Consider the following 54441-nt stretch of genomic DNA (forward strand, 5'->3'; position numbering starts at 1 on the left):
TGGGCACGCGGTTGTACTCGATGTAGCGCCCCTGCTCGAAGCGGCCGATGCGGTACGGCCCCGAGCCCACGGGCACCTCCAGCGAGGACTGGCCGAACGGGTGCTTGGCGAGGAACGCCTTGGAGAAGATGGGCAGGCCTGCGACGGTGAGCGGCACATCCCGCGCGCGGCCCGGCTTGAAGCGGAACACCACCTCGTTCGGCCCGTCCGCCTCGATGGCGGTGACGTCGCGCAGGGCCATGCGGATGGTCTCGTAGCCCTCCGCCTTGAAGGCCTCGAAGGTGGCCACCACGTCCGCGGAGGTCAGCGGCGTGCCGTCGTGGAAGCGCGCCTCGCGCCTGAGCTTGAAGCGGTAGGTGAGCCCCTCGTCCGAAATCACCACGGACGAGGCCAGTCGCCCGTACATGGCGCTCTTCTCGTCGCCGGCGGCGGCCATGAGGGTATCGTAGATCAGCTCGATGCCCTGCGCGCCGTTGCCCCGCTGGTTGTAGGGGTTCAGCGTGTCGAAGGTGGTGAGCGACTGGTTGTAATAGGTGGTGCGGCCGAGCTGGGAGAAGGGCCCGCCCTTGGGCGCATCCGGGTTCACATAGTCGAAGTGGGTGAAGTTCGCCGGATACCTCAGGTCGCCGAAGAAGGAGAGGCCGTGCCGCTCCACCGCGGCGGCGGACGTGCCGCCCTCCCCTGCCGCGGACTCCGCCGCCGAGGGAGCGGGCGAAGCGCCTTGCGCCCGCGCCAGAGCGGGCACGAGGAGCGCGCAGGACGACGCCAGCAGCGCGCGGCGCGTGAGGCTCATTTGCCCGCTCCCGCGCCGGTCTTCGACGCCTTGGCCGGGTCGAACCACCAGATGTCCGGGAAGGCGAAGGAATAGGTGGGCAGTTGCGCCGGATGGGCGAAGCGGTCCCAGCGCGCGGTGCGGGTATAGTTCAGCCCCCAGGCGGGGATGACATATTCGTTCCACAGCAGCACGCGGTCCAGCGCATGGGTGGCGGCGACGAGGTCGGCGCGGTCGGTGGCGTAGATGACCTTCTCGATCAGCGCATCCACTGCCGGGTCCTTGATGCCGGCGAGGTTGCGCGAGCCCTCCCGGTCGGCGGCCTCCGAGCCCCAGAACTCGCGCTGCTCGTTGCCCGGCGACAGCGACTGGCCCCAGCCGGAGACGATGATGTCGTAATCGCGCGAGCGCACGCGATTGATGTATTGCGAGGTGTCCACCATGCGGATCGACACCTCGATGCCGAGGCGTTCCAGCGCCGGGCGGTAGAACACCGCCACCCGCTCCATGGCGGGGCTGGAAAGCAGGAACTCGATGGTGAAGGGCTCGCCCTTGGCGTTCACCAGCTTGCGGTTCTTCACCTCGTAGCCGGCCTCCTTGAACAGCCGCGCCGCCTCGCGCAGGTTCGCCCGCCGCGCCTCCTCCGATCCGCTTTCGGGATTGGTGTAGGCGGTGGTGAACACCTGCGGCGGCACCTTGTCCTTCAACGAGTTGAGGATCTCCAGCTCGCGGCCCTGCGGCAGGCCGGAGGAGGCAAGCTCGGTGCCGGAGAAGAAGGAACTGGTGCGCTTGTACTGGCCGAAGAACAGGGTGTGGTTCATGCCCTCGAAATCCAGCGCGTAATTCAGCGCGCGACGCACCCGCGGGTCCTTGAACTTGTCGCGGCGCAGGTTGGGAATGAAGGCCTGCATGACGCCGGACGAGCGGTTCTCGAACATCTCCAGCACCACGCGGCCATCGGCGCGGGCGGGAAAGTCATAGGCGGTCGCCCAGTTCTTGGCCGAAGATTCCACGCGGAAATCATACTGGTCGGCCTTGAAGGCTTCGAGCATCACCGTGTCGTCGCGGAAATACTCGTAGCGCATCTCGTCGAAATTATCCTTTCCGACGTTCACATTGAGGTCCTTCGCCCAATAGTCCTTCACCCGCTCGTAGGTGATGGATCGGCCGGCGATGAAGCTCTTAATGCGATAGGCGCCCGAGCCCAGCGGCACCTCCAGCGTGCCCTGCGCGATATCGCGCGGCTTGCCGTTCGCGTCCGTTCCGGTCCACCAGTGCTTGGGCAGGATGGTGAGCTGGCCGACGATCTGCGGCAGCTCGCGGTTGCCGGCCTGATCGAAGGTGAAGGTCACGTCCCGGTCGCCGGTCTTCTCGGCCTTGGTGACGTGGCTGTAATAGAAGCGCTGGTTGGGGTTGTTCTTCGTCAGCGCCTCGAAGGAGAACACCACGTCCTCGGGGGTGATGGGCTTGCCGTCATGCCAGCGCGCGTCGGCGCGGATGCGATAGGTGACGGAGGAGAAATCCGCCGGGTAGCTCACCCCTTCCGCGATCAGCCCGTACTCGCTCGCCACCTCGTCGGATGCGGCGACCATGAGCGTGTCGTAGATCAGATTGATGCCCGCCGCGGGAGTACCGCGCGGCACCACGAAATTGAAAGTGTCGAACGTGCCGTCCTCGGCGAGGCGCAGCAGGCCGCCCTTGGGTGCGGCAGGATTCACATACTTGAAATGGGGAAAGCCGGCGGGATAGGCGGGCTCGCCCATCAGCGACAGGCCGTGCCTGAACACGGGTGCTGCGGGCGTGGCCGCCGGCGCGGCGGTGGTGGAGGAAGAGGCTGCGGCCGGGTCCGGCGCCGGTTTCGCGTCCTCCGCGCTGCGGCCGGGCGCCGCGAAGGCAAGGCTCAGCGCGGCGGCGAGGGCAAGGCGGCGGGCGAGGGACGCAAGCATCGGCAACTCCGGTTGGATCGCGCTTCGATCCGGGAATAGCCGATTATGGCACCCGCCGCGACGGCAGAAACATGGCGGCGACGGGCGGGGCATGGCGCTGCCCGGGCGGGGTGGCGCGGGCCGCGACGCTGCGGAAGCCTTGAGGCGACAGGATCAGCGGGCTGGGTGAGCGCGGCGGCGCGCAAGGCTGCCGGCGCGAGCGGGATGACAATGGCGTGAAACGGCACGGGGGCGGCGCAGGCTGGTGGCTTCCCCATTCACCACCGTCATCGCCCGGCTCGTCCGGGCGATCCACGGTAGGGCCGGGTCGCGCCCTCGATCATCGCGCAAGTGGAACAGTGGATCGCCCGGACGAGCCGGGCGATGACAAAGGGACAATCCGGAGCGGACAACCTGCGGTGAGACGAGCGCATCGCCTTCTCCTGACCGTCAGAACGCCCTCTTCCGCAGAGGGAGAGGGGAGGTCGGACGATGACGACAGGAGGCAACAGCGCCGAGCCGCCGAACGCGGCGCGTCTTTCGGCGGCTTGCCGCCCCAAAAGAAAAAGCCCTCCCCCGCGGGCGGGAGAGGACTTCATTCGTCAGAGCAGGATCAGGCCGGAGCGGACGCCCCGAGCCCAGCCATCAGATCACTTGTGCCCGGCGGGCGCCGCAGCGGGGGCGGCGGCAGGAGCCGCTGCCGGGGCCGCAGCCGCTGCGGTGGGCAGGGGCTTGGGATCGTGGGACAGCGAGTTCAGATAGGCGATCAGGTCCGCGCGCTCGGCTTCCTTGCCGATGCCGGCGAAGGCCATGGCGGTGCCGGGCACGGCGGCCTTGGGATTGGTGAGGAAGGTGTTGAGCGCCAGAGGCGTCCAGTCGCCGCCTTTGGCCTTCATGGCCGCGGAATAGGCAAAGCCCGAGGTGGAGGCCACCGCGCGGCCGACCACGCCGTAGAGGTCCGGGCCGACCTTGGGGCCGGCACCTTCCTGGAAATTATGGCAGGCGGCGCACTTCTTGGCCGCGGCCGCACCCTTCTCGATGGAAGCGGTGGCGAAGAGCTGCTCGATCGGAACCTCGGCCGCCGCCTTGGGCGCACCGGCGGCAGCTGCGCCTTCCTGCACCGCGATCTCGAAGCCGGGCTTGGCCGGCGCCTCGGGGGTGAACAGGATTTCGGACACGATCCCGAGGCCGAGGGTCAGCGTGAGCGTGCCCAGAACTGCACCCGCGATCTTGTTCAATTCAAAACTGTCCATCGGCGCTACGCCCCTCGGAGGTCCTGTGTCCCACCGGGCGCTGCACCGAAACGGCGCGCTGCCCGGCCCCAAGCATGTCGATGAATGGCGCGCGGGGGAGCCCCACGAACCGTCGGCGACACTAAGCACTTTGAACCGGTCGAAGCAACCCGTATAAGGCGCGCCCCAATGCCACTCCCCGCGTCTGTCCCGGAGCGGCCTTCCGGACCCCGCCGAGGACCCCCGCCCATGCCGGCCGACACCCCTTCCCCCGCCCCAGCCCCCACCGGGCATCCGGCCGGGCGCGTGCTCGTGCTCATCCCCGCCCGCATGGCCGCGACGCGCCTGCCCGGCAAGCCGCTCGCCGACGTGGGCGGCCGCCCCATGATCGTCGAGGTGGCGCGGCGCGCGGTCGCAGCCGGCATCGGCCGGGTGGCGGTCGCCACCGACGCCCCCGAGATCGCCGCCGCCGTGACTGCCGCCGGCCTCGAGGCGGTGATGACGCGGGCCGACCACCCCTCCGGCTCGGATCGCATTTTCGAGGCGCTCACCGCCCTCGATCCGGCGGGCGAGGTGGAGATCGTGGTCAATGTGCAGGGCGACCTGCCGACGATTCTACCGAACACCATCCGAACGGCACTGATTCCCCTACTGGCAACCTCGGCTGACATCGCGACATTGGCCGCCGAAATCACCCTGGCCGAAGAGCGCACCGACCCCAACGTGGTCAAGGTGGTGGGCTCGCCGCTGGCGCCGGGACTGCTGCGCGCGCTCTATTTCACCCGCGCCACCGCCCCCTTCGGGGAGGGGCCATTATACCACCACATCGGTCTCTACGCCTATCGCCGGGCGGCCCTGGAACGCTTCGTCTCCCTGCCGCCCTCCCCCCTGGAGAGACGAGAAAAACTCGAACAATTGCGGGCACTTGAAGCCGGCATGCGGATCGACGTGGCGGTGGTTGACGCGGTGCCGCTGGGGGTCGATACCCCGTCCCATCTGGAAAGGGCACGGGCCCTTCTCGCGCAGGAAAAATGAGCATGCCCATGAGCCGACGTATCACGTTCCAGGGCGAGCCCGGCGCCAACTCCCACATCGCCTGCCGCGAGGTCTTCCCCGACTTCGAAGCCGTCCCCTGCCCCACCTTCGAGGACGCGTTCGCCGCCGTGGAGAACGGAGCGGCGGCTTACGCTATGATTCCAATAGAGAATTCGGTGGCGGGCCGGGTCGCGGACATCCATCATCTGATGCCGCAGTCGAGCCTTTCCATCGTCGGCGAGTACTTCTTGCCCCTCTCCCACCAGCTCATGGCGGTGAAGGGCGCGACCCTCTCCACGCTGAAGACCGTGCAGAGCCACGTGATGGCGCTCGGCCAGTGCCGCAAGGCCATCCGCACCCTTTCCCTCACGCCGATTATCGGTGCAGATACAGCGGGTTCCGCCCGGGAGATCGCCGAGGCGGGCGACGTGACCCGCGCCGCCATAGCCTCCCGCCTGGCGGCGGACATCTACGGCCTCGAAATCCTCGCCGAGAACATCGAGGACGAGGCCCACAACACCACCCGCTTCATCATCCTCACCCGTGGCGCCGACTGGGCTCCGGCGGGGCGCGGGCCGGTCATCACCACCTTCGTCTTCCGGGTGCGGAACGTGCCGGCGGCGCTCTACAAGGCCATGGGGGGCTTTGCCACCAACGGGGTGAACATGACCAAGCTGGAGTCCTACCAGCTTGATGGCCAGTTCACCGCCACCCAGTTCTATGCCGACGTGGAAGGCCATCCGGACGACCGGTCCGTGAAGCTGGCGCTGGAAGAATTGGCCTTCTTTTCCAGAGAGATGCGCATCCTGGGCGTCTATCCCGCGCATCCCTACCGGGCGCGATTCGGGGACTCAGATCCGGCGATCTGAGCCTCGCCCGGAAGCCCGCGCGGCGCCTGAGCGAAGGCAAAACCCCAGCCCGAGCGGCGCCTGAGCGAAGGCAACGCCTAATGATCGAACCGCACCATGATGCGGGCGCGACCGCCGGTGCGGCCGAAGCTCACGTGGTCGGACAGATGGGTGAGCATATAGGCCGCGAAGGAAGCCTGCTCCTGGGCGTCGCCCAGAAGCGCCTCCGGTGAGGGCCGCTCCTTCGGGGCCTCCATGACGATACCGTCATAGACGACCGAGACATCAAGGTGGCTTTCGTCGAACCGCGCGCGCAGCTCGATGGGACCTTCGGCGATGCCGCTGTCGGCCACCAGCTCCAGCGCCTGGGCCACCGTGGGGATGGCGGCGGCGATCACATCGCGCCGGGCACCCCAGTTATCGCCCTGATTTTCAAGGAAATCCCGCACGAAGGGGAAGGCGTGCGCGCCCTCCGGCACTTCCTCCACCGCCTCCTGCGCGATGCCGATGCGGAACAGCAGGTTGAGCAGAATGGCGCTCAGCGCCCCGACCGTCAGCGGCGTCGAGAACAAGGGTTGCAGCATCAGCGGAAGCTGGCGGGTGATGGGCAAAAGCGCCACCGAAAGCCCGGCCAGCACCGAGAGCCCGACCACGAACACCCGCCGCTCGCTAAGGCGGCGGGAGGTCACGAGGTCCATGCCCGCCACCACCAGATAGGCCGAGGTGTAGAGCAGGATGCCGCCGATCACCGGCGAGGGAATGAGGGTGAGCGCCACGATCGCCTTGGGCACGAAGGCGATGGCGAAGATCATGATGCCGGCGGTGAAGCCGATGACGCGCGCCGTGGACTGGGTGGCGAAGGCGAGGCCGACTGAGGAAGACGAGAGCCCCGACTGGAAGCCCGAGGTGAGCCCGTTCAGGATGTTGCCGATGCCGCAGGCCGTCACCGCCCGTTGCGCCGCCGGCATGTGGGCGCGGCGCCAGTCGGCATCGTTCATCTTTTCCAGCGACACGGTGACGGAGAGCACGTCCACGAGGTTCATCACTACGAGCAACGCCATCAGCGGAAACAGCGCCGGGGCGAACTGGAAGGACGGCAGCGTCAGCGTCGGCAGGGCGAGGAGCGGCGCCGCGGCAATGGCTTCAGGCGCTTCGGGGCGCCCGGCCCCAAGCGAGAGGGCGACGATCCAGCCGATACTCGCCCCCGCGAACACCGCGAACAGCTTCAGCCGGCGCGGCGCGAACACGGTGATGGCGACGATGATGCCCACCGTCGCGAGGCTGGAGAGAACGGCATTCTCCTCCACCATGGGGCCATGGTCGAGCCCGAGCGCCCGCCTGAGCGCCGGGCTCGCGAGCGACACGCCGAGCATGCTCACCGCGACGCCGCAGACTTCCGGCGGCAGCAGCACGCGCAGCGGCCGCACCAGCCGGGCGATGAACAATTGCGCGATGCCGACGAGGAGCGTCGTCGTCGCCATCAGCCCCAGCCCGCCCAGCGCCAGCGCCTGCACCGCCAGCGGGATCGCTCCGGGCGCAGGGATGTGCACGGCGAGATAGCCCGAGCCGAAGCGGGTGCGCATGCACTGGATGATGGTGGCCACCCCGATGCTCATGGCGCAGGCCGAGACCATCGCCGAGATCTGGTCGGCGGGCAGCTTGGCCTCGGTGGCGGCGAGCACCGGGTAGATCAGGAAGGTCACGGCCAGCATGGCGTGCTGGGCGGCGAGCGGGATCAGCGCAGCGGGCGGCACATGGTCATCAAGCCCGTAGACAAGGGAGGGCGGCCGGCGCCCGGTCCGCGTGCCGCGGCGGGAATCAGGAAAGAAACGGTCGAGCAGATGCGTCAGACGGGCAAGGCGCGCCGGGCGTGGAGCACCATCGGGCGCCGCCGGTTCAAGCATGCCCGCCCTCGATGAAACTGCGGATCAGATGGTGCGCGATGGCGATGGGCGGCGGCACGAACAGCCCGTCGGGATGCGTGCGGGTGAGCATCAGCGTCACCTCATCCCGGCCGAACCAGCGGGCATCCTCCAGTTCGTTGCGGTCGATGACGAGGTCCTCGCTCGTCGCCTGCGCGATACATCCGATCATCAGCGACATGGGAAAGGGCCACGGCTGGGTCGCGAAGTAGCGAACCTCCCCCGTCCGGACGCCCGCCTCCTCCAAAGTCTCGCGGCGCACGGCGTCCTCGATGGTCTCGCCGGGTTCCACGAAGCCGGCGAGGGTCGACCACATGCCGGGGGCGAAATGGGGCTGCCGGCCGAGCAGGCAGCGGTCGCCGCGGGCAGTGAGCATGATGACGACAGGATCGGTGCGCGGGAAATGCTGGGCGCCGCAGGAGGGGCAATCCCGCCGCCAGCCGGCATCCACGATGCGCGAGGCGGCGCCGCAATTGGCGCAGAAGCCGTGCCGCGTATGCCAGGCGCGCAACGCCTTGCCGCAGGCGACGGGCCCGAGGTGATGCGGTGCGATCAGGCCGCTGACGGCGATGGTGCGCAGGTCGGGGACCGTGAGCCCCTCGCCCTCCAGCGCCTCCCTCAGGGCAGGATCGAACCCCTTGGCGAAGCGCGGCGCGCCGTCGCTCTCGATGCCCAGAAACAGGGGCTCGCCGCGCCCGCGCGCCTCGGCTTCCGCCCGGTCGAAAAGGGGATCGAAGACCGGCCCCGCGCCTTTCAGCGCGACCAGTTCCCCGCCGAGAAGGTAGAAGCGGGCGGCCGGATGATCGAGGAGATCGGCGGCGCCGGCACGCAGGTGGCAGGCGCGGTCAAGCGGGCTGTCCACATAACCAAGGGTAGGCCAGACGCCGAGATCGGGGCGGGAAATAAAGGACATGGACCAGACGACCCCGGCAGGCGGCAGGCTGCGAATTGATGGCGACCGTCGCACGCAGCCGGAGCCGAGGCAAGGCTATCCCACCGGCAAGGCTGGGCTGTGCACATTGAGCCGCCCGCGCAGGGCATCGAGGCGGGATCGGCGCTCCGGATCGCCCATCGGCTCGCGGGTGCCGGCACCGAATACCACGCCCGGCCAGGCCGCGTCGCCGGGATTGCGGGCGATGATATGCACGTGGAGTTGAGGTACCATGTTGCCCAGCGCCGCGATGTTCAGCTTGGCGCAGCCCGTAATGTCCTTCAGCGCCCGCGAGACGAGGGCGGCCTCCTCCATGAGCGTCAGGCGGTCGTCGGCGTCGAGGTCGAAAACCTCGGACATGGCCGCCCGGCGTGGCGTGAGGGAAACCCAGAAGAAGCGCCGGTCCTCCACCAGCCGCACATGACACAACGGCAGGTCCCCCACGGCCGGTCCGTCCGCGGCGAGGCGGGGGTCGAGCGCGAAGGCATCTTCGGTCATGGGCGGGGCTCCGGTGGGACAGACGGTTGATGCCTGTGCCCTCCCCGCGCCGCAAGCAGGTTTTCCGGCTTTGCGCAGAGCGGTTGCCCCGGCCCGCCGTAGCCGCTATGGAGGCGCCCCAACAGCTGCGCGACCTCGAAAACCCCGCGCGCAAGGACTTAAGGGATGTTCCGCTCGGCCACCTCCGCACCCCAGGCATCGCGTGCCCGGCTCAGCCGGCGAAAATGATGCGGAGCTGAAGCCGGCCGCCGTGATCGGCGCCGCACGCGTGCAACCCCAAGGATATCTGGCGAAGAAAGGCACGAGCGATGGCTCGGCTTGTCATGAAGTTCGGCGGCACATCGGTCGCCAATATCGAGCGCATCCGCAACGTGGCGCGCCACGTCAAGCGCGAGGTGGAGGCCGGCTACAAGGTGGCCGTCGTGGTCTCCGCCATGTCCGGCAAGACCAACGAACTGGTCGCTTGGTGCAAGGATGCCTCCTCGCTCTACGACGCGCGCGAATATGACGCGGTGGTGGCCTCCGGCGAGCAGGTGACCAGCGGCCTGCTGGCCATCGCGCTGCAGGAAATGGGCGTTTCCGCCCGGTCCTGGCAGGGGTGGCAGATCCCGATCTCCACCGACGATGCGCACGGCTCCGCCCGCATCATGGACATCGACGCCGACCGTCTGGCCACCTCCATCGAGGGCGACGAGGTGGCGGTGATCGCCGGCTTCCAGGGCATCCACCTGCCCACGGGGCGGATCACGACGCTCGGCCGCGGCGGCTCGGACACCTCGGCGGTGGCGGTGGCCGCGGCATTGAAGGCCGAGCGGTGCGACATCTATACCGACGTGGACGGCGTCTACACGACCGACCCGCGCGTGGTGCCCAAGGCCCGCCGCCTCGACCGCATTGCCTTCGAGGAAATGCTGGAAATGGCCTCGCTCGGCGCGAAGGTGCTGCAGGTGCGCTCGGTGGAGCTCGCCATGGTGCATAATGTGCGCACCTTTGTGCGCTCGAGCCTTGTGGACCCCGACGCGCCGGAGATGCGCGAGGTCGAGAAGGCCGGAACGCTCATCTGCGACGAGGAGGAAATCGTGGCAAGCCAGATGGAATCGCAGGTGGTCACGGGCATCGCCTTCTCCAAGGACGAGGCCCAGGTCTCCATCCGTCGCGTCGCCGACAAGCCCGGCATCGCCGCCGCCGTGTTCGGTCCGCTGGCGGACGCGCACATCAATGTGGACATGATCGTCCAGAACGTGTCCGCGGACGGCTATACCGACATCACCTTCACCGTCCCCACGGCCGATTTCGAGCGCGCCAAGGCGGTGATCGAGCGGGCCCGCGATTCCATCGCCTTCCAGGCGATCGAAGGCGCCGGGGACGTGACGAAGGTGTCGGTCATCGGCATCGGCATGCGCTCCCACGCCGGCGTCGCCGCCAAGGCGTTCGAGGCGCTGGCGGGCCGTGGTATCAACATCCGCGCCATCACCACGTCGGAGATCAAGATCTCCTTCCTGATAGATGCGGCCTATACCGAACTTGCGGTCCGGACTCTCCATTCGCTATACGGGCTGGACAGCTGAGGGCGGAACCGTTGACGGTAGCCCTGCGGGGGCGCGCCATCCGTTGGATAGCCTCGCGGGGTTACTGAACCCGCTCATTTTTAAGGATGCGGCCGATGCGTGGCGCGCTCGGCGGTCCGCGCGTGCTGCTCCGGCGTCTCCGTGAGGTGATGGCGGAGCCGGTCAGCGCGCAGGACCGCCTCGACAAGATCGTTGTGCTGATCGCCGCCAACATGGTGGCGGAAGTCTGCTCGGTCTACGTGCTGCGCGTCGATCAGACCCTTGAGCTGTACGCTACGGAAGGCCTGAACCGGGATGCGGTTCATCTGACCGTCATGAGCGTGGATGAGGGCCTCGTCGGCCATGTGGCGCGCGAGGCCGAATCGCTCGCCTTGCTGGACGCCCAGTCCCACCCCGAATTCTCCTACCGTCCGGAGACGGGCGAAGAGATCTACAACTCCTTCCTCGGCGTGCCGATCCTGCGCGGCGGCAACACGCTGGGCGTTCTGGTGGTGCAGAACCGCGCCCGGCGCACCTATACGGAAGAGGAGATCGAGGCCCTTCAGACCACCGCCATGGTGCTGGCGGAGATGATCGCCTCGGGCGAACTGACGGCGCTGGCCAAGCCGGGCGCCGAACCCGCCGTGCGCCGGCCGCTGCATCTCAAGGGCGTCGCCCTCGCCGACGGGCTTGGCCTTGGCCATGTGGTGCTGCACGAGCCGCGCATCCGGGTGACCAACGTCATCGCCGACGACGTGGTGAAGGAAACCGCCCGCCTCGACGCCGCCATCGGCAAGCTGCGCCACTCCATCGACCTGATGCTGGAGGACGACGGCCTCTCCAAGGCCGGCGAACATCGCGACATCCTCGAAGCCTACCGCATGTTCGCCCACGACCGGGGCTGGATGCACAAGATGCGCGAGGCCGTCCTCTCCGGCCTCACCGCCGAGGGCGCAGTGGAGCGGGTGCAGTCGGATACCCGCGCCCGCATGATGCGCGCCTCCGACCCCTATCTGCGCGAGCGCCTGCACGACCTCGACGACCTCGCCAACCGGCTCCTGCGCGAGCTGACCGGACGGTCCCGCGGCATGGAGCGGGAAGCGCTGCCCGAAAACGCCATCCTCGTCGCCCGCAACATGAGCCCGGCGGCGCTGCTGGATTACGATCGCACCAGCATTCGCGGCCTCGTGCTGGAGGAAGGCGGAACCACCAGCCACGTCACCATCGTCGCCCGCGCCCTCGGCATCGCCGCCGTGGGTCAGGTGGAGAATGCCGCCGGCCTCGCCGACCAGGGCGATCCGGTCATCGTCGACGGCCAGAACGGCGAGGTCCATCTACGCCCGCCCGGCGACGTCGAGGAGGCCTATGCCGAGAAGGTGCGCTTCCGCGCCCGCCGGCAGGCCCAGTATGCCGCGCTCCGCACCCGCCCCTCCGTGACGAAGGACGGCGTGCATGTGGACCTGAACCTCAATGCCGGCCTGCTGGTGGACCTTCCCCACATCGCCGAGACCGGCGCGGCGGGCATCGGCCTGTTCCGCACCGAGCTTCAGTTCATGATCGCGTCGGCCTTCCCGCGCATCTCCGAACAGCTGAAGCTCTACCGCGCCGTGCTGGACGCCGCAGGCGACCGCCCGGTCACCTTCCGCACCCTCGATATCGGCGGCGACAAGGTGCTGCCCTACATGCGGACTGTGGAGGAGGAGAATCCGGCCCTCGGCTGGCGTGCCATCCGCCTCGGGCTGGACCGGCCGGGCCTGCTGCGCAGCCAGATGCGTGCCCTGCTGCGCGCCGGCGCGGGGCGGGAGCTGCGCGTGATGTTCCCCATGGTCGCCGCCGTGGATGAATTCGACCGGGCCCGGGCCATGGTGGAGCGGGAGCTGACTCACCTGCGCCGTCACGGCCACGCCCTGCCGGATCGGGTCCAGGTGGGCGCCATGGTGGAAGTGCCGTCCCTGCTCTTCCAGCTGGACGAGATCCTGTCGCGCGCCGATTTCCTCTCGGTGGGCTCCAACGACCTCGTGCAGTTCCTCTATGCGGCCGACCGCGCCAACGTGCGGGTCGCCGACCGCTTCGATCCGCTCTCCCCCCCGGCCCTGCGGGCCTTCCGGCTGGTGGCGGAGGCGGGCCTCCGCCATGGCAAGCCCGTGACGTTGTGCGGCGAGCTGGCCTCCCGGCCGCTGGAGGCGGTGGCCCTCGCCGCCCTGGGCTACCGTTCCCTGTCGGTCTCCCCGGCGGCCATGGGGCCGGTCAAGGCGATGCTCCTTGAGACCGACGTCTCCGCCGCCCGCAAGGTGCTGCTGCCCTTGCTTGAGGACCGTACCGGCACTGCCGATCCACGGGCCGCGCTGACCAAGTTCGCGCGGGACTGCGGCCTGCCGCTCTAGCGGGCGCGCTGCCGCGCCTCTGCTCCTGCCCTTTTCTCTTGCCCCTTTTCCCCAAACCGTCCGGATCCGTCAGCCCCTTATGAGCACCCTGCCCCTCGCCAAACTCGACCAGCTGGTCGCCCGGCATGCCGAGATCGAGGCCGCCCTGTCGCATGGGGCGGAGGGGGAGGAGTTCGTCCGCCTCGGCCGTGAGTTCTCGGATCTCTCCCCCGTGGTGGAGCAGGTGCTGGCCCTGCGTGGCGCGGAACGCGACCTGGAGGGCGCCCGGGAGCTGCTCGCCGATTCGGCCGGCGACCCGGAGATGCGCACCTTGGCCGAGGCCGAGGTGGAGCGGCTGGATACGCGGATCGCCGAGCTGACCACCGCCGTGCGCCTCGCACTCCTGCCCAAGGACGCCATGGACGAGCGCGGCATCATTCTGGAGGTGCGCGCCGGCACGGGTGGCGACGAGGCGGCGCTGTTCGCGGGCGACCTCTACCGCATGTATACGCGCTACGCCGCTGACAAGGGCTGGAGCGTGGAGGTGCTGTCCGAGAGCGAGGGCACCATGGGCGGCTACAAGGAAATCGTCGCCGCCGTCCACGGCAAGGGCGCCTATGCCCGGCTGAAGTTCGAGAGCGGCGTCCACCGGGTCCAAAGGGTGCCGGCCACCGAGGCGGGCGGGCGCATCCATACCTCCGCCGCCACCGTCGCCGTCCTGCCGGAGGCGGAGGATGTGGACGTGGACATCAACGAATCCGACCTCCGGATCGACGTGTTCCGGGCCCAGGGCGCCGGCGGCCAGCATGTGAACAAGACCGAATCGGCGGTGCGCATCACCCACATCCCCACCAACACGGTGGTGGCGGTGCAGGACGAGCGCTCCCAGCATCGCAACAAGGCCCGCGCCATGGCGCTGCTGCGCTCCCGCCTGCTGGACGAGGAGCGCCAGCGCAAGGAGGCCGGCCGCGCCGCTGACCGCAAGGGACAGGTCGGCTCCGGCGACCGTTCCGAGCGCATCCGCACCTACAATTTCCCGCAGGGGCGCGTGACCGACCATCGCATCAACCTCACCCTCTACAAGCTAGAGGAGGTGATCGCCGGCACCGCGCTCGACGACATCATCGAACCGCTGCTGACCGAGCACCAGGCCGCCCTGCTCGCAGCCGCCGAGGAGGCCTGAGCCGTGCCCGGCCCCGGCGACACGCCCGCGGCCGACCTGACCATCGCCCAGTTGCGCCGGCTGATGACCGCGCGCCTCGCCGCCGGCGGCGTGGAGACGCCGGAGCTGGATGCACGGCTGCTGCTGGCCCATGCCCTCGGATGCCCGCCGGGCGAGCTTCTCAGCCACGGCGCCGCCCCCGCCGCGCCCGACATCCTCGCCGCCGCCGAAGCCGTCCTCGCCCGGCGGCTAGCCGGGGAGCCTGTGGCCCGCATCTTCGGCCACAAGGAGTTCTGGAGCCTCACTTTCCGCCTTTCACCGGACACGCTGGTGCCGCGACCGGACACGGAAACTTTGGTGGAGGCCGCACTGTCCCTTTTTCCCGATCGTGCCGCGCCGCTGCGCATCCTCGACCTCGGCGCGGGCACGGGCGCCATCCTCGCGGCCCTGCTTTCGGAGCGGCCGGCCGCAACGGGCATCGCCGTGGACCGCTCGGAAAACGCGGCCCGGACGGCCCGGGACAACCTCGAAGCGAACGACCTCGCCGACCGCGCGTCTGTTCTTGTCGCCGACTGGGGCACCGCACTTGCCGGCGGCTTCGACCTCGTCGTCTCCAACCCGCCCTACATCACCGAGGATGAGATGGCGGGACTTGCCGTCGACGTACGCCTCCACGATCCCCGGCTGGCGCTGGTTGCGGGGGCCGACGGGCTGACTGCCTATCGCATCATCGCCGCCGATCTGCCGCGCCTGCTGAAGCCCGGCGGTGCGGCTGTTCTCGAACTCGGCGCGGGGCAGGAACTCGCCGTCGCCGACCTCGTTCAAGCGGCAGGGCTGGGGCTTCTCGGCCCGGCGCGCGCCGACCTCGGAGGCATCCCGCGCGCCCTTTGCGCCCGGTGGCCCGGCGCCGCACACCCACCGGCCGATGAAAAAAGGCTTGGAACCTTTGAGGGAAATGGCTAGTGTCAGTCGCAGGAATCGAACCGGAGCATTGGTCCAGAGGGCTGATGCGGGCTTCCGAAATCTCAAACGGATGTTTCGGTCGCTGGGGATGCGAGAGCGTGGAGCGCGCGATGGCGCTGCTCATGCGAGCGTCCTGCGGTTGGATCGTTTCACGGTGCTGAATACGCGCGGCCCACGGAATGTCGGTGACATCTTAGGCGGTGGCATCTTGGGTGATGTCGTCTTCGGCGATGTCGTCTTGGGGTTGCGGCATCTCGTGTATTGGCGCCCGTGCTGGGGGGCACGGAACGGGGCTCGATGATCGGACTGATCCTGACTTCTTGACGACTTTCGCTTTGGTCCAGCGCGGACGCCGGCGCAGGCGGCTTCCGCGGATCTGACGGTCTTGTCCTGCGGACGGAGCAGCGTTCCACGGCACCCATTCCAATGGGGTGGAGTTCCGAAGGTTCGTTTCATGAGACGCGCGCCGCCGGTGCGGGAAGCCCGGCGGGATATGCGGATTGTACCGGCGCGATGCGGCCGGGCGCAGACGGCGGCGTGAACGCCGGGCGAGTAGAGATCGATCCATATGAGAAATGGTCAGCAGAAGCGCATGCGCGGCCGCAACAACAACCGGCGCAGCTCAAACCCTTTGACGCGGGTGTATGAGTCGAACGGCCCGGATGTGAAGGTGCGCGGGACAGCCCACCACATTGCGGAAAAGTATCAGCAGCTCGCCCGCGACGCCCAGTCCTCCGGCGACCACGTGGCGGCTGAGAACTATTTCCAGCATGCGGAACACTATCTTCGCCTCATCGCCTCGCTGCAGGGCCAGTTTGCCCCGGTGAACGGCTTCGGCCGCGACGAGGAAGGCGACGACGAGGACATGGACGACATGTCCTCCCTCGACGCGCCCCAGCCTTACGGCCGCAACGAGCAGCCCTATGGCCGCGGCGAGCAACCCTACCAGTCGCGCGAAAATCGGGATGATCGGGGTCCGCGCGAAGATCGCGGCCAACGCGAAGATCGGGGCTACCGGGATGACCGGGGTCAGCGGGATGATCGTGGTCAGCGGGATGACCGTGGCCAGCGCGACAATCGGCAGGGCAATTTCCGTCGCAATCGGGATGACGACGAGAGCTACCAGCCGCGCGAGGCCCGCGACAACCGCGAGAATCGGGACCCCCGCGAACAGCGCGAGCCCCGGGAGCAGCGCGAGCCCCGCGACCAGCGGGAACAACGGGACCCGCGGGAACAGCGCGAGCCGAGAGAACAGCGCGAGCCGCGCGAGTTCCGCCGCCGCAACCGCGACGACAATGGCGAAGGCTTCGTGCCCCGCGCGGCCCGCGCGCCCCGCAGCGACGATGGCGATCAGCCGCGTCCGCATCGCGCGCCGCGCAATGAGGAGGTCGAGCAGCCCCGTCCGCCCCGCGCCCCCCGCGTCGAGGAGCAGGATCTCGGCCTGCCGTCCTTCATCACCGGCGCACCGGCCGTTCCCAAGGAGCGCCCCGAGCCCAAGGCCGAGGTGAAGAGCGAGCCGAAGGCGGAGCCCCGCGAACCCAAGGCGGAGCCGAAGGCCGAACCGAAGGTCGTGGCCAAGGCGGAGAAGGCTGAGCCCAAGGCGGCTGCGGAAACGCCCCGCGAGGAGGGTGCAGAGGTCGCCGAGGGCGCAGACGCCCCGCGTCCGCGTCGCCGCCGCTTCCGCACCCGGGCCGGCGAGGGAGCCGAGGCTGCCGCAGAGGCCCCTGCGCCCGAGCAGCCGGCACTGTTCAACGAATAGGCCTGCATTCCTCGACCGAAACAAAAACCCCGCCGGTCACCCGGCGGGGTTTTTGTTTGGCCGCGCGGCGGAAGGCCGGCTCAGCTTTCCTTGAAACCGTAGTCGGGGATGCCCTGCTCGTTGCCGTAATATTTGTAGGGCAGGAATTTGCCGGACATGGTGATCTGCACCCGGTCGCCCTTGGGGTTCGGCTCGCGCACCATCTCCATGTTGAAGTCGATGGCGGACATGATGCCGTCGCCGAACTCCTCCTCGATCAGCGCCTTCCAGGCCGGGCCGTTGACCATCACCAGCTCGTAGAAGCGGTAGATCAGCGGATCGGTGGGCGGCATGGGCGTGCCAGCGCCGCGCATGGGCACCTCGTTCAGCATCCGCTCTTCCACCTCGGAAAGACCGAACAGCTCGGCGGCCTTCTTCGCCAGCGGCTTCACCAGCTTCATCTGGCCCAGCAGCGCGCCGACGACGAGCACCGGCGACATGCCGCCGATCTCGTCGCAGATGTATTTCCAGGTCCACCCCTTCTCGCGCTTGATGTCGAGAAGCTTCTCGGTCAGTTGCTCGCGCTTCATCTTCTTATGGTCTCCGCTTGAGTTCGGTCGAAGGTCCGTCAGTCCCGCGCATGGGCGACGGCGGGGAAGGGAATGGTATTGGCCGGCGCCGGCTCGGGCTTCGGCTGGCGGCCGAGACGCACCACGGGCGGGTGGCGGCGGTCGTAGCCAGCCGGCATCTCCGTCTTGAAGGTCCGGCTGCGGGAGACGAGGAAGTCCACCAGATGGTTGCGCACCGCGTAGTAATCCTCTTCGCGATGGATGCTGTCGCGGGCGCGCTCCATGGGCAGCGGGTTCTCGACCACCTCGGCGATCATCGCCTCCGGACCATTGGTCATCAGCACGATCTTGTCGGCGAGGTAGATGGCCTCGTCCACGTCGTGGGTAATCATGACGACGGTCTGGCCGGTGGACTTGCAGATGCGCCGCACCTCGTCCTGCAACGTGCCGCGGGTGAGCGCGTCGAGCGCGGAGAAGGGCTCGTCCATGAGCAGGATCTTCGGCTCGATGGAGAGCGCGCGGGCGATGCCCACGCGCTGGCGCATGCCGCCGGAGAGTTCGGCCGGTCGCTTCAGCTCGTTGCCCTTGAGGCCGACGAGATCGATGAAGCGGCGCGCCCGCGCCTCCACCTCCGCCCGACCCGCCTTGCGCCAGCGGGAAGAGACGGCATAGCCCACATTGCCGATGACGCTCTTCCAGGGGAGCAGCGCATGGCCCTGGAAGATCACCGCGCGGTCGAGGCTCGGGCCGGAAATGGCCTGCCCGTCCACCACCACCACGCCGTCCGAAGGCTCCTCAAGCCCGGCGAGGATATTGAGCACGCTCGTCTTGCCGCAGCCGGAATGGCCGATGATGCAGACGAACTCGCCCTGCGCCACGGGAAGCCAGAGATCCTCGAAGATGGTGGTGGAGCCGCCACCCGCCGCCGGATAGCGCCGGGCGATGCCCTCGATGGAGATGAATTTGGGATCGCTCTCGGTCCTGGGGTTCGCCATGGCCCTCACTCCGGAAACGTCACGCGCTTCTGCAGGCGCGCGAGAATGAGGTCGAGCGCCATGCCGACGACGCCGATGAGCAGGATCCCCACGATCACATTGGCGATGGAGAGGTTGTTCCACTCGTTCCAGACGAAGTAGCCGATGCCGGTTCCGCCCACGAGCATCTCCGCCGCCACGATAACCAGCCAGGCGATGCCGATGGAGATGCGCATGCCGGTGAGAATGGTGGGCGCTGCCGCCGGCAGGATCACGGTGAAGGCGCGCCGCCACGGCCCCACCTCCAGCGTGCGCGCCACGTTCAGCCACTCCTTGCGCACCGCCCCGACACCGAAGGCGGTGTTGATGAGCATGGGCCAGACCGAGCAGATGAAGATGACGAAGATGGCCGAGAGGGAGGAATCCTTGATGGTGTAGAGGGCGAGCGGCATCCAGGCCAAAGGCGAGATGGGCTTGAGCACCTGGATGAAGGGATCGAGCGCCCGGTAGGCCAGCGGCGACATGCCGATGAGGAAGCCGATGGGCACCGCCACCAGCACCGCCAGCCCGTAGCCGATGAACACGCGGCCGATGGAATAGAGGAGTTGGAGGCCGAGGCCCTTATCGTTGGGGCCGTTGTCGTAGAACGGCCGTTTCAGGTTGTCCCAGAGCTTGCCCGCCACATCGAGCGGCCCCGGCATGGCGGACTTGGCGCCCTCCGTGGCGATGCCCATCAGCTTGGCATATTCGGGATCGAGCGCCGGCCCAGAGCTCGCGCTCGGGGTGACGGCGATCTGCCATAGCGCGCAGAAGGCGACGAACATCAGCACCGAGAGGAGGCCGGCGCGCACGCCGAGGCTCTTCATCCCCTCAGCTCCGCTTGATGGCGAAGGAATTGACGTATTCGGCGGGCTTTGCCGGATCGAACACCTTCCCCATCACCGAGAACGACTTCATCGTGGTGGCGGGCGGGGTGAGGCCCATCTCCTTCATCACCTTCGCGGCGTCGGTGGCGAGGAAGACCTCGTTGGCGACCTTGGTGTAGTCCACGTCACCCTTCACCTGCCCCCAGCGCTTCATCTGGGTCAGCATCCACACCGCGAAGGAATCCCACGGGAAGGGATCGAAATCGACGCGCTTGGGGTCGTCCTTGATGTTGCCGAGCCCGTCGGCGTACTTGCCCACCAGCACCTGCTCCAGCACGATCGGCGGCGCGTTGAGATAGGCGGCCGGCGCGATGGCCTCGGCGATGGCCTTCCGGTTCTCGGCCTTGGAGGCATAGCCGGTGGCATCCACGATGGCCCGCAGCAGTGCCGCGTAAGTATTCGGCATGGTGGAGATGAATTCCTTGCTGGCCGCGAAGGAACAGCAGGGGTGCCCGTCCCACATGGTCTTGGACAAGGAGTGGATGAAGCCGACGCCGTCGAACACCGCGCGCTGGGCCACGTTGTCCGGGGCGAGGAAGCCGTCGATGTTCTCTGCCCTGAGGTTCGCCACCATCTCCGGCGGCGGCACCACGCGCAGCTGAACGTCGGTATCCGGATCGATGCCGTTCTCGGCCAGCAGGTAGCGCAGCAGATAGTTGTGCATGGAGAAGTCGTAGGGAATGGCGAGCTTCATCCCCTTCCACGACTTCACATCCATCTTGTCCTTGTGCTTGATGCCCAGCGTGAAGGACTGGCCGTTGATGTTTTCGATGGCCGCCGCGACGAACGGGATCGGGTTCGAGCCCAGCCCCTGCGAGATGGCGAGCGGCATGGGCGCCAGCATGTGGGCGGCGTCGTATTCCTTGTTGATGGTCTTGTCGCGCACCACCGCCCAGCCGGCCGTCTTCACCACCTCAACGTTGAGGCCGTGCTTCGTGTAGAACCCCATGGGATGGGCCATGATGATGGGCGTGGCGCAGGTGATGGGGATGAAGCCCACCTTGAGGTCCGTCTTCTCCGGCTTGCCGGTCTGGGCGAAGGCTTCGGTGGCGACATCCAGCGGGAAGAAGGTGGCGAGGGCCGCCGCCGCGGTGGAGGTGCCGACGGCCTTGAGGAAGGCGCGGCGCTTCAGGTCGTTGGGGAACAGCGCCCGCATGAGGCCGGAGGCGACCACCTCCTTGTAGCGCGCCTCATCGGAGAGCGTCGCCGCCCGCTCCGCCGCCGCATGTTCCTCCGCGCTCGCGTGCCGCCCGCACAGGCAGCGGCGCAGCGTGGACTTCAGCGAGAACGGGTTGGAAAACATCGACATCAGGGCTCTCCGTGAGGGCTTGCGATGGACCGGACAAACGTGACGCTGGGATAGGGCAATGCCCGTGCCACGCTCACCCGGGAACGGGGATGGGCGGCGGGGTGGCGAGAGCCTTGCGCGCCAGCATGTGGCTTTTCGGATCGTTGACGGAGGCGACCGCGACGAGGCGATCCCCCGCGAAGTACCTGACGCAGAAGCGTCCGGCGGCGACGTCGCCCTCGCATTCGGTGCGGTCGTGCCCGTCGAGAAGGCCGACGATCTGCAGCTTCACATCATACTGATCGGACCAGAACCAGGGGACCGGATCGTATGCAACCGCCCCGCCGCTGATTGCTTTTGCGGCAGCCTTGGCCTGATCGATCGCATTCTGCACGGATTCGAGGCGAACCCGCCGGCCGTAGAGCTTGCTCGGGAAATTGGCCACATCTCCGGCAGCGTAGATGTCGGGCACGCTGGTGCGGGTCGCCTCGTCCACCCGGATGCCGTTCTCCATGACGAGGCCGGCATCGGCGGCGATTTCGCCATTGGGCACCGCGCCCACGGCGGAGAGCACGAGATCGGCCGGGAGCACCCGTCCGTCGGCGAGTTCCACGCCCGTCACGCCATCCGTGCCTAGAATGCGGGCGACGCCGGTGCCGGTGAGGATGGTGACGCCGTGCCCCTCGTGCAGGTCGCGGGCGAAGTCCGAAATGGTGGTGCAGGCGACGCGGGCGAGGAGCCGGGGAGCGCCTTCCACCACGGTGACGTCGAGCCCGAGCGTCTTGGCCTTGGCGGCCGTCTCCAGCCCGATATAGCCGCCCCCGATGATGACCAGCCGCGCGCCCGCAAGCGCAGCGGCGCGGAAGTTCTTCACATCGTCGATGCTGCGGATGGAAAACACGCCCGGCAGTTCCGCCCCCGGCACGGGCAGGGTGCGGGCGCGGGTGCCGGTGGCAATCAGCAGCGCGCCGTAGGTGAGGCGGGCGCCATCGGAAAGCTCCACCTCCTTGCCCACGGGAAAGATGCGGGCGACGCGGGTGGAGAGGCGCATCTCGGCGCCGGCGTCGGCATAAAAGGCGGGCGCCTTCAGCTCCAGCCGGTCCTCGGTCATCTCGCCGCCGAGATAGGCCTTGGAGAGCGGCGGGCGCTGGTAGGGCAGATATGGCTCGTCGCCGATGACGATGATGGGCTTGCCATAGCCCTCCGCCTTGAGGGAGGTGACGGCCTGTGCCGCCGCCTGCCCGGCCCCGATGATGACGAGCGGCGCGCTCACGACAGATGCTCCTGGGCCACCGGCTCCTGCGCCACACCCAGCGCGGCGGCGACGAACAGCAGCCGGTCCTGGCCGAAATACATCTCGCCGTTCACGAAATAGGTGGGAGAACCGAACACGCCGGCCTCGATGGCCGCGGCAGTGTTGCGCGCGATCTTGTCGGCCGCCTCCACGCTGTCGGAGAGGGTGGCGAGCTTCTCGCCATCCAGCCCCACCTCATTGGCGAGGCGGACGAGACTGTCCCGCTCGGAAATCTGGATGTCCCGCGCCCACACGGCGGAAAGGCAGGCGCCGATGAGGTCGGCGGGGTCGATGCCCTCGATCTGCGCCGCCGCGATGAGACGACAGGCGGGAAGCGTATCCGTGGGCCAGAATTTCGGCTCGGTATTGATGGAGATGCCGCGCACCTTAGCCCAACGCACGATGTCCTCTTTGCGATAGGCGTTGCGCTGGGGCGACTGCTTCGCCGGGGCGGTGGACCCGCCCTCGGCGAAGACCTTCAGGATGTCGACGGGACGCCACAGAATGTCGGCGCCCGCCGCACGCGCGATCTCGCGCAGGCGGCCGTGCCCCAGATAGGCATAGCCGGACTGGGGACTGAAATAGCAGATGATCTCGGGCACGGCGGGGCTCCTTTGGCTCGGTCAGCCGAGGGCCGCAGCCGGGTGCCCCTCCTCGATGGGCAGGGACGGATCGCGCGACCACTCGTTCCAGGAGCCAAAATACATCTTCACGTCCTTCACCCCCGCCTCTTTCAGCGCGAGGAAGGTGTTGGAGGCCCGCGCCCCTTTGAAGCAGTAGAGATAGACGGGGGTTTCGGGCGAAATGCCCACGGTGGCGCACTCGGCGAGGATCTCGGCGGAGGACTTGAAGCGCGGCCCTTCGGCGGTCGGCTTCATCATGCGGTACCACTCGATCCATTTGGCGCCGGGGATGCGGCCCTTGCGGGGGCAGAAGTCCTTGCCATAGGGCGAGGAGCTTTCGCCGATCCACTCGTCCACGTCGCGCACGTCGAGCTTGGCGACCGCCGGGTCCTCCACCGCCTTCAGCATGGCGGCAGCATCGATGATGAGTTCGCCAGCCGCCGGGTCCACCGGGAAAGTGGTGGCCTTGGGCTCGGGCACGTCGGTGGAGACAGGAAGGCCCGCGGCCGTCCAGGCGGCAAACCCGCCATGCAGCACCTTCACCTTGGGATAGCCGAGGAAGGTGAGCAGGAAATAGCCGCGGCAGGACTGGCCGAAGCCGGAATTCATCGACTGCTCGTAGATCACCGCCGTCTCGGTGCCGGACAGGCCGGCCTTGCCGAAGGCGTCGGCGAATTTTTCCGTCAGCTCGGCATAGCCCTCGGGGGTCGAGGTGGCGAGGAAGGTGAAGATCTCGTGCAGGTTCACCGCGCCGGGAATGTGGCCGGCGGCGTAGCTCGCGGGGTCACGGGTGTCGATGACGACGGTGGGTTCAGACAGGATGAGGGTCGAAAGATCGGACGGCGAAATCAGGATTGCGCTCATGGTGATCCCCTCTTGCGGGTCGGGAGGACACTCTTTCGGAAGGCACCGGGGGCTTTTGCCCCTCATGTTTTGAAACGGGCGGCCGGCATCAGGCCGGCATCTGGTCCAGCATCAGCTTCAGCTGCTTGGTGGCGGGCGTGACGATGGCGACGAAATAGGCCTCGCGCAGACGCCGCTGGCAGCGGGAGGCGCGAACATAGCCGCGGGCGCCGCAATGGAGCATGGCGTTGTGGGCGGCTTCGACGCTCTTCTCGCCGGCGAGCAGGCGGGCAGAGACGACGCGGCGCCAGTAGTCCGGGCTCTCGTCGAACGGCGTTTCGGCGAGGGCGTTCACCTCCGCTTCCATGGCCGCCAGCGTCTCGCAGAGCTGGTCGGGCTGGACGTCGAGATAGCGGTTCACGTGACCGAGAGGCTCCTCCACCTCGCGCATCATGGCGATGCAGTCGCGGATGAGGCCGAAGGCCATGCCGGCCTGGAGCAGGATGAAGCCGGCCCGCATCTTCTTCACGAACGACATGGCGTCGTGGGCCAGCACCATCTCGTCGGGAATGAACAGGTCGCGCACCTGCACGGCGTAGGTGCCGGTGCCGTCCATGCCGAGGAACGGCTCGCAGGGCTTTAGCGTCACGGCCGGCTCGGCGCAGTCGATGATCGCCATGACAGGCGCGGCGCCGTCCACGGCGAAGATGCAGCCGAAGAAATGGTCGGGGCCGAGGTTGGATACCCAGGGCAGGATGCCCTTCACCTTGTAGCCGCCCTCCACCCGCGTGCCCTTCAACTTCAGCGCCTCGATGCCGAAGAAGGACTTCATGGGGTTGGACAAAGCGGTCCCGCCGAGCACATGTCCGGTGGCGACGGCGGCGAGATATTTGGCGCGGGGCGCCTCGTTCTCGGAATTGATGAGGTACCAGACCAGCGTGTTCTGGCACCAGGCCATGAAGCCCGTGGCGGCGCAGACCTCGGACATGCGCGACATGCCCTCGATGGCATTGCCCAGCCGGTGGCCCTGCGACAGATGCAGGCGGAAGGCTCCGGCGTCGGCGAAGCGATGCAGGAGCATTGCGGGATAGGTGCCCTCGTCGATGGCCCGCGCCCAGGCGGAAAGGTCGGTCCGCGCGATCTTGCCGATCTCGTCGAGGGCGATGCCGGCATCGAGATCGACCGCAGCAGGGTCATGCGGCGACAAGGCAGTGACGGCGACGTGCGACACAGGCAGCGACATGGCGATCCTCAACGGGAAGAGGGCGGGAGCCTGCCCGGCCGTTGCCGGGCAGGGATGCGGCCGAAGGCGGCCGGCTGGTCGGCGCCGGTCAGCCCAGCGCCACCTCCAGGTTCACCGGACGCACGAAGGTGTTGGCCACGGGCGACCACTTGGTGACGTGGGAGATGAGCGCCTCCACCTCCTCCTTCGGCACGCCGTCGCATTCCATGTCGACCTTCACGCGCACGTCGGTGAAGCCGACCGGCTTCTCGCTGACGTCGCCCGTACCCCACACGGCGGTGATGTTGAGGTCGCCTTCCAGCTGGAGCTCCAGCTTGCGGACGGTCCAGCCGCGATGCACCGCATTGGCGTGGAGGCCGACGGCGAGGCAGGAGCCGAGCGCGGCCAGCGACGCTTCGGAGGGGTTCGGCGCGGTGTCGTCGCCGAGCAGGCCCGGGGGCTCGTCGACGATGTAGGGCTCGAGATTGCGGATGTAGTTCGCGTGACGGAAGCGGCCTTCGGCGACGGTCTTGCACTTCAGGGTTTTGATGACCTTGGGGTCCGCCTTGCCGGCCGCGATCAGCTTGGCGAGGCCTTCCTTGTCGATGGGCGCAAGGCAGCCCGTGGTCGCTTCTGGCGCGAGGCAGCCGGTCAGTGCGGTCTGGGGCGCAGTCATCAGGATCTCCTTGGGTCGTGTAGACAGACCGGTCTGTCTTATGCACGCGCCATGCCAGATCCGCCAAAGGCAGCGACGGACTGGAGGAGACCTGCGTTTCCTTATGAGAAATAAGGAACTGTGGGAAAAGTGGACGCGGCTTGTCCGGCACGGTTCGTGCCTGTAGAAAACAGACAGGTCTGTCTGAGTGCACGCGAAAGCAGCACATTGGTGAGAAGCGATGCAGCAAACGAAGGCAAGCCGCCCCAAGGCCAATCCCCACGCCGCCCCGGACGCGGGCGAGGCGGAGCCGAAGGCCCGCGAGCGCATCCTTCAGGCCGCGACGCGCCTGTTCTGCCAGCACGGCATCAATGCGGTGGGCGTGGACGCCGTGGTTGCCGAGGCGGCAACGGCCAAGGCGACCCTCTACAAGTCGTTCGGCTCCAAGGAGCGGCTGGTGGAGGCGGTGCTGGAGCGCGAGGGCGCGGCATGGCGCGACTGGTTTCTCGGCGAACTGCTGAAAGGCGAGGCAACCGCACAGGTGCGCCTGCGCCGCATCTTCCCCGTGCTGCGCGAATGGTTCGGCGACGCCCGCTTCTTCGGCTGCCCCTTCATCAATGCGGTGGCCGAGCACGACAAGGCGGACGACCGCATGCGCCAGATCGCCCTCGCCCACAAGAAGGTGGTGCTGGAAACCATCACCCGCCTCGCCGCCGAGGCCGGAGCGCGCGATCCCAACGGGGCGGCCCACCAGTTGGGTGTCCTGATCGACGGCGCCATCGTCGCCGCCATGATCACCAAGGACGCCAACGTCGCCCTGCTGGCGGGTCAAACCGCCGATCTGCTGCTGTCCGGCATGGCGGCCGAAGCGGCCTGACGGACGCCCCTCCGCCTTCCCGCTCACGCTCCATGCGTCCAGAGCGGGAGACGGCTCGCTCCCCCTGCGAAATGCGCAGTCTCCCGCGCTTGACGCTCCGCCCCGCGGCGTCCGAAAACGCGGTAACAGCATCGGGAGGAAAAGATGCAGATCCGCGCCGCCGTCCTGCGCACGTCTCCGGTCAACAAGCCCTATGCGGACACGCGCCCGCTCTCCATTGAAACGGTTCAGCTCGCGCCGCCCCAGGCCGGCGAGGTGCTCATCAAGGTGGCGGCGGCGGGGCTGTGCCATTCCGATCTGTCCGTCATCAACGGCGACCGGCCGCGTCAGCTTCCCATGGTGCTCGGCCACGAGGCGGCGGGCGTGGTGGTGGAGACCGGTCCGGGCGTGGACGATCTCAGCGCCGGCGACCATGTGGTGATGAGCTTCGTGCCCACCTGCGGCACCTGCCCGTCCTGCATGGAAGGCCGCGCCCAATTGTGCGGGCCGGGCCAGGCCTCCAACGGCGCCGGAACCCTGCTCGGCGGCGGGCGGCGGCTGAAGTGCGATGACGGCACCGATATCTACCACCTGTGCGGGATCGCCGGTTACGGCGAGTATGCGGTGGTCTCGCGCCGCTCCATCATCAAGATCGACAAGGAGATGTCGCTCATCGACGCCGCCCTGTTCGGCTGCGCGGTGATGACCGGCGTCGGCACGGTGGTGAACACCGCCGGCGTGCGGCCGGGCCAGAGTGTCGCCGTGGTCGGCCTCGGCGGCGTCGGCCTCTCCGCGCTGATGGGCGCAGTGGCGGCGGGTGCCGACCAGATCGTCGCTCTGGACTTGTCTCCCCAGAAGCTCGACCTCGCCCGCCAGATCGGCGCGACCGACACCTTCCTCGCCAGCGATCCGGACATCGTGGAGGCGGTGAAGGAGGCCACCCGCGGCGGCGTGGACCATGCCATCGAGATGGCCGGCTCCGCCCCCGCCTTTGAGCTGGCCTACAAGATCACCCGCCGGGGCGGCACCACCACCACGGGCGGCCTCGCCAATCCCAACGCCCGCATCTCCCTGCCGCCGGTGCATCTCGTCGCCGAGGAGCGCACCATCAAGGGCAGCTACATGGGCAGCTGCGTGCCGCCGCGCGACATCCCGCGCTTCATGGCGCTCTACAAGCGCGGCAAGCTGCCGGTGAACCGCCTGCTCTCCTCCACCGGGCCGCTCGACACCATCAACGAGAATTTCGACCGCCTCGACCGTGGCGAAGTGGTGCGGCACGTCATCGTCTACTGAGGCCGGAAAGGACGCGCGCCGGGGCCGCGGCGGCGCGGCCCCTTCCCTTCCCCGGTGGATCGCCTAATCTGCCGCGGGTTCCCGAGGAGAAGTCATGCGCGTCGCCATCCGTCTCGCCGCCGTCGCCGCGCTGGCCATCGCCGTTTCCGGCTGCGACAAGTGCGGCAACTGGTTCGGCCAGGGTACGCCGGTGGGCAAGCCCGGCGCCTGCCAGTCCGCGACGCCGCGCTGATACCCCCTTTTACCGCGCCGCTTCCTTGCATCGGCGGGGCTCCGCCGCTATAAGCGCGCCTTCGCTTTCGGCATGCGCCCCCCTGGAGGCGTGCCGCAGGGCGAAATCGCGCGTCCATACGGATGCGGCGATGGAAACTCAAAATCAGGACAAGTGCCATGACTGCCATCAAGGAACTGAAGGCTGTGGCGCGCCCGCGGGCCGGCAAGGGGGCCGCCCGTGCCGAGCGCCGCGCCGGGCGTGTGCCCGCCGTGATCTACGGCGAGAAGCAGGACCCCATCACGATCTCGCTCGACTTCATCGAGATCAACAAGATCATCTATGCCGGCCACTTCCTCACCACCCTGTTCGAGGTGGACGTGGACGGCACCAAGCACCGCGTCATCCCGCGTGACTACCAGCTGGACGTGGTGAAGGACTTCCCCGTTCACGTGGACTTCCTGCGCGTCTCCAAGGGCGCGACCGTGACGGTGGAAGTGCCTGTGCACTTCGTGAAGCAGGAGGCTTCCCCGGCGCTCAAGTCCGGCGGCACCCTGAACGTGGTCGCCCACACCGTCGAGCTGGAATGCCCGGCCGAATCCATCCCGGAAGCCATCGAGGTCGACCTCACCGGCGCCGCCTATGGTGACGCGTTCCACCTGTCCTCCCAGAAGCTCCCCGCGGGCGTGACCTGGGTCGGCCAGGGCGACGACACCCTCGCCACCATCGTCGCCCCCGTGGGTGGCGAAGAGGAGCCGGCGGCGGAAGAGCCCAAGGCCTGAGCTGATCGCTGACCAGTACCGGGCGCCGCGCTTGTTTAAAGCCGCGGCGCCCCGTTTTTCGGGCCGGAGATCCGCCTCATGTTCCTGTTCGCAGGGCTCGGCAATCCCGGCCCGAAATATGCCGGCAACCGGCACAATGTCGGCTTCATGGCACTCGACGCCATCTGCCGCCGCCATCGCCTCGGCCCGCTGCGCCGCCGCTTCCAGTCCGCGGCCGCCGAAGGCGAGATTGCCGGTGAGAAGGTCATCGCGCTCTTTCCCGAGACCTTCATGAACGAGAGCGGCCGGGCCGTCGCCGAGGCCCAGCGCTTCTACAAGATTCCCCTCGACCACATCTTCGTTTTCCACGACGAGCTGGACCTGCCCCCCGCCAAGGTGCGGATCAAGAAGGGCGGCGGCAATGCCGGCCACAACGGGCTGCGGTCCATCACCGCCCAGTGCGGCAACGATTACTGGCGCATCCGCCTCGGCATCGGCCATCCCGGCGACAAGGCTCTGGTGCATGCCTATGTGCTCAACGACTTCGCCAAGTCCGAAAAGGGCTGGGTGGATGCCGTGAGCGACGCCTGCGCCGATTTCGCCGAACTGCTGGTGAAGCAGCGCCCCGACGAATTCCAGAACCGCACCCACCTCTTTCTCGAAGCCCAGGGCTTCGGCGAGCAGAAAAGGGTCGGCGAGAAGGGCTGAGGCCGCGCCTAGGCCCATGCGCCCCTGGCCGGGCGGGTTGCGCACCCGAGGCCCGAGGGGCTATGCGATCCCAACGGCCGCAGCGCGGCCTGATCCTTATCTCCATCCTGCAGCCGCACCGGCGGGCGGGTGCAACTCCTGAGCGGTCCATGGGCTTCAAATGCGGCATCGTCGGGCTTCCCAACGTGGGCAAGTCCACCCTCTTCAACGCGCTCACCCAGACGGCGGCGGCGCAGGCGGCGAACTATCCGTTCTGCACCATCGAGCCGAACGTGGGTGACGTGGCGGTGCCCGATCCGCGCCTCGACACGCTGGCGGAGATCGCCGGCTCGGGCGCCATCATCCCCACCCGCCTCACCTTCGTGGACATCGCCGGCCTCGTGCGCGGCGCCTCCAAGGGCGAGGGGCTCGGCAACCAGTTCCTCGCCAACATCCGCGAGTGCGATGCCATCGCCCATGTGGTGCGCTGCTTCGAGGATGGGGACGTGACCCATGTGGAAGGCAAGATCGCCCCGGTCAACGACATCGAGACCATCGAGACCGAGCTGATGCTCGCCGATCTCGAGAGCCTGGAAAAGCGCGTCACGGCGCTGGAGAAGAAGGCCAAGGGCGGCACCGACAAGGAGGCCAAGGAAACCCTCGACCTCGTCATGCGCGCCCTGGTCCTGCTGCGCGAGGGCAAGCCCGCCCGCCTCGCCGAGGTGAAGCCGGAGGAGCGCAAGCTCTTCAACCAGCTGGGCCTGCTCTCCGCCAAGCCCGTGCTTTACGTGTGCAACGTCGAGGAAGGCTCGGCCAAGGAGGGCAATGCCCTCTCGGCGGAAGTCTTCAAGCGCGCCGCCGAGGAAGGCGCCAAGGCCGTTGTCGTCTCGGCCAAGATCGAGAGCGAGATCGCGGTGCTGCCCCCGGACGAGCAGAAGGAATATCTGGAGGCCATCGATCTCGACGAACCGGGCCTCAACCGCGTCATCCGCGCCGGCTACGAGTTGCTCCAGCTCCTCACCTACTTCACCGTGGGTCCGAAGGAGGCGCGCGCCTGGACCATCACCGCGGGCACCAAGGCCCCCGCGGCGGCGGGCGTGATCCATACGGATTTCGAAAAGGGCTTCATCCGCGCCGAGACCGTCGCCTTCGATGACTACGTGAAGTTCAAGGGCGAGGCCGGCGCCCGCGAGGGCGGCCGCTTCCGCCTGGAAGGCAAGGACTACGTGGTCGCCGACGGCGACGTGCTGCACTTCCGCTTCGCCAACTGAGGCTCCGTGATGGTCGGGGCCGGGCCGCAGTTACTCGGCCGCTTCACCTTCACGGCGGAGGAGATCGTGCGCTTCGCCCGCGCCTACGATCCCCAGCCCTTCCATGTGGATGCGGAGGCGGCCGCCGCCTCCCCCTTCGGCACCCTCATCGCCTCGGGCTGGCACACGGTCTCAACATGGATGGGCCTGTTCGTGCGCGCCCATGGCGCGGCGGTTGAAGCCCTGCCCCCCGACCACGCGGCGGTGATCGCACCTGTCGGCGTCGGCTTCGGTCTCATCGACCTCAAATGGCTCGCCCCGGTCCGCGTCGGCGACACCATTACCTTCTTCACCGAAATCCTCGACGCCCGCCCCAGCACCAGCCGCCCCGGCTGGACCATCTACCACCGCACCGGCAGCGCCCGGCGGGAGGATGGGACCGAGGTGATGCGCTTCGAGCTGAGGCATCTGGCGCCGGACGCGCGAGAGTCGCGCCACTGTTAGCATGCTGCAGTTGCACATCGGAATATATTCCTATATCGTCTCCTTCGGATTGACGGAGGAGAGCGGCTGTGTCGCAGACAGATGCAGAATTGGATGCCCTCGACCGATTGCGCCGCCTCACGCGGCGGCTGAACCTCGACGTCGCAGCATGGCGACTCAAGCTCGCATTGAAGGGCAGCTATGATCCCAGCCAGCCGCGTATCCCCAGCGGCCAGCCGGGTGGCGGGCGATGGGCCGGAGGCAGCGACGGCAGCACCGGGCCCAAACCCACCGGTGCGGAGCGACGTGTGTCGATGGCGGCGCGGCGCATTTCGCCCGCGGCAGAAGCGGAATGCGAACGCTTGAACAAGAGAGACATGGCGTACTGCACGGCCATCAAGAATCCAGCATGCCACGGTCAAGCATCCCTGCGATATGCTTTCTGTTTAGCCGGAAAACCGATTCCTCCTCTCCCATTCTGAGAGAATAAAAATGTTAATTCTGACTCACACGCTTTATCTCAATCGCCCTGAAGGCGAAATTCCGATCGCAATCCGTATTTACAGGCCAGAACCCAAGGACGGCTGCTGGGCCTGCACTTTCGAAATCGACTGGCCGGAGGGCACCAAGACCATGTCCGGCGCCGGCCTAGATGCATTGCAGGCGCTGGTGATATCTTTGCAGATGATCGGAATCCAGATCTATACGAGCACCTATCATCACGATGGAGCCCTTCGCGCCTATGACAACGAAGAGGGCTATGGCTTTCCCATCGCCCGAAACGTCCGCGACCTATTGGTCGGCGCTGACAAGATTTATTTATAATCCCGATTGATATACCCGCGTACGAAACCGCGTTTAGATGCAAGGGACAATTTTTTGAAATCTAATAATGCTTATTATGACCCATATTCTACATCTTAATGGGCCATCGGACAATGTTCCCATCGAAATCCGCCTGTATCAGCCTCACCTGACGGATGGGTCATGGACATGCAGTTTCGAAATCGACTGGCCCGAGAGCCGAATGGTTCGCTATGGCGTGGGCGAAGATGCGCTGCAGGCGCTGGTCATCACGCTGCAGATGATCGGCGCCCAGATCTACACAAGCCCGTATCATGAGGACGGCAGTTTGCGCGCCTACGACAAGGAGGACGGCTACGGTTTCCCGGTCCCGAACAACCTGCGTGACCTGCTCATCGGCGTCGACAAGATAAGCTTCTGATTTCAGTCCCTCGCGGAGCCCCGCCATGGTGATCCTCACGCACACCCTTTTCATCAGGGGCGAGGCCGGCGACACGCCGGTGGAGATTCGCCTTTACCAGCCCGAACACATCGTGGAGGACTTCGGCGAGTCCTGGGGCTGCCGCTTCGAGATCGACTGGCCGGACCGCACCAAGAGCATGGTCGTCCATGGATACGATGCGCTGCAGGCGCTCATCCTCTCCATGATGTGCGTGGGCGTGAACCTATATGTGTCCGAGTATCACGACGACGGCCTGCTCTATTCGCCCGGTCGCGAAGGCGGCTATGGTTTCCCGGTCACCCAGAACATCCGCGACGTTCTGGTCGGGAGCGACAAGGCCACCTTCTGGCCTGATGCGCCGATATCCCCACGCCCAGCTTGACGTTTGCGTCATCCTCGCCTTCCATCGGCCTCCAACGACAGGGAGGCCGCCTTGCCCGACATCTTCTTCGAAGATTTCATCATCGGTGAGGTGAAGACGTTCGGCTCGCACAAGGTGACGGAGGAGGAGATCCTCGCCTTCGCCCGCGAGTTCGATCCCCAGCCCATGCATCTCGATGCGGCGGCGGGCAAGGTGTCCCTGCTCGGCGGGCTGGCGGCTTCCGGCTGGCATTCGTGCGCCATCATGATGCGGCTCGTCTGCGACGGCTTCCTCCTGCGCACCGCCAGCATGGGCTCGCCCGGCGTTCCCGAGAACAAGTGGCTCGCCCCCGTTTTCCCCGAAGATGTCCTGACACTCCGCCGCACGGTGCTGGAAAGCCGCACCTCCAGGAGCAATCCGGACATGGGCCTCGTGACCTTCCGCTTCGAGCTTCTGAAAGCCGACAAGAGCGCCGCGTTGGATCAGACCTGCGTGGTCATGGTCGGCCGCCGCAACCCGGGAGCGCGCCTCGCATGATGTATTTCGAGGAGGTCGAGGCGGGCGCCACCGCCGCACTGGGCAACCACACCTTCACCGAGGCGGAGATGCTGGCCTTCGCCCGTCTCTACGATCCCCAGCCGTTCCATGTGGATCCGGAGGCGGCGCGGCGCAGTCCGTTCGGCGCGCTGGTCGCGTCCGGCTGGCACACGGCCGCCATGTGGATGAAGTGCTTCGTCGCCTCCAACATGGCGCTACCCAAGGAAGCCTCGAAGCCCGGCGAGGAAGGCGTGCCGGGCGGCGGCTCCTTCGGCCCGGCCTCAGGCTTCACCAAGCTGCGCTGGCTGAAGCCTGTCTATGCGGGAGATACCATCTCGTTCGCCACCGAGGTGCGGGACAAGATCAACATCAAGTCCCGCCCCCAATGGGGCTTCCTGCGCACCTACAATACAGGAACGAACCAACACGGGGATCTGGTCATCGATTTCGAGAGCACCGTGCTGATGCGGCGCCGCCCCTGAGCCGCCCTACCCTTCGAATTCCTCTTTCAGGATTTCGAGGCGCAGCCATTCCTCTTCCGCCGCGTCGAGGGCCGCCTGCGTCTCCGCCAGCGCCGCCGAGGCCTTGTCGAAGCGAGCCGGGTCGCGAGCGTAGAGCGCAGGGTCGGCGATTTCGGCGGCGAGCTTCTCCAGCTTGGCGCGCAGGTCGTCCATGGTCTTGGGCAGCGTCTTCAGCGCGTGCTGCTCATGGAAGGAGAGCCGTCGCTTCGCTCCGGCGGCAGTTGCCCCCTTGCCGGCCTCGGGCTTCGGCTCGCCCGCCTTGGCCTTCGACGCGGGCGCGCCCTTGTCCCGTGCCTCCACACCGCGGCCGCGCTGGGACAGCATGTCCGAATAGCCGCCGGCATATTCGCGGAACATCCCGTCCCCCTCCGCCATGATGACGCTGGAGACAGTACGGTCCAGGAAGTCACGATCGTGGCTGACAAGGATGACGGTGCCGGGATAGTCGGCCACCATCTCCTGCAGAAGGTCGAGGGTTTCGAGGTCGAGGTCGTTGGTGGGCTCGTCCAGCACCAGCACGTTGGAGGGCAGCGCCAGCGCCCGCGCCAGCATCAGCCGGCCGCGCTCGCCGCCGGAGAGCACGGAGAGCGGCGCGTTGGCCTGCTCGGGCGTGAAGAGGAAGTCCTTCAGATAGCCCATCACGTGCTTGGGCACGCCGCCCACCTGCACCTGGTCCGAGCCGCCGCCGGTCAACGCATCGCGCAGGGTGGTGCCGGGATCGAGCGCCGCGCGCTTCTGGTCGAGGCTGGCGACTTCCAGATTGGTGCCGAGCTTCACCGTGCCCGAATCGGGGGCGAGCTCGCCGGTGAGCAGCTTGATGAGCGTGGTCTTGCCGGCGCCGTTGGGGCCGATGATTCCGATGCGGTCGCCGCGCAGGATGCGGGTGGAGAAATCCTTCACCACCTCCCGCGCGCCGAAGGCCTTGGCGATGTGCTTCGCTTCGATGACGAGCTTGCCGGAGGCCTCCGCCTCGCTCACCGCCAGCTTGACGTTGCCCACCGCGCGGCGCTCATCGCGGCGATCCTTGCGCATGGAATGCAGCAGGCCCAGCCGGCGCACATTGCGCTTGCGGCGGGCGGTGACGCCGTAGCGCAGCCAGTCCAGCTCCGCGACGATCTTGCGGTCGAGCTTGTGGCGCTCGGTCTCTTCCTGTTCCAGCACCTCGTCGCGCCAGGCTTCGAACGCGCCGAAGCCCTGCTCCAGCCGCCGGGTCTGGCCGCGGTCGAGCCAGACGGTGGCGCGCGAGAGGGTTTCGAGGAAGCGCCGGTCATGGCTGATGAGCACCATGGCCGACTTCAGCCCCTTCAGCTCGCTTTCCAGCCATTCGATGGCCGGCAGATCGAGATGGTTGGTCGGCTCGTCCAGCATCAGCACGTCCGGCTCCGGCGCGATCACGCGCGCCAGAGCGGCCCGGCGGGCCTCACCGCCGGAGAGGTGAGCGGGGTCTTCCTGTCCTGTCAGGCCCAGCTCGGTGAGGAGATATTGGGCGCGATAGGCATCGTCGCCCGGTCCGAGCCCGGCTTCCACATAGGCGAGCGTCGTCGCATAGCCGGAAAAGTCCGGCTCCTGCGGCAGATAGCGCACGGTGGTTCCGGGCTGGAAGAAGCGCGTGCCGGAATCCGGCTCGATGAGCCCCGCCGCCACCTTCAGCAGCGTGGACTTGCCCGAGCCGTTGCGACCGACAAGGCACACCCGCTCGCCCGCCGACACGGAAAGCTCCGCGCCGTCGAGCAGAGGGGTGGCGCCGAAGCGCAGATGGATGTCCTGGAGGAGAACGAGCGGAGGAGCCATGGGGCCGGATTAAAGCCCTTGGGTCCGGAACGCAAAGGCCGTTCGCGCGGAACGCCGCTTTGCGCCGCCCGTCTCACAGGACAAAGAGATGTGCGCGGCGCCACGCCTCACGCGGGCGACGCACACATCTCGCAAGCCATCAATGTACGGTGGAAGTCGGATTCAGCTTCGACATCTGGTCCTTGAGAACCAGCTTCTTGCGCTTCAGCTCTGCGACACGAAGAGGATCCGATGCGGGGCTGTTCATTTCGCGGTTGAGCTCCTGCTCGATGGCCGCGTGACGCCGCTTCAGTTCCTGAAGGTGCGACTGGATGGACATTCTTAGCCACTCCCTGTCTGCAACACGACATCAGTCTGTCACGGAGCCGGCGAAGAGTCGACCGCCTTTCCGCCACCTCCGGCGACCTCCCATCTTGCGGCGCGGCATACCCGTGCCATAGTCATTCCAAATGGGGCGAGCGGGCGGCGGACCTGCGCGCCGGTGACAGGACCGGGCATGACGAGCGACGAGGAACGGGATCTCAAGGTCCACCTGGAACGCCTGAAGCAGGAGCATCGGGATCTCGATGCGGCGATCGAGGCGCTGACCAGCGTGTCGGGATCGGACATCCTGCAGATCCAGCGGCTCAAGAAGCGCAAGCTGCAGCTGAAGGACCGCATCGGCCAGATCGAGGACGAATTGTTCCCCGACATCATCGCCTGAGAGCGCGCGAGAACCGCGCGAGGCCGGCCCTCCTGAGGAGGGGTCCGGGGCGCGGAGGCCGGGCGTGCCCGGCATCCGTCAGTCGGTAAGAAGGATCAGAGCTGGGCGAGCAGCGCGGTGGCGCCGGAGGCGTCGGCCTTGGAGGGCACGTCCTCCACGTTGAGCGTCTTCACCACGCCGTCCTCGACCACCATCGAATAGCGCTTGGAGCGCACGCCGAGGCCGGCGGCCGAGCCGTCGAAGGTGAGGTCGAGCGCGGCCGCGAAGGACGCGTCAGGGTCCGCCAGGAACACGATCTTGCCGTCGGAACCGGAGGCCTTTTCCCAGGCGCCCATGACGAAGGGATCGTTCACCGACACCACGGCGATGGCATCCACGCCCTTCGCCTTGATGGCGTCGGCCTCGTGCACATAGCCCGGCAGGTGGTTCTTGTGGCAGGTGGGGGTGAAGGCACCCGGCACCGCGAACAGCACCACCTTCTTGCCCTTGAAGATTTCGTCGGTGGTCTTCGGCACGGGGCCGTCCTCGGTGGGAACACGGAAGGTGGCGTTGGGCAGTTTGTCGCCGACCGAAATGGGCATCGTCTTCTCCACAGTCTTGGGCGTTTGCGCCCGCGCCGACAATACGGGCTTTTGACGGGGAGAAAAGCGCTGGCTGCGGGCCGGAGCGGCCCAGCTCAGCGTGGCGGCAGCTTCGGAACAGGCACCGTTGTCACGATCGCCTTCGTGCCGTCCACGAGCGTCAGGGTCAGCGGCGTGCCGGACGGATCGGTGCCGGCGGGTACGCCGTCGAGGGGCAGCTCGAACCGTGCGGCGCCGTCCGGCAGCATGGTCTTCTGCGGCAGTGGCAAGGCCCAGCGGTCCGGCCCCTCGGCGAACAGATCCGCCTTGGGATTCTGGGCCCTGACCTCGATCACGAGACGCGGCGGTTCGGCGCTCGCGTCCAGTTCGACCTTCTGCACCGAGGTCGGCTCGGCAACGCCCAGCGGACGTTCCACCGGCAGTGCCGCGCGGGCCGCCGAAATGCGGGACGCCTCGGCGCCCGCGTCGCCGCCAAGCGCGATGGAGAGGTCGGCGCGGGCGGGCATGCACAGGGCCTCGCACACGGCGAAATCGAACGCGAGGGCGAGCCGCGCCGGCTTGTCCTTGTCCTTCAGCTCCACCTTCAGGGGGAACAGGACCGCCCCCTTGTAGCCGATGGAAAAGCCCCCGCCCCCGTCAGCGAAGCGCTTGGGCGCGGGCCATTCCATCTCCACCCGGGCGATGTTCTCCGAACCGCTCCAGTCCAGCGTCGGCGGCACGCCACTGTCGCCGGGATAGCGCCAGTAGGTCTTCCAGCCGGGGGCGAGCTTCAGCTCGATGCCCGCATCCGCCGTCGTGCCGGAGACGGCACCCGCCATCAGGACCACATCCGCGCCCGGCACCTTCACCGGAGGCGCGCTCGCAGCCCATGCGGCCGGCGAGAGAGCGGCAAGCATGGCGCCGGCGAGAAGTGCGCGGGCGAACACGCCACGAGACGACAACAGGAAGGCGGGCCGGACCGCCGGCCAAGCGCCCAGGGCGCGCTGAGGGGTCGATGTCATGGGCCTAGCGGGTACCCGCTCGCGGCTTCGCCGCAAAGCCCTTCCGCTCACCAATCGCGTGCACAAGCGTGTGACCCGCCGCGGAACTCGCAGCCTTGCGACGAGGCTTCGCGGCGACCTGCGATGCAATCCGCATTTCCAAGACGCCCGAACGGCGGTACCCTTTCTCCATGACTGCGAGCCAGAACCATACGATCGAAGGCGGAGGGTCGGGTTTCCTCGATGGGCAGATGCTCATCGCCATGCCGACCATGCGCGACGAGCAGTTCGCCCGCACCCTCGTCTACATGTGCGCCCACTCTCCGGAAGGAGCCATGGGCATCGTGGTGAACCAGCCGGCGAGCCACATCGACTTCACCGACCTCCTCGTGCAGCTGGATGTGGTTCCCGCCGCCGAGCGCATCCTGCTGCCGAAAAGCGCCGGCACCGTCAAAGTGCTGCGCGGCGGACCGGTGGAGACGGGACGCGGTTTCGTGCTGCATTCGGCGGATTATTTCGTCGAGAATTCCACGCTGACCATCGATGACGGCATCTGCCTCACCGCCACGCTGGATATCCTGAAGGCCATCGCCGGCGGGCGCGGACCGCGCAGCGCGGTGCTGGCACTGGGCTATGCCGGCTGGGCGCCGGGCCAGCTCGAGACGGAGATCCAGGCCAACGGCTGGCTGAACTGCCCGGCCGACCCGGACCTCATCTTCGGCGCTGGGGTGGAGACGAAATACGATAGTGCCCTGCGCAAGCTCGGCATCGTGCCCGGCATGCTCTCCAGCGACGCCGGCCACGCCTGAGCGTCGCTTCTCTCAGGCGCCGCGCGGGCTTGGGATGTTGCTTCGCTCAGGCGCCGTAAGGCGGCGAAAGACTCAGTAGCTGTCGCCCCAGCGACGCGGGCGGTAGAAGGTGTGCACGCCGATCTTGTCCAGCTTGCGCATCTCCCGCACCCAGCTCGGATGCACCCAGTAGGCGTGATAGTGGGTCGCGCGGCCGATGGAGGCGAGCCACAGCTTTCCGTCCAGCATCTCGGCGGCGATTTCCTTGGCCTGCACCCACATGTCCGGCTCGCGCACCACGTCCGGCACATCGTCGCAGGCGAAGGTGAACTGGCAGGCAAGGTGCCTGTGGGCGTTCTGGTAGACCGCGCCGCACACATCCGCGGGGTAGTAGCCGGAGAACACACGGTTCACGATGACCTGCGCCACCGCGATCTGGCCGCGCTTGGGCTCGCCGCGGCTTTCGAAATAGATGGCTTCCGCCAGGCACTTCTGGGCCCGCGCCAGCTTCTCGCCGCCGAGCTCCAGCCGCTGCGCGGGCGAGGGCCAGATGCCGTCGCTGGGCGGTGTCTCCAGCTCCACGGTGCTGTCCGGTGAGACCAGGGTCGCCTCGCCCTCGGCGTGCGGCGCCGGATGAGGCACATAGCCGTGCTCGGCGAGGGCGGCATACTGGAAGGCAAGGGCCGGAAACAGCACCGGATCGCGGCTGAACACCGCCACCGGGTCCTGATGCGGCATCGGGCCGACGAGCGTGGTGCCGCCGCCGAACTCCCCGAGAGCCTCCTCCGGCGCGTCCTCGCGCGCCAGCGTCTCGGCCGCACGGCGGGCCTGCTCCAGACCGGCGGGAACGTCCTCCGCTGCGGCAACGCGTGCGGCGTCCTGAATCAGCGGCAGTTCCAGAAGGATGTCGAGGGCCAATTCCAGATAGGCGCCCGACAGGTCGAGGTGGCGCGGCGGCTCGACCGTCTCGCGATCCGAGAGCACCAGCGGCGGGGGAAAGGCGAAGGCGTCGTCATCCGTCGTATCGGAGGAAGACTGGGTGGAAGACGCGAGGGCGGGCGAGACGAGGTCCGACGGCTCCGGCCCGGTGCCGATCTCGTCCCGCGTCCCATTCAGCACCGGCTGGCCCGCGATTGCGGCAACCGCGGCAGCGCGCGCACTGTCTTCAGAGACCGGCGCGAGGGAGGCGGTGACGATGGTGCCGGGTGCGACAACACGGCGCGCCGGCTTCACGACCTCGGCGATGGCCTCCTTCGGAATCTCCGGCAGGCCGGTACCGACCGGCTGCGGCAGATCGAGCGTGGCGAGCTTCAGCGCCCGCGCGGAGCCCGGCCAGAGGCCGAGACCTGAACCCGATGCCACGCCTTTCGGCGCCCGGCCCGAGACGTCGTCAGCCCCCGCCCCGCAAGGCGTTGCGACGATGAAGGCGGTGGCGACGAGAAGCGGCGATAAAGCCCGACCGGCCCTCGGCCATCGATCCCGACAAATTCCCATACGCCAGCCCTTGCCGAGACTTCATGTCCCCAATAGGGCGCCGGACCGTTGCCGGCCGGCGACACGCAAGAGCATTGTCCGATCAGTCTTGCCTGGAGGTTAATTTCAGCGCCAGCTCCGCTTCGCGGGCGAACGGGCCCTGCCCCCGCAGCTGGAATTTGCGCGCCCGCGCAAGGCCATGGGTGCCGAAGCGGACACGCACCGCCTCCTCCACCCACTTGTCCTCCTGCGTCGCGCGCTGGGCTGCGCGCCGGTCTCCCGCGTCGAGAAACGCGCCGTGCGCCGCGACCGCCGCCTCGAACAAGTCGAGCCCCTCCCCGGTCGCCGCCGACAGGCGGATCACAGGAACCGTCCACCCGGCGGAGGCGGAGCCCGCCAGCGACAGCGCTCCCGCCACCTCGGAGGCGGCGCGGCGGGCGACCTCGGTCATGTCGGCCTTGGTGACGACGATGATGTCGGGCAGTTCCATCACGCCCGCCTTCATGAACTGAAGGCTGTCGCCCGACGCCGGCTGGATGCACAGCACCACCGTGTCGGCGACAAGGGAGATGTCGGCCTCCGACTGGCCGACGCCCACGGTCTCGACGATCACCAGATCATAGACCGCGCGCAGCAGCACGACGGCGGCGACCGAATCATCCGAAAGCCCGCCGAGCCGGTCGCGCGCCGCCATGGAGCGCACGAACACGCCGCGGTCGTCGGGATCGGTCTTCATCCGGGCCCGGTCGCCGAGCAGTGCGCCACCCGTGCGCCGCGACGAGGGGTCCACCGCGAGCACGGCCACGGTGCGCCCGGCCGCACGGGCGCGGCGGACCAGCGCGTTGGTCAGGGTCGATTTGCCCACGCCGGGCGGGCCGGTGAGGCCCAGCACCTCGGCTTTGCCGGAGCGGGCCGCGGCATCGAGCAGCGCCACGAGGTCGGGCTGTCCGCGCGCCGTCTCCACCAGCGCCAGCGCGCGCGCGACGGCGCGTTTGCCGCCGGCGGCCACGGTGGCGAGATCAGGCACGGCGGAGGTGCGCGGGCGGTCTGGGGCGTCGGCGGAAGCGGGCTCAGGCGGCATGGCGCCAATCTAGCTGCCGCAGTGCGGGAGGCAACTCACCGCGTTTCCGCGCCAACGGAAAAAGGCGCCGGCAAAAGCCGGCGCCTCTCCCACTGATCGGATCCGTGCGGGGGAACGGAACCGATCAACAGCCCTGAAAACAAGGGTCAGCCGCAGTAGCCGCGCGACACCTTGACCACGTTGCCGTTGGTCTGGCGCAGGTAGCAGCGGCCGTTGTTGCCCCAGAAATAGTAGGCGCGGCGCTGGTCCTGCTGGTTGCCGATGATGGCGCCGGTGGTGCCGCCGATGAGCGCACCGGCCGCGACGCCACCGGCATTGCCCGTGACAGCGCCGCCGATCAGCGCGCCGGCCGTGCCGCCGATGAGCGCACCGCCCACCGTGTTGTTCTGGGCGCTGGCGGTGACAGCCGAGCCGGCGAGGACGGCGGCGGCCAGGGTGAAGGCAGTGAAAGCGCCGAGCGCGGCATTACGGGTCGACATCTTGATCCTTTCCGCATCCGCCGGGCATCAACCCGCGGCGTGCTGCGATGGCACCTGATCTAGCAAAGGCCACATGAACGCCAGATGAGCGGAGCGTTCGGGCATCGTGCAGCTTCGTTCATGGTTCTGGACCGGGCAAGCTGCGCCGTAAAGACCCACTTCCGTTGCGTGTCCCTTCCACGACAAGGGAACACCTCTTGCATCAGCAAGGCGCTCCGGTGCAGGCTCGCGCCCCCGGGACAAACCGGCTCACAGCTTCGTGTTCAGGACAGGTCAATGAGTGAACGCAACCCCTTCGGCGGGACCATCAGCCACCTCTCCCCGTCGGAGGTCCGTCAGGGACTCGCCGATGGCAGCATCCTTCTCGTGGACGTGCGGGAGCCGAACGAGATTCAGGCCGAGCGCATTCCCGGCGCGGTCAATTTCCCGCTGAGCACGTGGAATCCCGCTGCCCTGCCGGACCCGGCCGGCAAGCGCCTCGTCTTCTCCTGCCGCTCGGGCCAGCGCTCGCAGCAGGCCGCCGCGGCGGCGCAGAAGGCAGGCCTTGCCTATGAGGAGCACATGAAGGGCGGCATCATGGGCTGGCGCGAAGCCGGCTTCGACGTCGAGCGCGGCTGAAGCGCGGGCGCCCGAGGCGGTGCTCCGGCCAGACCGGGGCACCTTTGTGTCGGCGTGGCGCATGACGCCCGCTTTCGCCGATCCCCCTCCGGGCGAGCCGGAGGGGCCAATGGTCAGAACGGCCGCTCAGGCGGTCGCGGCGTCGAGTTCGGCGATGATGGCCTTGCCCATCGCCTCGGTGCCGATGGTCTCCATGCCCGGCGCGGCGATGTCGCCGGTGCGCTTGCCGGAAGCGAGCACGCCTGCAATGGCCTGCTCGATGCGATCCGCCACCGCGCCCTCGTTGAACGAATAGCGCAGCGCCATGGCCAGCGAGCCGATCATGGCGATGGGGTTGGCGATGCCCTTACCGGCGATGTCGGGGGCGGAGCCGTGCACGGGCTCGTAGAGCGCCGCGCGCTTGCCGGTGGCCGCATCCACAGCGCCGAGCGAGGCGGAGGGCAGCATGCCGAGCGAGCCGGTCGCCATGGCCGCGAGATCGGAGAGGATGTCGCCGAACAGATTGTCGGTGACGATCACGTCATACTGCTTGGGCCAGCGCACCAGCTGCATGGCCAGCGAATCCGCCAGCGCATGCTCCAGCTCCACATCCTTGTAGGCGCGGGCGTGGAGTTCGGTCACCACCTGCTTCCAGAGCACGCCGGAGCGCATCACGTTGTGCTTCTCGGCGGAGGTCACCTTGTTGCGGCGGGTGCGGGCCAGCTCGAAGGCCACGGCGGCGATGCGCTCGATCTCGTAGGTGTCATAGACCTGCGTATCGATGGCGCGCTTCTGGCCGTTGCCGAGATCGGTGATGGTCTTGGGCTCGCCGAAATAGACGCCGCCGGTCAGCTCGCGCACGATGAGGAGGTCGAGCCCCTCCACCACCTCGCGCTTGAGCGAGGAGGCATCCGCCAGCGCCGGGTAGCAGATGGCCGGGCGCAGGTTGGCGAACAGCTGGAGATCCTTGCGCAGCCGCAGCAGGCCCGCCTCGGGGCGCGCCTCATAGGGCACGTCCGCCCACTTGGGGCCGCCGACCGCGCCGAGCAGGATGGCGTCGGCGCCCTTGGCGCGCACCATGGCGTCCTCGGAGATGGCGACGCCGTGCGCGTCATAGGCGCAGCCGCCGACCAGATCCTCCTCGATGGCGAAGGAGGCGAGGCCCGCCTGCTCCAGCCACTTCGCCACCCGTTTCACCTCGGCCATGACTTCAGGGCCGATGCCGTCGCCGGCGAGAAGAAGGAGCTTGTGGGTGGCCATGGGTGGATTCCTCGGGTCTTGATTTACGCTGCGGCATCGCGCCGTTTTTGGGTCGCCCTGAGGGCGGCGGCTCGGCGCGGAGTGCTAGGGCCTCAAAGGGCCGATGGCAAGGAGGAACACGCCGGCCTGCGGTATTCAGGCCCCTTTCACGAAGGCCGCGAAGGCCGCCGCATAATCCTTGTGCCAGCGCGACAGCGGCGGGCGGTTCTCGATGATGTCGCCGGCCGCCCAGGCGATGCGCTTCTCGTCGAGCGCGCGGGGTACGTCATTGTCCGGGCAGAGGATGTAGAAATCGCCGGCCTCCAGCTTCTCCAGCAGGAAGTCCACGGTCTGCTGAGCGGTCCAGGCGCCTGCCGGCTTCTCGGTCCGCCCGCCTGCCGCCAGCGGGGTGAAGACGAAGCCCGGAATGAACAGCCGCGCCGAGATCCGGCAGTCCGGCGTGTTGCGCAGTTCGTGCTCCAGCGCCTCGGTGAAGGCCTTCACGCCGGCCTTGGACACGTTGTAGGCGGGATCGCCCGGCGGGGTGGTGATGCCCTGCTTGGAGCCGGTGTTGACGATCAGCCCCGGCCGGCCCCGCGCGATCATCTTCGGCCCGAACGCGCGGCAGCCGTGGATGATGCCCATGAGGTTGACGCCCAGCACCTTTTCCCAATTGGCGAAGGGGCCGAAAATGGCGCCGCCCGGCTGCACGCCGGCATTGTTCATGAGGAGGTCCGTGCCGCCGAAGCGCCCGGCGACGATCTCCTCCAGCCGCTCCAGATCCTCGGGCCGACTCACGTCGGTAGCGACGGCGAGCACATCGGCGGCCCCACCCATCGCCACGGACGCCACCTGCGCGGCAGCCGCATCGAGCTTTTCGCCCGGCAGATCGGCGATGGCCACCTTCAGCCCGCGGGCGGCGAGCTTTTCCGCGGCGGCGAGGCCGATGCCGGACGCGCCGCCGGTGATGACGGCGACGGCGCCGGAGGACAGCGCGGGATGGGTCATGGCGGGTCTCCGTTCAGGTTCGCGCGGTCAACGCCGTGTGGCGACAAAGGCTCCGCCGACGATGAGCGCGCAGGCCACCGCCAGCGAGAGGGACGGCGCCGAGAAGCCGGTCGCAACCAGCAGCAGCGTAGAGAGCACCGGCGCCGCATAGGAAGCGACGCCCAGAAGGCGCACGTCGCCGCGCTTCATGCCGATGTCCCAGGTGTAGAAGGCGAGCCCCACCGGCCCGATGCCGAGCAGCACCACCGCCGTCCACTCCCCGGTCGAGGCGGGCCACACGGTCTCCTCCCACGCGAGGTGGCAGAGGCCGGCGAGCACCGCCGTGGCGAGGCAGAAGCCGGCCACCGCCTGCGTCGGCACATCGGCGAAATGGCGGGAGGCCACCGAATAGGACGACCAGATGAAGGCACAGGCGAACGCCGCGAGATAGCCGGGCAGAAAGCGCATCTCGATACCGGAGAAGCCGCCCTTGCCGGCGAGCAGCACCACGGTGCCGGCAAAGCCCATCAGCGCGCCGACCACATGCACCCGCCGCAGCCCGCCGCCGGGCAGGAAGGCGGAGAGCAGCACGATCAGCAGCGGCCAGAGATAGGCGATCAGCCCCGCCTCTGCCGCCGGGGCCAGCTTCAGGGCGGTGAAATAGAGGAAGTGGTAGCCGAACAGCCCGCCCACGCCATGCAGATAGGCGAGCGGCCGCTGCTTCAGCACACCGAGCCCCGGCCCGGCCAGCGCCGCCCCCAGCCCCACCGCACCGCCGATGCCGAAGGTGAGCGCTGTCAGCAGGAAGGGCGGCACCTTCCCCGTCGCCGCCGTGAAGAAGGCGAGCGTCGCCCACAGCAGGATGGCGAGGAAGCCGATGCGGGTCGCCGTAGCGGAAGACATCATGCCGGAAGACGTCACACCGGAGGACATGGGGCGCTCAGGGCCCGAGGAGGTCGATCAGCGCGGGAATGAGCGGCTCGTCGGCCGGCGGCATGGGAATGTCGCGCAGCCGACCGGGCCGGAGCCATTGCAGCGCCTGATGTTCCTTCTTCTGGATCACGCCCTCCCAGCGGCGGCAGATCCAGAGCGGCATCAGGAGGTGGAAGGTCTCGTAGGGATAGCTGGCGAAAGTGAGAGGCGCGAGGCACGCCTCCTTCACCGTGATGCCCAATTCCTCATCGAGCTCGCGGATGAGCGTCTGCTCCGGCCGCTCGCCGGGCTCGACCTTGCCGCCGGGAAACTCCCAGAGCCCCGCCAGCGCCTTGCCCTCCGGCCGCTGCGCCACCAGCACGCGGCCGTCGCCGTCAATGAGGGCGCAGGCGGCGACGAGGGTGATCTTCACGAGCGATAATCCCCGTTGATCGCCACGTATTCCTTGGTGAGGTCGCAGGTGAGCACCCGGTCTGTGCCGCGGCCGAGGCCGAGGTCGACGGTGAGGTCGATCACGTCGTTCTTCATGTAGGCCGAGACCTCGGCCTCGTCATAGTCGGGATCGCGGGCGCCCTCGTGGGCGACGCGGATGTCGCCGAAGGAGATGGAGAGGAGGTCGCGGTCGGCGGGCTCGCCGGCCTTGCCCACGGCCATCACCACACGGCCCCAGTTGGCGTCCTCGCCGGCCACCGCCGTCTTCACCAGCGGCGAATTGGCGATCGACATGGCGATGCGCCGGGCCGACTTGTTGGAGACCGCGCCCGTCACGGTGATGCGCACCAGCTTGCGGGCGCCCTCGCCGTCGCGGGCCACCTGTTCGGCGAGGTCGGCGAGCAGCTCGGTGAGCGCGCGCTTGAACGCCTTCAGCGCGGGATCGTCGATGTTCTTCACCGTCTTCGCGCCACGCTCCTTGGCGGCGCCGGTGGCGAACAGGAGGAGCGTGTCGGAGGTGGAGGTGTCGCCGTCGATGGTGACGGCGTTGAAGGTGGTCTTCACGCCCTTGGAGAGCAGCTTCTGCAGCACGTCGGAGGCGATCGGCGCATCGGTGAAGACGAAGGAGAGCATGGTCGCCATGTCGGGCGCGATCATGCCCGCGCCCTTGGCGATGCCGTTGATGGTCACCGGTACGTCGCCCAGCAGCACGGTGGCGGTGGCGAGCTTGGGGAAGGTGTCGGTGGTCATGATGGCGCGCGCGGCATCAAGCCACGGCCAATCCACCAATTGACCGGCGGCCTCGGTGAGCGCCGCTTCGAACTTGGTGGCGTCCAGCGGCTCGCCGATGACGCCGGTGGAGGCGAGGAACACTTCCGTGGGTTTGCAGTCGAACGCCTGGGCGGCGAGGTCGGCGGTCAGGCTGGTCGCCTCCCGGCCCTTCATGCCGGTGAAGGCGTTGGCGTTGCCGGAATTCACCACCAGCGCCCGCGCCTTGCCCTTCTTCAGCAGCTCGCGGCACCATTCCACCGGGGCGGAGGGGCAGAGCGAGCGTGTGGTGACGCCGGCCACCGTCGTGCCCGGCTCGAACGCCATGGCCAGAACGTCGGTACGGCCCTTGTATCGGATGCCCGCCGCCACCGTGGTGAAGGTGACGCCCGGCACAGGCTTGAGCTCGGGCACGGACTTCGGCGCGAGGGGAGACACGGTGGTCGACATGGGCAGTCCCCGTTGATGGCGCGCAACCTGTGCCGCAGCTTCAGCCGATAGGCAAGGGCGCTGGCGGCCGCATCCGCAACGGTGCCGGCAAACAAGCCGGCACCGGCCGAGACTTTCGCCGCCTCAGATCTGGGCGCCGAGGGCCGCAAGCGCCGCCTTGGCCACCTCCACGTCCTCGCTGCCCTTGCCGGACCCCACACCGATGCCGCCGACGCACACGCCGTCGATGATGATGGGGAAGCCGCCTTCCAGATTGGTGAGCCGGCCACCGGAGGCGATGGCGAGCTTCAGCTCCAGCGCCGGATCGAGCCGGCTCGTGGGCTGGCGGTGGGAGGCCGCGCTGATGGCCTTGGAGAGGGAGGTCTCGCGCGACAGCAGCTTCGCCCCGTCCATGCGCACGAAGGCGAGGAGGTTGCCCCCGTCATCCACGATGGTGATGTTCTGCGGCACGCCCATCTCCTCCGCCCGCGCCACGGCGGCGGCGAGCGCGACCAAAGCGCCCGCATGGGTGAGCTTCGCGGCGGGGCGGGTCAGCGGCTTCTGCTCGGTCATCATGGCTCCTTTCAGCGGGTGATCCAGTCGGCGGCGGGGCGGCGCAGCAGTTCGGCGAGGCGAGCCAGCATGGCGTCGCATTGGGCCAGCTCATCCCGCGCCACCCACTCGTCGGCCTTGTGGGCCCGGGCGATGTCGCCGGGGCCGCAGACGAGGGTGGGAATACCGGCTTCGGAATAGAGCCCCGCCTCGGTGCCGAAGGCGATGGTGCCGGGCGGACCATTGTCGCCGCACAGGCGCGCCACCGCGGCGGCCTCCGCACTGCCGGCCGCAGTGGCGAGGGCAGGATAGGAGGAGAGCTCCTCCACCGCCAGCTCCGCCTCCTCCGCCTCGGCCTTGAGGGCGGCGCGTGCCTCCGCCACCAGCGCCTCGATGCGGCGCAGGATGGCAGGGGTGTCGGCACCCGGGATGCCGCGCAGCTCGAATTCCATCACCGCCTTGTCCGGCACCACGTTCAGCGCCCCGCCGCCATGCAGCGAGCCGATGTGCAGCGTCGCATAGGGCGGATCGAAAGCCTGGTCCCGTGCGCCGTGGCGCAGCTCATCGGCAAGGTCGGCGAGGCGGGCGGCGAGACGGGCGAGTGCGGTCACCGCATTGGCCGCGCGGTGCGGCAGGGCGGAATGCCCCGTGCGGCCGGTGGCGGTGATACGCCAGCCCGTCTTGCCCTTGTGGGCACGCTTCACCTTCATGCCTGTCGGCTCGCCGACGATGCACAGGAGCGGCGGCGCCGGAAGGGCGGCCAGCAGCGCCACCAGATCGCCCGCGCCCTTGCAGCCGATCTCCTCGTCATAGGACAGCGCCACATGCACCGGCGTCTCCAGCGCAGCGGCGGCGAAGGCGGGCAGCGCGGCGAGCACGCAGGCGACGAAGCCCTTCATGTCCGAGGTGCCGCGCCCGTAGAGGCGATCTCCCCGTGCAGTCAAGGCGAAGGGATCGCTGGTCCAGGGCTGGCCCTCGACGGCCACCACGTCCGTATGGGCGGAGAGCACTACGCCCGGCCGCGCCTCGGGGCCGATGGAGAGGAGCAGCGCGGTGCGGTCCCCCGCCGCATTGGGCAGATGGCGCACGCGGGCGAACGGCGCGGCGACTTCGGCGATGCGCGCGACGACTTCGGAGTTTTCCGTATCCGTTACCGAAGGAACGGAAATGATTTTTTCAAGTATTTCTTCCGTCGATACTTGCATCTTCAGGCCATCATCTCTAGAAAACCACCGAAAAGGAGACGGGAATGACCTATTCCATCGCCGCCCGCTGCCCCGAGACGGGCGCCTTCGGCATCGCCATCACCTCGTCCAGCATCTGCGTCGCCAGCCGCTGCGCGTGGGTGAGCCCGCTTGGGCTCGTCACCACGCAGAACGTCACCGACCCCGCCCTCGGCCCGGCTGGGCTCGCCCTGCTGCGACAGGGGCTCGGCGCCGGGGGCGTGCTGTCCACGCTGCTCGCCGGCACGCCGGAGCCTGCCTTCCGGCAGGCCAGTGTCATCGACCGCTACGGGCAGGTCGCGTGGCACTCGGGGGCCGAGGCCCTGCCCATCGCCGCGGCGGCGCAAGGCCCCGGCTGCATCGCGCTCGGAAATCTCTTGGTGAACGACGGCGTCCCCGCCGCCATGCGCGATGCCTTCCTCGCGGCCGAGGGGTTGCCGCTGGCCGAGCGCCTCGTGCGCGGGCTGGAGGCCGGATTGGCCGCCGGTGGCGAGACGGGGGACGAGCACGCGGCGGGCCTCCATGTGGCACGCACCTATGACTGGCCCGTGGTGGACCTGCGCGTGGACTGGCAGGAGGACCCCATCGGCGCGCTGCGCAGCCTGTGGGATCGCTATGCGCTGGAGCAGCCGGCCTTCGAAAGCCGCGCGCGCAACCCCTCCTCCGCCCCGGCCTTCTGACGGCGAACCCGGCGCGCCGGACCAGAACCAGCGCGCCGCAGCGTCAGGCGACATCGGACGCGAACGCCACCGCATCGGCGGGCGAAAAATCGAGCGAGACGCGGGTGCCCGCCGGCCAGCGCGTGGAGGCGTCATGCCCCGGCACGCGCACCGTGACGCGGCCACCGCGCGCGGCAGCGACATCCACCAGCACGTCCACGTGCGAGCCTTGATAGACGTGGGTCGCCACCGTGCCGGAAACCAGCCCCTCCCCTTCCGCGATGCGCACCGCATCGGGCCGCACGTAGAGGTCCGCGGCCGCACCGGGGGCAATCCCTTCCAGCGTATCCGCACTGACGCTGAGCCGCCCTTCGGCGATCAGCACGGTCGCGGTCTCGCCGATGCGCCGCTCCAGCCGGCCCGGCAGCACGTTCACATCGCCGACGAAGGACGCGACGAACGGGTCCAGCGGCCGGCGATAGATCTCGTCCGGCGTGCCCACCTGGCGGATGCGCCCCTGCGACATGACCGCGATGCGGTCCGACATGGACAGCGCCTCGCTCTGGTCGTGGGTGACGAAGATGGTGGTGACGCCGAGCCGGCGCTGGATCTCCTTCAGCTCCACCTGCATGGCGCCACGCAAGTTCTTGTCGAGGGCGGAGAACGGCTCGTCCAGCAGCAGCACCTTGGGCCGGATCACCAGCGCGCGGGCCAGCGCCACGCGCTGCTGCTGTCCGCCGGAGAGCTGGCGCGGCTTGCGCTCGCCGAAGCCGTCGAGCTTGACGAGCGCCAGCGCCTCCGCGACGCGCGTCTCGATCTCGCGCTTCGCCACGCCGCGCATCCGGAGGCCATAGCCCACGTTCTTCGCGACATTCATGTGCGGGAACAAAGCGTAGTTCTGGAAGACGACGCCGATCTCGCGATCATAAGGTGCGGTCTCGGTCATCAGCCGTCCGCCGACGAAGATCTCGCCGCCGTCCGCCTCGAGAAACCCGGCAATCAGGTTGAGGAGCGTGGTCTTGCCGCAGCCGGACGGTCCGAGCAGCGTCATGAACTCGCCATCGGCGATCTTCAGCCATGCCTCGTGCAGAGCGGTGGCATCGCCGAAGCGCTTGGTGACGCCGTCGATCTGGACGCCGGCGACGCGCGCGGCAGCGTCCGCGACAGGCGCGGAGACGGCGGGGGAGACAGGCTCCCGGGGATCGATGCGTTCAGCGGACATGCTCAACGTTCAGAACCTTTCCGAGGCCAAGGAAGGCGTTGGCGATGGTGAGAAGCAGCGCCGTGACCACGATGTAGATGACGGACAGCGCCGCGAGCGTCGGATCGGCATACTCGCGGACGTAATTGTACATGGCGACCGGCAGCGTCTGCGTCGCCTGGGCGGTGACGAACAGCGAGGCGGTGAACTCGTTGAAGGAGAGGATGGCCGCGAACAGCCAGCCCGAGAACAGGCCGGGGATCAGCAAAGGCAGCGTCACGGTGAACAGTGCCCGTCCAGGCCGCGCCCCGAGGCTCGCGGCGGCCAGTTCCAGCCGGCTGTCGAGATTGCGCAGCGATACATAGACCGAGCGCATCACGAAGGGCAGCACCAGCACCACGTGGCAGACGATGACGAGGGCGAAGGTGCGCGTGGCGTGAATCTGCGCCGCGAGGATGAGGAAGCCGAGGCCGATGGTGAAATGCGGGATCACCAGCGGCGAGGTCAGCACCGCCTCCAGCGCCATCTTGCCCCGGAAGCTGTAGCGATCGAGGGCGAAGGCGAAACCGGCGCCCACCACCAGAGCGATGGACGATGCGAAGGCGGTGATGATGAGGCCGTTGCGAAAGCCCTCGGAGAAGTCGCGGTAGGAGAAGGCCCGCGCGAACCAGCGCGTGGACCAGGCCTGCGGCGGGAAGGAGAGGATGGCGCGGTCGTTGAAGGCCGAGATTCCCACCACCACCGCCGGCAGGATGATGAAGGCCACCACCAGCCACACCACGGTCCAGCCGGCGATGGCGAGAAGCCGCTCGCCGGTCTTGGCGGAGATGAGACGCTTGCGCGGAGCGGACATCAGTGGGCTCCGATCTTTTCCAGCGGCTTGATGGCCTGCTTCGCCATGGCGAGCACCGCGAAGGTGAGTGCGAGGCCAGTGACGGAGAGAGCCGCCGCGAAGGGAAAGTTGAAGGAGGCGAAGCCGAGCTGGTAGACCAGCGTCGAGATCATGCTCACCTTGCCGCCGCCGATCATCTGCGGCGTGGCGAAGGCGGAAAACGTCCAGGCGAAGGCGGTGGAAACGCCGGCCACCACGCCGGGCATGGAAAGCGGCAGCGTCACGGTGAGAAAGGCCTTCACCGGCCCCGCGCCGAGGGAGGTGGCGGCCTTCTCGTAATCGCGATCGATGTGCGAGAGCGCGGCCGACAGCATGATGACCATCACCGGCAGCGTCACATGAACGAGGGCGGTGACGACGCCGAAGGTGGTGAACATCATCTGTATCGGCCGGTCGATGATCCCGAGACCCTTCAGCACCGAATTGATAAAGCCGCTATTTCCCAGCACGATGATCCAGGAATAGGTGCGCACCACCTCGCCGAGGAAGAGCGGCGTGACTGCGGTAATCAGCAGGAAGGATTTCAGCGCCACATTCCGCGTCCGCACCAGCGCGAAGGCCATCGGATACGCCACCACCAAAGTAATGAGCGCGGTGAGGAGGCAGATCCACACGGTCTGGATGAACACCTGCGCATAGAGCGGGCGCAGCAGCGCGAAGAAATTGTCCAGCGTGAGCCCGCCCGGATTGAGCGAGCCCGGCACATAGGCACGGAAGGCATATTGCAGGATCGCCGCCAGCGCCGCCGCGGAGGCGATGGCCGCCAGCGTCGCGGGGGCGACGAACAGGGCGAGGAAGGGGCGCTTGTTCACGGCTCTCGCTCTTGGTTCTGTGGGAAGCCCCGGCGGAGGCAGGGAAGATGACAGGGGACCCATCTTCCCTGCCCGCCGCGCTACGGAGCCGCTTCCGGGTCAGGGCAGTCTAACGGAAGCGGTTGTCCGCCTCACCCGCGATCATTTGGCGATCATGTTTTCCGAGAACCACTTGCGCCACTCGGCGGTCTTCTCCGCGCGGAGCTTGTGGTCGATGATGATGGTCTCCTTGTCCCACTGCTCAGCGGTGGTGAAGACGCCGGGAAGCTTCGCGGTCTCGGGGCTCACCTTGGCGCCGAGCACGGTGGGCGAGCCCTTCTTCAGCTCGGCGATCTTGCCCTGCACCTCGGGATCGAGCGCCGTGTTGATGAACTTCTCCGCCAGCTCGCGGTTCTTGGAGCCCTTCATGATGGCCATGGTGTCGATGCCCAGCACGCCGCCCTCCTTCGGGATGACGAGCTTGATCGGGACGCCCTGCGCGATCATGTAATAGGCGTTCATGGACAGCATGATCTGCACCGGCGTCTCGCCGGTGGCGATGAGCTGCTGGGAGTTCGCGTCGTTGGTGTAGAAGGCCTTGAAATTGGGCTTCAGCGCCAGGAGCTTCTGCTCACCCTTCTGCCAGTCCGCCGGCGAGCCGCCCGCCAGCAGGGCCGAAACGGCGATGATGTGGCTCGGGTCGAAATCAGGCGCCGCCAGCATCCCCTTCAGCTCGGGATTCCAGAGGTCTCCCCAGGAGGAAAAGGTGATGTTCTTCGGTGTCAGGTCCGGCCGGTAGCCGATGGTGTAGACATAAGCCCAGGCGCCGATGTGATAGGGGCTCACCTTCGCCTGCGGCACCAGCTTCGACGCGTTCGGGATCTTCGAGAGGTCGAGGGTCTCGAACAGATCATCATTGGCGTAGAGCCAGCCCACATGGGCGGTGGTGAAGGTGATGTCACTCTCCGGCGAGCCCTTGGCGAGCTTCGCCTTGTTCAGCCGGTCGATGGTGCCGCCGGTGATGTATTCTACCTCGACGCCGGTATCTTTCGTGAATTTCGAGGCGATGGCCTCGGCGATGAGGTCGCGGAAGCTGCCGCCCCACGTGCTCACCACCAGTTTTTCCGCCGCGCTCGCCGGGCCCGCCACGAAGGCGGCCAGCGCGAGCCCGAGGGCAACGATCTTGCCGTTCATCCGTCTCTCCTCTGGATCCGCCTTCTGGCGGTTTCTTTTCGTGTGACCGCGAAGGTCGCCGATACGTAAATCTACGTAATTCGGATGACGATGGAAGCAAAAAATGCCTGTGCGCGGCGATTTTTATTTTGAAAATCAATATTTTATCAAAAACAACACAAATATTCCCCGCGCCATTTGCGGCGCGAGGAAAACGGGACGCGGCGTGCCGCTGCAACGCGTGGCGACGCCTCAGGCGCGCTCGGACGGGATCTCGGCGATGATGTCGATTTCCATCAGATATTCGGGCTTGGCGAGCCCCTGCACGATGATGCCGGTGGAGACCGGGAAGACGCCCTTCAGCCACTGGCCCACCACGCAATAGACCGGCTCGCGATAGGCCCGGTCCGTGATGTAGATGACGATCTTCACCACGTCCTCGAGCTTGGCGCCGGCCTCTTCCAGCAGCACCTTGGCGCAGGCCATGGCGTTCTCGGTCTGCGCCGCGGCATCGCCCACGCCGACGATGTTGCCGTCGAGGTCCATGGCCGTCTGGCCGCGGAGATAGACGGTGTTGCCGGCGCGGACCGCCATGCACACGTCGTTGTCGAGCTTCTGCTCGGGATAGGCTTCCTTCGTGTTGAAGGGGCGGATGCGGGTATGGGTCGGCACGGTTCTTTGCCTCATGCAGCGGTCAGGCGCCGGTAGGCGCGGTTGGCGTAAAGCAGCGGCTCGGCCTCGTCCTCGAGACCATGGACGGCGGTCACGGCACCGACGACGATGCGGTGGGTGCCGTAGGCGTGATGGGTGGCAAGGCGGCAGTCGAAGCTCATGAGCGCGCCATCGAGCACCGGTGCGCCGCTCGCCGCCGCCCGCCAGTCCGCGCAGGCGAACTTGTCGTCCCGGAACTGCGGCACCTGCCCGGCGAAGGTGTCGGAGACGTGCGACTGATGGTGCGCCAGCACGTTGGCGACGAACACGCCGTTGGCCTCGATCACCTTCAGTGCGTTGCTCTGCTCGTGGATGCAGAGGATGACCGAAGGCGGCTCCATGCAGAGCGAGGCCAGCGAGGAAACGGTGAGTCCCGCCCGCCCGGCCGGGCCGTCGGTGGCGATCACCGCGACACCCGACGCCATGCGCCGCATGGCGTCAC

General features: G+C 67.9%; 59 protein-coding genes (2 of these 59 cut by a window edge). 24 read left to right on the top strand and 35 right to left on the bottom strand.

The annotated features are described in order from the left end of the window. The 3 genes from V5F74_RS17230 to V5F74_RS17240 form a co-directional block, all read right to left on the bottom strand. Window positions 1-793: the 5' end (the start) of an extracellular solute-binding protein gene (locus V5F74_RS17230; protein WP_394009434.1), read on the bottom strand. 1106 nt of this gene lie to the left of the window's left edge; the window shows 793 of its 1899 coding nt (coding positions 1-793); its start codon is at window positions 791-793; its stop codon lies off the left edge, out of view. Beyond that, window positions 790-2718, bottom strand: a complete 1929-nt coding sequence (locus V5F74_RS17235) for an extracellular solute-binding protein (RefSeq protein ID WP_394009436.1) — start codon at window positions 2716-2718, stop codon at window positions 790-792. The genes V5F74_RS17230 and V5F74_RS17235 overlap by 4 nt, the downstream gene beginning before the upstream one ends. 629 nt (window positions 2719-3347) lie before the next feature. Continuing rightward, window positions 3348-3950: a c-type cytochrome gene (locus V5F74_RS17240; RefSeq protein WP_051460542.1), complete on the bottom strand. Its 603-nt coding sequence runs from the start codon at window positions 3948-3950 to the stop codon at window positions 3348-3350. Between the two features lie 228 nt (window positions 3951-4178). On the opposite strand from V5F74_RS17240, the gene V5F74_RS17245 reads away from it, so the two are divergent. After that, window positions 4179-4964 (top strand): 3-deoxy-manno-octulosonate cytidylyltransferase, encoded by a 786-nt coding sequence (locus V5F74_RS17245; protein ID WP_394009438.1) that lies wholly within the window; start codon window positions 4179-4181, stop codon window positions 4962-4964. 8 nt (window positions 4965-4972) lie between these two features. Then, window positions 4973-5833: a prephenate dehydratase gene (locus V5F74_RS17250; RefSeq protein ID WP_394009440.1), complete on the top strand. Its 861-nt coding sequence runs from the start codon at window positions 4973-4975 to the stop codon at window positions 5831-5833. Window positions 5834-5910: 77 nt separating this feature from the next. Here V5F74_RS17250 and V5F74_RS17255 read toward each other — a convergent pair whose 3' ends face one another. The 3 genes from V5F74_RS17255 to V5F74_RS17265 all read right to left on the bottom strand — a co-directional run bounded on the left by V5F74_RS17255 (window position 5911) and on the right by V5F74_RS17265 (window position 9163). After that, entirely contained in the window at window positions 5911-7716 is a 1806-nt protein-coding gene (locus tag V5F74_RS17255; RefSeq protein WP_394009442.1) for a solute carrier family 23 protein, read from the bottom strand. Then, window positions 7709-8647 (bottom strand): NAD(+) diphosphatase, encoded by a 939-nt coding sequence (gene nudC, locus V5F74_RS17260; protein ID WP_374252535.1) that lies wholly within the window; start codon window positions 8645-8647, stop codon window positions 7709-7711. Before nudC ends, V5F74_RS17255 begins: the two co-directional genes overlap by 8 nt. A gap of 75 nt (window positions 8648-8722) precedes the next feature. Continuing rightward, complete coding sequence (locus V5F74_RS17265; protein ID WP_394009444.1) at window positions 8723-9163, bottom strand: HIT family protein; 441 nt, start codon at window positions 9161-9163, stop codon at window positions 8723-8725. Window positions 9164-9471: 308 nt separating this feature from the next. Between V5F74_RS17265 and V5F74_RS17270 the strand changes: the two genes are divergently transcribed. The 5 genes from V5F74_RS17270 (at window position 9472) to V5F74_RS17290 (ending at window position 16957) form a co-directional block, all read left to right on the top strand. Next, window positions 9472-10731 carry an aspartate kinase gene (locus V5F74_RS17270; protein WP_029556954.1) on the top strand — a complete coding sequence of 420 codons (1260 nt, stop codon included), beginning with the start codon at window positions 9472-9474 and terminating at the stop codon, window positions 10729-10731. A 95-nt stretch (window positions 10732-10826) separates the two neighbouring features. Beyond that, window positions 10827-13094 carry a phosphoenolpyruvate--protein phosphotransferase gene (ptsP, locus tag V5F74_RS17275; RefSeq protein ID WP_394009447.1) on the top strand — a complete coding sequence of 756 codons (2268 nt, stop codon included), beginning with the start codon at window positions 10827-10829 and terminating at the stop codon, window positions 13092-13094. Between the two features lie 79 nt (window positions 13095-13173). Then, window positions 13174-14256 (top strand): peptide chain release factor 1, encoded by a 1083-nt coding sequence (gene prfA / locus V5F74_RS17280; protein WP_394009449.1) that lies wholly within the window; start codon window positions 13174-13176, stop codon window positions 14254-14256. 3 nt (window positions 14257-14259) lie between these two features. Continuing rightward, the gene (gene prmC / locus V5F74_RS17285; protein WP_394009451.1) at window positions 14260-15198 is read left to right on the top strand and encodes a peptide chain release factor N(5)-glutamine methyltransferase; all 939 of its coding nucleotides are present in this window, start codon (window positions 14260-14262) and stop codon (window positions 15196-15198) included. A 592-nt stretch (window positions 15199-15790) separates the two neighbouring features. Next, window positions 15791-16957, top strand: a complete 1167-nt coding sequence (locus V5F74_RS17290; RefSeq protein WP_394009452.1) for a DUF4167 domain-containing protein — start codon at window positions 15791-15793, stop codon at window positions 16955-16957. A gap of 80 nt (window positions 16958-17037) precedes the next feature. Here the strand turns inward: V5F74_RS17290 and cynS are convergent, their stop codons facing one another. The 9 genes from cynS to V5F74_RS17335 form a co-directional block, all read right to left on the bottom strand. After that, entirely contained in the window at window positions 17038-17526 is a 489-nt protein-coding gene (gene cynS / locus V5F74_RS17295; RefSeq protein WP_051678988.1) for a cyanase, read from the bottom strand. 38 nt (window positions 17527-17564) lie between these two features. Beyond that, entirely contained in the window at window positions 17565-18500 is a 936-nt protein-coding gene (locus tag V5F74_RS17300) for an ABC transporter ATP-binding protein (RefSeq protein WP_038193013.1), read from the bottom strand. Window positions 18501-18505: 5 nt separating this feature from the next. Continuing rightward, a complete protein-coding gene (gene ntrB, locus V5F74_RS17305) occupies window positions 18506-19345 on the bottom strand; it encodes a nitrate ABC transporter permease (RefSeq protein WP_024277352.1) in 840 nt (279 codons plus the stop codon). 4 nt (window positions 19346-19349) lie between these two features. Then, window positions 19350-20714 (bottom strand): CmpA/NrtA family ABC transporter substrate-binding protein, encoded by a 1365-nt coding sequence (locus V5F74_RS17310; RefSeq protein ID WP_024277351.1) that lies wholly within the window; start codon window positions 20712-20714, stop codon window positions 19350-19352. 73 nt (window positions 20715-20787) lie between these two features. Then, window positions 20788-21966 carry an NAD(P)/FAD-dependent oxidoreductase gene (locus V5F74_RS17315; RefSeq protein WP_394009455.1) on the bottom strand — a complete coding sequence of 393 codons (1179 nt, stop codon included), beginning with the start codon at window positions 21964-21966 and terminating at the stop codon, window positions 20788-20790. Further along, window positions 21963-22589, bottom strand: a complete 627-nt coding sequence (locus V5F74_RS17320; RefSeq protein ID WP_394009457.1) for a 2-hydroxychromene-2-carboxylate isomerase — start codon at window positions 22587-22589, stop codon at window positions 21963-21965. The genes V5F74_RS17315 and V5F74_RS17320 overlap by 4 nt, the downstream gene beginning before the upstream one ends. A gap of 21 nt (window positions 22590-22610) precedes the next feature. After that, window positions 22611-23474 carry a sulfurtransferase gene (locus tag V5F74_RS17325; protein ID WP_029556946.1) on the bottom strand — a complete coding sequence of 288 codons (864 nt, stop codon included), beginning with the start codon at window positions 23472-23474 and terminating at the stop codon, window positions 22611-22613. An 88-nt stretch (window positions 23475-23562) separates the two neighbouring features. After that, complete coding sequence (locus V5F74_RS17330) at window positions 23563-24696, bottom strand: acyl-CoA dehydrogenase (RefSeq protein WP_394009459.1); 1134 nt, start codon at window positions 24694-24696, stop codon at window positions 23563-23565. An 88-nt stretch (window positions 24697-24784) separates the two neighbouring features. Further along, on the bottom strand, window positions 24785-25351 hold the full coding sequence (locus V5F74_RS17335; protein WP_051678987.1) for an OsmC family protein: 567 nt from the start codon (window positions 25349-25351) through the stop codon (window positions 24785-24787). 220 nt (window positions 25352-25571) lie between these two features. Here V5F74_RS17335 and V5F74_RS17340 point away from each other — a divergent pair, with 220 nt between their 5' ends. The 13 genes from V5F74_RS17340 to V5F74_RS17400 all read left to right on the top strand — a co-directional run bounded on the left by V5F74_RS17340 (window position 25572) and on the right by V5F74_RS17400 (window position 33497). Continuing rightward, the gene (locus V5F74_RS17340) at window positions 25572-26207 is read left to right on the top strand and encodes a TetR/AcrR family transcriptional regulator (protein WP_029556943.1); all 636 of its coding nucleotides are present in this window, start codon (window positions 25572-25574) and stop codon (window positions 26205-26207) included. 144 nt (window positions 26208-26351) lie between these two features. Next, a complete protein-coding gene (locus V5F74_RS17345) occupies window positions 26352-27479 on the top strand; it encodes a zinc-dependent alcohol dehydrogenase family protein (protein WP_029556942.1) in 1128 nt (375 codons plus the stop codon). 94 nt (window positions 27480-27573) lie between these two features. Further along, entirely contained in the window at window positions 27574-27711 is a 138-nt protein-coding gene (locus V5F74_RS17350) for a hypothetical protein (RefSeq protein WP_155982215.1), read from the top strand. A 158-nt stretch (window positions 27712-27869) separates the two neighbouring features. Continuing rightward, window positions 27870-28472, top strand: coding sequence for a 50S ribosomal protein L25/general stress protein Ctc (locus V5F74_RS17355; RefSeq protein ID WP_029556941.1), 603 nt, complete (start codon window positions 27870-27872; stop codon window positions 28470-28472). A 78-nt stretch (window positions 28473-28550) separates the two neighbouring features. Then, the gene (gene pth / locus V5F74_RS17360; protein ID WP_029556940.1) at window positions 28551-29159 is read left to right on the top strand and encodes an aminoacyl-tRNA hydrolase; all 609 of its coding nucleotides are present in this window, start codon (window positions 28551-28553) and stop codon (window positions 29157-29159) included. Window positions 29160-29308: 149 nt separating this feature from the next. Further along, complete coding sequence (ychF, locus tag V5F74_RS17365; protein WP_029556939.1) at window positions 29309-30409, top strand: redox-regulated ATPase YchF; 1101 nt, start codon at window positions 29309-29311, stop codon at window positions 30407-30409. Window positions 30410-30418: 9 nt separating this feature from the next. Then, a complete protein-coding gene (locus V5F74_RS17370) occupies window positions 30419-30892 on the top strand; it encodes a MaoC/PaaZ C-terminal domain-containing protein (protein ID WP_051678986.1) in 474 nt (157 codons plus the stop codon). A 68-nt stretch (window positions 30893-30960) separates the two neighbouring features. Continuing rightward, on the top strand, window positions 30961-31353 hold the full coding sequence (locus V5F74_RS17375; RefSeq protein WP_156026304.1) for a hypothetical protein: 393 nt from the start codon (window positions 30961-30963) through the stop codon (window positions 31351-31353). A gap of 10 nt (window positions 31354-31363) precedes the next feature. After that, the gene (locus tag V5F74_RS17380; protein ID WP_029556937.1) at window positions 31364-31696 is read left to right on the top strand and encodes a DUF6968 family protein; all 333 of its coding nucleotides are present in this window, start codon (window positions 31364-31366) and stop codon (window positions 31694-31696) included. A 76-nt stretch (window positions 31697-31772) separates the two neighbouring features. After that, entirely contained in the window at window positions 31773-32096 is a 324-nt protein-coding gene (locus tag V5F74_RS17385; RefSeq protein WP_374252559.1) for a DUF6968 family protein, read from the top strand. A gap of 25 nt (window positions 32097-32121) precedes the next feature. Then, the gene (locus tag V5F74_RS17390; RefSeq protein ID WP_394009465.1) at window positions 32122-32499 is read left to right on the top strand and encodes a DUF6968 family protein; all 378 of its coding nucleotides are present in this window, start codon (window positions 32122-32124) and stop codon (window positions 32497-32499) included. A 51-nt stretch (window positions 32500-32550) separates the two neighbouring features. Then, the gene (locus tag V5F74_RS17395) at window positions 32551-33015 is read left to right on the top strand and encodes a MaoC family dehydratase (RefSeq protein ID WP_374252562.1); all 465 of its coding nucleotides are present in this window, start codon (window positions 32551-32553) and stop codon (window positions 33013-33015) included. Further along, entirely contained in the window at window positions 33012-33497 is a 486-nt protein-coding gene (locus V5F74_RS17400; protein ID WP_029556933.1) for a MaoC family dehydratase, read from the top strand. Before V5F74_RS17395 ends, V5F74_RS17400 begins: the two co-directional genes overlap by 4 nt. Before the next feature lie 6 nt (window positions 33498-33503). On the opposite strand, the gene V5F74_RS17405 is transcribed toward V5F74_RS17400, so the two are convergent. Together V5F74_RS17405 and V5F74_RS17410 are read right to left on the bottom strand one after the other, a co-directional pair. Beyond that, the gene (locus V5F74_RS17405) at window positions 33504-35327 is read right to left on the bottom strand and encodes an ABC-F family ATP-binding cassette domain-containing protein (RefSeq protein WP_394009468.1); all 1824 of its coding nucleotides are present in this window, start codon (window positions 35325-35327) and stop codon (window positions 33504-33506) included. A 139-nt stretch (window positions 35328-35466) separates the two neighbouring features. Next, window positions 35467-35646 carry a YdcH family protein gene (locus V5F74_RS17410; protein ID WP_024277333.1) on the bottom strand — a complete coding sequence of 60 codons (180 nt, stop codon included), beginning with the start codon at window positions 35644-35646 and terminating at the stop codon, window positions 35467-35469. Between the two features lie 177 nt (window positions 35647-35823). Here V5F74_RS17410 and V5F74_RS17415 point away from each other — a divergent pair, with 177 nt between their 5' ends. Continuing rightward, window positions 35824-36030, top strand: a complete 207-nt coding sequence (locus V5F74_RS17415) for a YdcH family protein (protein ID WP_024277332.1) — start codon at window positions 35824-35826, stop codon at window positions 36028-36030. Window positions 36031-36125: 95 nt separating this feature from the next. Here the strand turns inward: V5F74_RS17415 and V5F74_RS17420 are convergent, their stop codons facing one another. Together V5F74_RS17420 and V5F74_RS17425 are read right to left on the bottom strand one after the other, a co-directional pair. After that, window positions 36126-36611, bottom strand: a complete 486-nt coding sequence (locus tag V5F74_RS17420; protein WP_024277331.1) for a peroxiredoxin — start codon at window positions 36609-36611, stop codon at window positions 36126-36128. Window positions 36612-36706: 95 nt separating this feature from the next. Further along, complete coding sequence (locus V5F74_RS17425; protein WP_394009471.1) at window positions 36707-37612, bottom strand: protein-disulfide reductase DsbD domain-containing protein; 906 nt, start codon at window positions 37610-37612, stop codon at window positions 36707-36709. 170 nt (window positions 37613-37782) lie between these two features. Between V5F74_RS17425 and V5F74_RS17430 the strand changes: the two genes are divergently transcribed. After that, the gene (locus V5F74_RS17430) at window positions 37783-38400 is read left to right on the top strand and encodes a YqgE/AlgH family protein (protein ID WP_029556930.1); all 618 of its coding nucleotides are present in this window, start codon (window positions 37783-37785) and stop codon (window positions 38398-38400) included. A gap of 72 nt (window positions 38401-38472) precedes the next feature. On the opposite strand, the gene V5F74_RS17435 is transcribed toward V5F74_RS17430, so the two are convergent. From V5F74_RS17435 to V5F74_RS17445, 3 genes are all read right to left on the bottom strand, one after another. Further along, window positions 38473-39741, bottom strand: coding sequence for a cell wall hydrolase (locus V5F74_RS17435; protein WP_245279324.1), 1269 nt, complete (start codon window positions 39739-39741; stop codon window positions 38473-38475). A 214-nt stretch (window positions 39742-39955) separates the two neighbouring features. Continuing rightward, on the bottom strand, window positions 39956-40933 hold the full coding sequence (meaB, locus tag V5F74_RS17440; protein ID WP_051678983.1) for a methylmalonyl Co-A mutase-associated GTPase MeaB: 978 nt from the start codon (window positions 40931-40933) through the stop codon (window positions 39956-39958). A gap of 146 nt (window positions 40934-41079) precedes the next feature. Further along, window positions 41080-41412 carry a glycine zipper domain-containing protein gene (locus tag V5F74_RS17445; protein ID WP_024277327.1) on the bottom strand — a complete coding sequence of 111 codons (333 nt, stop codon included), beginning with the start codon at window positions 41410-41412 and terminating at the stop codon, window positions 41080-41082. A 276-nt stretch (window positions 41413-41688) separates the two neighbouring features. Here V5F74_RS17445 and V5F74_RS17450 point away from each other — a divergent pair, with 276 nt between their 5' ends. Beyond that, complete coding sequence (locus V5F74_RS17450; protein WP_024277326.1) at window positions 41689-42030, top strand: rhodanese-like domain-containing protein; 342 nt, start codon at window positions 41689-41691, stop codon at window positions 42028-42030. Between the two features lie 126 nt (window positions 42031-42156). Here the strand turns inward: V5F74_RS17450 and leuB are convergent, their stop codons facing one another. From leuB to argE, 7 genes are all read right to left on the bottom strand, one after another. Beyond that, window positions 42157-43269: a 3-isopropylmalate dehydrogenase gene (gene leuB, locus V5F74_RS17455; RefSeq protein ID WP_029556928.1), complete on the bottom strand. Its 1113-nt coding sequence runs from the start codon at window positions 43267-43269 to the stop codon at window positions 42157-42159. A gap of 135 nt (window positions 43270-43404) precedes the next feature. Beyond that, on the bottom strand, window positions 43405-44256 hold the full coding sequence (locus V5F74_RS17460; RefSeq protein WP_029556927.1) for an SDR family NAD(P)-dependent oxidoreductase: 852 nt from the start codon (window positions 44254-44256) through the stop codon (window positions 43405-43407). A gap of 27 nt (window positions 44257-44283) precedes the next feature. Further along, window positions 44284-45138, bottom strand: coding sequence for an aromatic amino acid exporter YddG (gene yddG / locus V5F74_RS17465; RefSeq protein WP_029556926.1), 855 nt, complete (start codon window positions 45136-45138; stop codon window positions 44284-44286). Between the two features lie 37 nt (window positions 45139-45175). Beyond that, window positions 45176-45580 (bottom strand): (deoxy)nucleoside triphosphate pyrophosphohydrolase, encoded by a 405-nt coding sequence (locus tag V5F74_RS17470; protein ID WP_250165144.1) that lies wholly within the window; start codon window positions 45578-45580, stop codon window positions 45176-45178. Continuing rightward, window positions 45577-46818 carry a bifunctional glutamate N-acetyltransferase/amino-acid acetyltransferase ArgJ gene (gene argJ, locus V5F74_RS17475; protein ID WP_029556923.1) on the bottom strand — a complete coding sequence of 414 codons (1242 nt, stop codon included), beginning with the start codon at window positions 46816-46818 and terminating at the stop codon, window positions 45577-45579. The genes V5F74_RS17470 and argJ overlap by 4 nt, the downstream gene beginning before the upstream one ends. Before the next feature lie 123 nt (window positions 46819-46941). Beyond that, entirely contained in the window at window positions 46942-47370 is a 429-nt protein-coding gene (locus V5F74_RS17480; RefSeq protein ID WP_394009476.1) for a GlcG/HbpS family heme-binding protein, read from the bottom strand. A gap of 11 nt (window positions 47371-47381) precedes the next feature. Further along, complete coding sequence (argE, locus tag V5F74_RS17485) at window positions 47382-48554, bottom strand: acetylornithine deacetylase (protein WP_029556921.1); 1173 nt, start codon at window positions 48552-48554, stop codon at window positions 47382-47384. 44 nt (window positions 48555-48598) lie between these two features. Between argE and V5F74_RS17490 the strand changes: the two genes are divergently transcribed. After that, complete coding sequence (locus tag V5F74_RS17490; protein ID WP_029556920.1) at window positions 48599-49252, top strand: DUF1028 domain-containing protein; 654 nt, start codon at window positions 48599-48601, stop codon at window positions 49250-49252. 43 nt (window positions 49253-49295) lie between these two features. Here V5F74_RS17490 and V5F74_RS17495 read toward each other — a convergent pair whose 3' ends face one another. From V5F74_RS17495 to V5F74_RS17520, 6 genes are all read right to left on the bottom strand, one after another. Next, entirely contained in the window at window positions 49296-50453 is a 1158-nt protein-coding gene (locus V5F74_RS17495) for an ABC transporter ATP-binding protein (protein WP_029556919.1), read from the bottom strand. Continuing rightward, a complete protein-coding gene (locus V5F74_RS17500; protein WP_394009479.1) occupies window positions 50443-51285 on the bottom strand; it encodes an ABC transporter permease in 843 nt (280 codons plus the stop codon). The genes V5F74_RS17495 and V5F74_RS17500 overlap by 11 nt, the downstream gene beginning before the upstream one ends. Beyond that, window positions 51285-52136 carry an ABC transporter permease gene (locus tag V5F74_RS17505; RefSeq protein WP_394009481.1) on the bottom strand — a complete coding sequence of 284 codons (852 nt, stop codon included), beginning with the start codon at window positions 52134-52136 and terminating at the stop codon, window positions 51285-51287. Before V5F74_RS17505 ends, V5F74_RS17500 begins: the two co-directional genes overlap by 1 nt. A 141-nt stretch (window positions 52137-52277) precedes the next feature. Beyond that, window positions 52278-53309 carry an ABC transporter substrate-binding protein gene (locus V5F74_RS17510; protein WP_250165137.1) on the bottom strand — a complete coding sequence of 344 codons (1032 nt, stop codon included), beginning with the start codon at window positions 53307-53309 and terminating at the stop codon, window positions 52278-52280. 231 nt (window positions 53310-53540) lie between these two features. Beyond that, window positions 53541-53975 carry a RidA family protein gene (locus V5F74_RS17515; protein WP_449361630.1) on the bottom strand — a complete coding sequence of 145 codons (435 nt, stop codon included), beginning with the start codon at window positions 53973-53975 and terminating at the stop codon, window positions 53541-53543. Further along, window positions 53972-54441 carry the 3' portion of a flavin reductase family protein gene (locus tag V5F74_RS17520; RefSeq protein ID WP_394009486.1) on the bottom strand. It continues 46 nt past the right edge of the window, so only the last 470 of its 516 coding nucleotides appear in the window; its start codon lies beyond the right edge, outside the window — the gene reads right to left on this strand; its stop codon occupies window positions 53972-53974. The genes V5F74_RS17515 and V5F74_RS17520 overlap by 4 nt, the downstream gene beginning before the upstream one ends.

This window comes from Xanthobacter aminoxidans, assembly GCF_043193615.1.
GTDB classification, from domain to species: domain Bacteria; phylum Pseudomonadota; class Alphaproteobacteria; order Rhizobiales; family Xanthobacteraceae; genus Xanthobacter; species Xanthobacter aminoxidans.

Excerpts from the sequence above, each read along its gene's own strand:
- V5F74_RS17235 (WP_394009436.1), bottom strand. The coding sequence starts at position 2,718 with ATGCTTGCGTCCCTCGCCCGCCGCCTTGCCCTCGCCGCCGCGCTGAGC.
- V5F74_RS17240 (WP_051460542.1), bottom strand. The coding sequence starts at position 3,950 with ATGGACAGTTTTGAATTGAACAAGATCGCGGGTGCAGTTCTGGGCACG.
- V5F74_RS17245 (WP_394009438.1), top strand. The coding sequence starts at position 4,179 with ATGCCGGCCGACACCCCTTCCCCCGCCCCAGCCCCCACCGGGCATCCG.
- V5F74_RS17250 (WP_394009440.1), top strand. The coding sequence starts at position 4,973 with ATGAGCCGACGTATCACGTTCCAGGGCGAGCCCGGCGCCAACTCCCAC.
- V5F74_RS17255 (WP_394009442.1), bottom strand. The coding sequence starts at position 7,716 with ATGCTTGAACCGGCGGCGCCCGATGGTGCTCCACGCCCGGCGCGCCTT.
- nudC (WP_374252535.1), bottom strand. The coding sequence starts at position 8,647 with ATGTCCTTTATTTCCCGCCCCGATCTCGGCGTCTGGCCTACCCTTGGT.
- V5F74_RS17265 (WP_394009444.1), bottom strand. The coding sequence starts at position 9,163 with ATGACCGAAGATGCCTTCGCGCTCGACCCCCGCCTCGCCGCGGACGGA.
- V5F74_RS17270 (WP_029556954.1), top strand. The coding sequence starts at position 9,472 with ATGGCTCGGCTTGTCATGAAGTTCGGCGGCACATCGGTCGCCAATATC.
- ptsP (WP_394009447.1), top strand. The coding sequence starts at position 10,827 with ATGCGTGGCGCGCTCGGCGGTCCGCGCGTGCTGCTCCGGCGTCTCCGT.
- prfA (WP_394009449.1), top strand. The coding sequence starts at position 13,174 with ATGAGCACCCTGCCCCTCGCCAAACTCGACCAGCTGGTCGCCCGGCAT.
- V5F74_RS17290 (WP_394009452.1), top strand. The coding sequence starts at position 15,791 with ATGCGCGGCCGCAACAACAACCGGCGCAGCTCAAACCCTTTGACGCGG.
- cynS (WP_051678988.1), bottom strand. The coding sequence starts at position 17,526 with ATGAAGCGCGAGCAACTGACCGAGAAGCTTCTCGACATCAAGCGCGAG.
- V5F74_RS17300 (WP_038193013.1), bottom strand. The coding sequence starts at position 18,500 with ATGGCGAACCCCAGGACCGAGAGCGATCCCAAATTCATCTCCATCGAG.
- ntrB (WP_024277352.1), bottom strand. The coding sequence starts at position 19,345 with ATGAAGAGCCTCGGCGTGCGCGCCGGCCTCCTCTCGGTGCTGATGTTC.
- V5F74_RS17310 (WP_024277351.1), bottom strand. The coding sequence starts at position 20,714 with ATGTCGATGTTTTCCAACCCGTTCTCGCTGAAGTCCACGCTGCGCCGC.
- V5F74_RS17325 (WP_029556946.1), bottom strand. The coding sequence starts at position 23,474 with ATGAGCGCAATCCTGATTTCGCCGTCCGATCTTTCGACCCTCATCCTG.
- V5F74_RS17330 (WP_394009459.1), bottom strand. The coding sequence starts at position 24,696 with ATGTCGCTGCCTGTGTCGCACGTCGCCGTCACTGCCTTGTCGCCGCAT.
- V5F74_RS17335 (WP_051678987.1), bottom strand. The coding sequence starts at position 25,351 with ATGACTGCGCCCCAGACCGCACTGACCGGCTGCCTCGCGCCAGAAGCG.
- V5F74_RS17340 (WP_029556943.1), top strand. The coding sequence starts at position 25,572 with ATGCAGCAAACGAAGGCAAGCCGCCCCAAGGCCAATCCCCACGCCGCC.
- V5F74_RS17345 (WP_029556942.1), top strand. The coding sequence starts at position 26,352 with ATGCAGATCCGCGCCGCCGTCCTGCGCACGTCTCCGGTCAACAAGCCC.
- V5F74_RS17350 (WP_155982215.1), top strand. The coding sequence starts at position 27,574 with ATGCGCGTCGCCATCCGTCTCGCCGCCGTCGCCGCGCTGGCCATCGCC.
- V5F74_RS17355 (WP_029556941.1), top strand. The coding sequence starts at position 27,870 with ATGACTGCCATCAAGGAACTGAAGGCTGTGGCGCGCCCGCGGGCCGGC.
- pth (WP_029556940.1), top strand. The coding sequence starts at position 28,551 with ATGTTCCTGTTCGCAGGGCTCGGCAATCCCGGCCCGAAATATGCCGGC.
- ychF (WP_029556939.1), top strand. The coding sequence starts at position 29,309 with ATGGGCTTCAAATGCGGCATCGTCGGGCTTCCCAACGTGGGCAAGTCC.
- V5F74_RS17370 (WP_051678986.1), top strand. The coding sequence starts at position 30,419 with ATGGTCGGGGCCGGGCCGCAGTTACTCGGCCGCTTCACCTTCACGGCG.
- V5F74_RS17380 (WP_029556937.1), top strand. The coding sequence starts at position 31,364 with ATGTTAATTCTGACTCACACGCTTTATCTCAATCGCCCTGAAGGCGAA.
- V5F74_RS17385 (WP_374252559.1), top strand. The coding sequence starts at position 31,773 with ATGACCCATATTCTACATCTTAATGGGCCATCGGACAATGTTCCCATC.
- V5F74_RS17390 (WP_394009465.1), top strand. The coding sequence starts at position 32,122 with ATGGTGATCCTCACGCACACCCTTTTCATCAGGGGCGAGGCCGGCGAC.
- V5F74_RS17400 (WP_029556933.1), top strand. The coding sequence starts at position 33,012 with ATGATGTATTTCGAGGAGGTCGAGGCGGGCGCCACCGCCGCACTGGGC.
- V5F74_RS17405 (WP_394009468.1), bottom strand. The coding sequence starts at position 35,327 with ATGGCTCCTCCGCTCGTTCTCCTCCAGGACATCCATCTGCGCTTCGGC.
- V5F74_RS17410 (WP_024277333.1), bottom strand. The coding sequence starts at position 35,646 with ATGTCCATCCAGTCGCACCTTCAGGAACTGAAGCGGCGTCACGCGGCC.
- V5F74_RS17415 (WP_024277332.1), top strand. The coding sequence starts at position 35,824 with ATGACGAGCGACGAGGAACGGGATCTCAAGGTCCACCTGGAACGCCTG.
- V5F74_RS17420 (WP_024277331.1), bottom strand. The coding sequence starts at position 36,611 with ATGCCCATTTCGGTCGGCGACAAACTGCCCAACGCCACCTTCCGTGTT.
- V5F74_RS17425 (WP_394009471.1), bottom strand. The coding sequence starts at position 37,612 with ATGACATCGACCCCTCAGCGCGCCCTGGGCGCTTGGCCGGCGGTCCGG.
- V5F74_RS17430 (WP_029556930.1), top strand. The coding sequence starts at position 37,783 with ATGACTGCGAGCCAGAACCATACGATCGAAGGCGGAGGGTCGGGTTTC.
- meaB (WP_051678983.1), bottom strand. The coding sequence starts at position 40,933 with ATGCCGCCTGAGCCCGCTTCCGCCGACGCCCCAGACCGCCCGCGCACC.
- V5F74_RS17445 (WP_024277327.1), bottom strand. The coding sequence starts at position 41,412 with ATGTCGACCCGTAATGCCGCGCTCGGCGCTTTCACTGCCTTCACCCTG.
- V5F74_RS17450 (WP_024277326.1), top strand. The coding sequence starts at position 41,689 with ATGAGTGAACGCAACCCCTTCGGCGGGACCATCAGCCACCTCTCCCCG.
- leuB (WP_029556928.1), bottom strand. The coding sequence starts at position 43,269 with ATGGCCACCCACAAGCTCCTTCTTCTCGCCGGCGACGGCATCGGCCCT.
- V5F74_RS17460 (WP_029556927.1), bottom strand. The coding sequence starts at position 44,256 with ATGACCCATCCCGCGCTGTCCTCCGGCGCCGTCGCCGTCATCACCGGC.
- yddG (WP_029556926.1), bottom strand. The coding sequence starts at position 45,138 with ATGTCTTCCGCTACGGCGACCCGCATCGGCTTCCTCGCCATCCTGCTG.
- argJ (WP_029556923.1), bottom strand. The coding sequence starts at position 46,818 with ATGTCGACCACCGTGTCTCCCCTCGCGCCGAAGTCCGTGCCCGAGCTC.
- V5F74_RS17480 (WP_394009476.1), bottom strand. The coding sequence starts at position 47,370 with ATGACCGAGCAGAAGCCGCTGACCCGCCCCGCCGCGAAGCTCACCCAT.
- argE (WP_029556921.1), bottom strand. The coding sequence starts at position 48,554 with ATGCAAGTATCGACGGAAGAAATACTTGAAAAAATCATTTCCGTTCCT.
- V5F74_RS17490 (WP_029556920.1), top strand. The coding sequence starts at position 48,599 with ATGACCTATTCCATCGCCGCCCGCTGCCCCGAGACGGGCGCCTTCGGC.
- V5F74_RS17495 (WP_029556919.1), bottom strand. The coding sequence starts at position 50,453 with ATGTCCGCTGAACGCATCGATCCCCGGGAGCCTGTCTCCCCCGCCGTC.
- V5F74_RS17500 (WP_394009479.1), bottom strand. The coding sequence starts at position 51,285 with ATGTCCGCTCCGCGCAAGCGTCTCATCTCCGCCAAGACCGGCGAGCGG.
- V5F74_RS17510 (WP_250165137.1), bottom strand. The coding sequence starts at position 53,309 with ATGAACGGCAAGATCGTTGCCCTCGGGCTCGCGCTGGCCGCCTTCGTG.
- V5F74_RS17515 (WP_449361630.1), bottom strand. The coding sequence starts at position 53,975 with ATGAGGCAAAGAACCGTGCCGACCCATACCCGCATCCGCCCCTTCAAC.